This window comes from Streptomyces sp. NPDC107575 (assembly GCF_055657265.1).
Window position 1 is genome coordinate 56760 of the sequence record NZ_JBVKBG010000008.1, and the last position, 57360, is coordinate 114119.

The 57360-nt window shown below is 71.8% G+C and carries 48 protein-coding genes (1 of these 48 cut by a window edge); 36 read left to right on the top strand and 12 right to left on the bottom strand.

The genetic code is table 11. The features are described 5' to 3' along the window. Window positions 1-5 precede the first annotated feature (5 nt). Genes ACZ7L4_RS35030 through ACZ7L4_RS35040 form a run of 3 tightly spaced genes read left to right on the top strand, consistent with a single transcriptional unit; the run spans window position 6 to window position 1708 of the window. A complete protein-coding gene (locus tag ACZ7L4_RS35030; RefSeq protein ID WP_266714344.1) occupies window positions 6-167 on the top strand; it encodes a hypothetical protein in 162 nt (53 codons plus the stop codon). 35 nt (window positions 168-202) lie between these two features. Then, window positions 203-496: a hypothetical protein gene (locus ACZ7L4_RS35035; protein ID WP_472108913.1), complete on the top strand. Its 294-nt coding sequence runs from the start codon at window positions 203-205 to the stop codon at window positions 494-496. A 42-nt stretch (window positions 497-538) separates the two neighbouring features. Then, on the top strand, window positions 539-1708 hold the full coding sequence (locus ACZ7L4_RS35040) for a cysteine desulfurase family protein (protein ID WP_472108915.1): 1170 nt from the start codon (window positions 539-541) through the stop codon (window positions 1706-1708). A gap of 7 nt (window positions 1709-1715) precedes the next feature. Here ACZ7L4_RS35040 and ACZ7L4_RS35045 read toward each other — a convergent pair whose 3' ends face one another. Further along, on the bottom strand, window positions 1716-2411 hold the full coding sequence (locus ACZ7L4_RS35045; protein ID WP_472108917.1) for an N-acetylmuramoyl-L-alanine amidase: 696 nt from the start codon (window positions 2409-2411) through the stop codon (window positions 1716-1718). Window positions 2412-2495: 84 nt separating this feature from the next. Here ACZ7L4_RS35045 and mnmA point away from each other — a divergent pair, with 84 nt between their 5' ends. Then, window positions 2496-3632, top strand: coding sequence for a tRNA 2-thiouridine(34) synthase MnmA (gene mnmA, locus ACZ7L4_RS35050; RefSeq protein ID WP_472108918.1), 1137 nt, complete (start codon window positions 2496-2498; stop codon window positions 3630-3632). A gap of 13 nt (window positions 3633-3645) precedes the next feature. Here mnmA and ACZ7L4_RS35055 read toward each other — a convergent pair whose 3' ends face one another. Further along, on the bottom strand, window positions 3646-4083 hold the full coding sequence (locus ACZ7L4_RS35055) for a hypothetical protein (RefSeq protein ID WP_472108919.1): 438 nt from the start codon (window positions 4081-4083) through the stop codon (window positions 3646-3648). A gap of 57 nt (window positions 4084-4140) precedes the next feature. Continuing rightward, on the bottom strand, window positions 4141-4470 hold the full coding sequence (locus ACZ7L4_RS35060) for a DUF427 domain-containing protein (protein WP_472108921.1): 330 nt from the start codon (window positions 4468-4470) through the stop codon (window positions 4141-4143). Window positions 4471-4554: 84 nt separating this feature from the next. On the opposite strand from ACZ7L4_RS35060, the gene ACZ7L4_RS35065 reads away from it, so the two are divergent. The 16 genes from ACZ7L4_RS35065 to ACZ7L4_RS35140 all read left to right on the top strand — a co-directional run bounded on the left by ACZ7L4_RS35065 (window position 4555) and on the right by ACZ7L4_RS35140 (window position 24521). Continuing rightward, window positions 4555-5100 (top strand): LOG family protein, encoded by a 546-nt coding sequence (locus ACZ7L4_RS35065; RefSeq protein WP_472108923.1) that lies wholly within the window; start codon window positions 4555-4557, stop codon window positions 5098-5100. Window positions 5101-5116: 16 nt separating this feature from the next. Continuing rightward, entirely contained in the window at window positions 5117-5806 is a 690-nt protein-coding gene (locus ACZ7L4_RS35070; RefSeq protein WP_472108925.1) for an SDR family oxidoreductase, read from the top strand. Window positions 5807-5848: 42 nt separating this feature from the next. Continuing rightward, window positions 5849-6868: a methionine synthase gene (locus tag ACZ7L4_RS35075; protein WP_472108927.1), complete on the top strand. Its 1020-nt coding sequence runs from the start codon at window positions 5849-5851 to the stop codon at window positions 6866-6868. Between the two features lie 32 nt (window positions 6869-6900). Then, complete coding sequence (gene ligA, locus ACZ7L4_RS35080) at window positions 6901-9102, top strand: NAD-dependent DNA ligase LigA (protein WP_472108929.1); 2202 nt, start codon at window positions 6901-6903, stop codon at window positions 9100-9102. Between the two features lie 372 nt (window positions 9103-9474). Continuing rightward, window positions 9475-12084: a putative bifunctional diguanylate cyclase/phosphodiesterase gene (locus ACZ7L4_RS35085; protein WP_472108931.1), complete on the top strand. Its 2610-nt coding sequence runs from the start codon at window positions 9475-9477 to the stop codon at window positions 12082-12084. Between the two features lie 123 nt (window positions 12085-12207). Next, a complete protein-coding gene (gene gatC / locus ACZ7L4_RS35090; RefSeq protein ID WP_016432511.1) occupies window positions 12208-12504 on the top strand; it encodes an Asp-tRNA(Asn)/Glu-tRNA(Gln) amidotransferase subunit GatC in 297 nt (98 codons plus the stop codon). Window positions 12505-12510: 6 nt separating this feature from the next. Then, window positions 12511-14016, top strand: coding sequence for an Asp-tRNA(Asn)/Glu-tRNA(Gln) amidotransferase subunit GatA (gene gatA / locus ACZ7L4_RS35095; protein ID WP_472108933.1), 1506 nt, complete (start codon window positions 12511-12513; stop codon window positions 14014-14016). A gap of 5 nt (window positions 14017-14021) precedes the next feature. Next, window positions 14022-14255: a hypothetical protein gene (locus ACZ7L4_RS35100; RefSeq protein WP_450817748.1), complete on the top strand. Its 234-nt coding sequence runs from the start codon at window positions 14022-14024 to the stop codon at window positions 14253-14255. 19 nt (window positions 14256-14274) lie between these two features. After that, the gene (gene gatB, locus ACZ7L4_RS35105) at window positions 14275-15795 is read left to right on the top strand and encodes an Asp-tRNA(Asn)/Glu-tRNA(Gln) amidotransferase subunit GatB (RefSeq protein ID WP_472108935.1); all 1521 of its coding nucleotides are present in this window, start codon (window positions 14275-14277) and stop codon (window positions 15793-15795) included. Window positions 15796-15907: 112 nt separating this feature from the next. After that, window positions 15908-17137, top strand: a complete 1230-nt coding sequence (locus ACZ7L4_RS35110) for an SLC13 family permease (RefSeq protein WP_472108937.1) — start codon at window positions 15908-15910, stop codon at window positions 17135-17137. A 160-nt stretch (window positions 17138-17297) separates the two neighbouring features. After that, a complete protein-coding gene (locus ACZ7L4_RS35115) occupies window positions 17298-19565 on the top strand; it encodes an MMPL family transporter (RefSeq protein ID WP_472108939.1) in 2268 nt (755 codons plus the stop codon). After that, on the top strand, window positions 19543-20109 hold the full coding sequence (locus ACZ7L4_RS35120; RefSeq protein WP_472108941.1) for a GNAT family N-acetyltransferase: 567 nt from the start codon (window positions 19543-19545) through the stop codon (window positions 20107-20109). The genes ACZ7L4_RS35115 and ACZ7L4_RS35120 overlap by 23 nt, the downstream gene beginning before the upstream one ends. Window positions 20110-20144: 35 nt before the next feature. Then, complete coding sequence (locus tag ACZ7L4_RS35125; protein ID WP_472108943.1) at window positions 20145-20771, top strand: hypothetical protein; 627 nt, start codon at window positions 20145-20147, stop codon at window positions 20769-20771. 178 nt (window positions 20772-20949) lie between these two features. Beyond that, a complete protein-coding gene (locus ACZ7L4_RS35130) occupies window positions 20950-21141 on the top strand; it encodes a hypothetical protein (RefSeq protein ID WP_450817967.1) in 192 nt (63 codons plus the stop codon). 59 nt (window positions 21142-21200) lie between these two features. Continuing rightward, window positions 21201-24269, top strand: coding sequence for a helix-turn-helix transcriptional regulator (locus ACZ7L4_RS35135; protein WP_472109229.1), 3069 nt, complete (start codon window positions 21201-21203; stop codon window positions 24267-24269). A gap of 48 nt (window positions 24270-24317) precedes the next feature. Next, the gene (locus tag ACZ7L4_RS35140) at window positions 24318-24521 is read left to right on the top strand and encodes a DUF6191 domain-containing protein (RefSeq protein WP_450817973.1); all 204 of its coding nucleotides are present in this window, start codon (window positions 24318-24320) and stop codon (window positions 24519-24521) included. On the opposite strand, the gene ACZ7L4_RS35145 is transcribed toward ACZ7L4_RS35140, so the two are convergent. Next, window positions 24514-25689, bottom strand: a complete 1176-nt coding sequence (locus ACZ7L4_RS35145; RefSeq protein ID WP_472109231.1) for a PQQ-dependent sugar dehydrogenase — start codon at window positions 25687-25689, stop codon at window positions 24514-24516. The two genes, ACZ7L4_RS35140 and ACZ7L4_RS35145, sit on opposite strands and share 8 nt — an antisense overlap. A gap of 102 nt (window positions 25690-25791) precedes the next feature. Further along, window positions 25792-26733, bottom strand: coding sequence for an aldo/keto reductase (locus ACZ7L4_RS35150; protein WP_472109233.1), 942 nt, complete (start codon window positions 26731-26733; stop codon window positions 25792-25794). A 157-nt stretch (window positions 26734-26890) separates the two neighbouring features. On the opposite strand from ACZ7L4_RS35150, the gene ACZ7L4_RS35155 reads away from it, so the two are divergent. The 6 genes from ACZ7L4_RS35155 (at window position 26891) to serA (ending at window position 36818) form a co-directional block, all read left to right on the top strand. Next, window positions 26891-27841 carry a 2-hydroxyacid dehydrogenase gene (locus ACZ7L4_RS35155; protein ID WP_472108945.1) on the top strand — a complete coding sequence of 317 codons (951 nt, stop codon included), beginning with the start codon at window positions 26891-26893 and terminating at the stop codon, window positions 27839-27841. 532 nt (window positions 27842-28373) lie between these two features. After that, window positions 28374-31187, top strand: coding sequence for a putative bifunctional diguanylate cyclase/phosphodiesterase (locus ACZ7L4_RS35160; RefSeq protein WP_472109235.1), 2814 nt, complete (start codon window positions 28374-28376; stop codon window positions 31185-31187). A gap of 266 nt (window positions 31188-31453) precedes the next feature. After that, entirely contained in the window at window positions 31454-33304 is a 1851-nt protein-coding gene (locus ACZ7L4_RS35165) for an acetolactate synthase large subunit (RefSeq protein ID WP_472108946.1), read from the top strand. Between the two features lie 26 nt (window positions 33305-33330). Continuing rightward, a complete protein-coding gene (ilvN, locus tag ACZ7L4_RS35170; RefSeq protein WP_385767107.1) occupies window positions 33331-33855 on the top strand; it encodes an acetolactate synthase small subunit in 525 nt (174 codons plus the stop codon). A gap of 108 nt (window positions 33856-33963) precedes the next feature. Further along, entirely contained in the window at window positions 33964-34962 is a 999-nt protein-coding gene (gene ilvC / locus ACZ7L4_RS35175) for a ketol-acid reductoisomerase (RefSeq protein WP_422410074.1), read from the top strand. Window positions 34963-35216: 254 nt separating this feature from the next. Next, complete coding sequence (serA, locus tag ACZ7L4_RS35180; protein WP_472108948.1) at window positions 35217-36818, top strand: phosphoglycerate dehydrogenase; 1602 nt, start codon at window positions 35217-35219, stop codon at window positions 36816-36818. A 67-nt stretch (window positions 36819-36885) separates the two neighbouring features. Here the strand turns inward: serA and ACZ7L4_RS35185 are convergent, their stop codons facing one another. Beyond that, on the bottom strand, window positions 36886-39867 hold the full coding sequence (locus tag ACZ7L4_RS35185; protein WP_472108949.1) for a helix-turn-helix transcriptional regulator: 2982 nt from the start codon (window positions 39865-39867) through the stop codon (window positions 36886-36888). A gap of 456 nt (window positions 39868-40323) precedes the next feature. Next, window positions 40324-41886, bottom strand: a complete 1563-nt coding sequence (locus ACZ7L4_RS35190; protein WP_472108951.1) for an MFS transporter — start codon at window positions 41884-41886, stop codon at window positions 40324-40326. 83 nt (window positions 41887-41969) lie between these two features. Between ACZ7L4_RS35190 and ACZ7L4_RS35195 the strand changes: the two genes are divergently transcribed. Further along, window positions 41970-42542 carry a TetR/AcrR family transcriptional regulator gene (locus ACZ7L4_RS35195; RefSeq protein ID WP_472108953.1) on the top strand — a complete coding sequence of 191 codons (573 nt, stop codon included), beginning with the start codon at window positions 41970-41972 and terminating at the stop codon, window positions 42540-42542. Here the strand turns inward: ACZ7L4_RS35195 and ACZ7L4_RS35200 are convergent. After that, window positions 42531-43712: a PucR family transcriptional regulator gene (locus ACZ7L4_RS35200; RefSeq protein WP_472108955.1), complete on the bottom strand. Its 1182-nt coding sequence runs from the start codon at window positions 43710-43712 to the stop codon at window positions 42531-42533. The genes ACZ7L4_RS35195 and ACZ7L4_RS35200 overlap by 12 nt on opposite strands. Before the next feature lie 168 nt (window positions 43713-43880). Between ACZ7L4_RS35200 and ACZ7L4_RS35205 the strand changes: the two genes are divergently transcribed. Next, window positions 43881-44807, top strand: a complete 927-nt coding sequence (locus tag ACZ7L4_RS35205) for a proline dehydrogenase family protein (RefSeq protein WP_472108957.1) — start codon at window positions 43881-43883, stop codon at window positions 44805-44807. Between the two features lie 57 nt (window positions 44808-44864). Beyond that, window positions 44865-46502, top strand: a complete 1638-nt coding sequence (gene pruA, locus ACZ7L4_RS35210; protein ID WP_472108958.1) for an L-glutamate gamma-semialdehyde dehydrogenase — start codon at window positions 44865-44867, stop codon at window positions 46500-46502. 209 nt (window positions 46503-46711) lie between these two features. Here pruA and ACZ7L4_RS35215 read toward each other — a convergent pair whose 3' ends face one another. After that, the gene (locus tag ACZ7L4_RS35215; protein WP_472108960.1) at window positions 46712-47635 is read right to left on the bottom strand and encodes an NADP-dependent oxidoreductase; all 924 of its coding nucleotides are present in this window, start codon (window positions 47633-47635) and stop codon (window positions 46712-46714) included. Between the two features lie 399 nt (window positions 47636-48034). On the opposite strand from ACZ7L4_RS35215, the gene ACZ7L4_RS35220 reads away from it, so the two are divergent. Beyond that, the gene (locus ACZ7L4_RS35220; RefSeq protein ID WP_266714423.1) at window positions 48035-48178 is read left to right on the top strand and encodes a hypothetical protein; all 144 of its coding nucleotides are present in this window, start codon (window positions 48035-48037) and stop codon (window positions 48176-48178) included. 22 nt (window positions 48179-48200) lie between these two features. Here the strand turns inward: ACZ7L4_RS35220 and ACZ7L4_RS35225 are convergent, their stop codons facing one another. Continuing rightward, window positions 48201-49778, bottom strand: coding sequence for a purple acid phosphatase family protein (locus ACZ7L4_RS35225; protein WP_472108962.1), 1578 nt, complete (start codon window positions 49776-49778; stop codon window positions 48201-48203). 128 nt (window positions 49779-49906) lie between these two features. Here ACZ7L4_RS35225 and ACZ7L4_RS35230 point away from each other — a divergent pair, with 128 nt between their 5' ends. After that, the gene (locus ACZ7L4_RS35230; RefSeq protein WP_450810555.1) at window positions 49907-50950 is read left to right on the top strand and encodes a 3-isopropylmalate dehydrogenase; all 1044 of its coding nucleotides are present in this window, start codon (window positions 49907-49909) and stop codon (window positions 50948-50950) included. 259 nt (window positions 50951-51209) lie between these two features. Then, on the top strand, window positions 51210-52298 hold the full coding sequence (locus ACZ7L4_RS35235) for a branched-chain amino acid aminotransferase (protein ID WP_472108964.1): 1089 nt from the start codon (window positions 51210-51212) through the stop codon (window positions 52296-52298). A gap of 75 nt (window positions 52299-52373) precedes the next feature. On the opposite strand, the gene ACZ7L4_RS35240 is transcribed toward ACZ7L4_RS35235, so the two are convergent. Continuing rightward, on the bottom strand, window positions 52374-52556 hold the full coding sequence (locus ACZ7L4_RS35240) for a hypothetical protein (RefSeq protein WP_472108966.1): 183 nt from the start codon (window positions 52554-52556) through the stop codon (window positions 52374-52376). Between the two features lie 134 nt (window positions 52557-52690). On the opposite strand from ACZ7L4_RS35240, the gene ureA reads away from it, so the two are divergent. From ureA to ACZ7L4_RS35260, 4 genes are all read left to right on the top strand, one after another. Beyond that, complete coding sequence (ureA, locus tag ACZ7L4_RS35245; protein WP_472108968.1) at window positions 52691-53401, top strand: urease subunit gamma; 711 nt, start codon at window positions 52691-52693, stop codon at window positions 53399-53401. Next, entirely contained in the window at window positions 53398-55110 is a 1713-nt protein-coding gene (locus ACZ7L4_RS35250) for an urease subunit alpha (RefSeq protein WP_472108970.1), read from the top strand. The genes ureA and ACZ7L4_RS35250 overlap by 4 nt, the downstream gene beginning before the upstream one ends. Window positions 55111-55121: 11 nt before the next feature. After that, window positions 55122-56153 (top strand): agmatine deiminase family protein, encoded by a 1032-nt coding sequence (locus ACZ7L4_RS35255; protein ID WP_472108971.1) that lies wholly within the window; start codon window positions 55122-55124, stop codon window positions 56151-56153. Window positions 56154-56219: 66 nt separating this feature from the next. Next, window positions 56220-56756, top strand: a complete 537-nt coding sequence (locus tag ACZ7L4_RS35260; protein ID WP_472109237.1) for a TetR/AcrR family transcriptional regulator — start codon at window positions 56220-56222, stop codon at window positions 56754-56756. Here the strand turns inward: ACZ7L4_RS35260 and ACZ7L4_RS35265 are convergent. Then, window positions 56753-57360, bottom strand: partial view of a 5-oxoprolinase subunit C family protein gene (locus ACZ7L4_RS35265; protein ID WP_472108973.1) — the 3' portion only. The gene runs 250 nt beyond the window's last position; the window shows 608 of its 858 coding nt (coding positions 251-858); the start codon falls outside the window, past its right edge; the stop codon is at window positions 56753-56755. The genes ACZ7L4_RS35260 and ACZ7L4_RS35265 overlap by 4 nt on opposite strands.

Below are 57360 nucleotides of genomic sequence, written 5' to 3' on the forward strand. Positions count from 1 at the left end.
CTTCCATGCTGTTCCTCGTAGCGGCCCTCCTGCTGCTGGGCTTCGCGCTCGGCACCGTGGCCCACGCCCCGCTTCCCGTCACGCTCGTCGCGGCCGCCGTCATCGGTGTCTGGCTGGCCGTCTTCGCCGTCCGCGAGCGCCACGCGCGCCGCCGGCACCAGCACTGAACCGTCAGCAGTTCACGCATTCAGGGGGTATCACCGTGCAACTCACCGCAGAACCGCAGACGACGTCCCGGCCCCAGGCCCGTCCCACCGGACGACGGGACGCCGACGGCATGGCCGTCGCCTCGTTCGTCCTCGGCCTGGTCGGGCTGCTCGTCATGAACGTCTTCCTCGGCCCCGTCTCGATCATCCTCGCGTCCGTCGCCCTGTGGCGCGGCACCGAGCGACGCGGCCGCGCCTTCCTCGGGCTCGGTCTCGGCCTCGCCGACCTCGTCGTGCTCGGCGCCCTGATCGCCGCCGACGGCACGATGTCCTGGAGCATCACGGGCTGACCGTCAAACGCGCACACGTGGGCTCGTAGAATCGAGCCCACCATGGCTTACCTCGACCACGCCGCGACCACTCCGATGCTCCCGGAGGCGGTCGAGGTGCTGACCGCCCAGCTCGCCGTCACCGGCAACGCCTCGTCCCTGCACGCCGCGGGACGCCGCGCCCGGCGCACCGTCGAGGAGTCCCGCGAGACCCTCGCCGAGTCGCTCGGTGCCCGGCCCAGCGAGGTCGTGTTCACCTCGGGCGGCACCGAGGCCGACAACCTCGCCGTCAAGGGCCTGTACTGGGCGCGCCGCGCCGCGGACCCGGCCCGCACCCGGGTCCTCTCCAGCCCCGTCGAGCACCACGCCGTGCTCGACGCCGTGCACTGGCTCGCCGAGCACGAGGGCGCGACCGTGGAGTACCTGCCCGTCGACGCGTACGGGCGCGTGCACGCCGAAGCGCTGCGCGAAGCGATCTCACGCAACCCCGACGACGTCGCGCTCGCCACTGTGATGTGGGCCAACAACGAGATCGGCACGATCCAGCCGGTGCGTGAACTGGCCGACGTGGCGGGCGAGTTCGACGTCCCGCTGCACGCCGACGCGGTGCAGGCCTACGGGCAGCTCCCGGTCGACTTCGCCGCCTCCGGGCTCGCCGCGATGACGGTGTCGGGCCACAAGGTCGGCGGCCCCTACGGCATCGGCGCCCTCCTGCTCGGTCGTGAGTACACCCCCGTCCCCGTGCTGCACGGTGGCGGGCAGGAGCGGCACGTCCGCTCCGGCACGCTCGACGTCCCCGCGATCGCGTCCTTCGCCACGGCGGGCCGGATCGCGACCGAGCGGCGCGAGTGGTTCGCCCGGGAGATCGGCGCGCTCCGGGACGCCCTGGTCACCGCCGTGCGCACCGCCGTCCCCGAGGCGATCCTCGGCGGCGACCCGGAGCCGGGCGGCCGGCTGCCCGCCAACGCCCACTTCACCTTCCCCGGCTGCGAGGGCGACTCGCTGCTCCTGCTCCTGGACGCGCAGGGCATCGAGTGCTCCACGGGCTCGGCCTGCACCGCCGGCGTCGCCCAGCCGAGCCACGTACTGCTCGCCACCGGCACCGAGCCGGACCTGGCGCGCGGCACGCTCCGCTTCTCCCTCGGCCACACCACGACGAAGGCCGACGTGGAGGCGGTGGCGACGGCGATCGGGCCGGTGGTGGAGCGCGCGAGGTCGGCGGGGCTCACGTAGGGCGCTGTTACGCCTTCGCCGAGCCGTCCCGCTCGTACGCCGTCTTCACCAGGCGTATGTACCGGTCCCAGTCCCAGTGCGGCCCCGGGTCGGTGTGGTCGGTGCCCGGCACCTCGACGTGCCCGATGATGTGCTCCCGGTCGACCGGTATGTCGTAACGCCTGCAGATCCGGGCGGTGAGCCGCGCGGACGCCTCGTACATCGCGTCCGTGAAGTCCTCGGGCCGGTCCACGAAGCCCTCGTGCTCGATGCCGACACTGCGTTCGTTGTAGTCCCGGTTCCCCGCGTGGAACGCGACGTCCAGCTCCCGGATCATCTGCGCGATGTGCCCGTCCTGCCGGACCACGTAGTGCGCCGCCGCTCCGTGCCACGGGTCCTTGAAGACCTTCAAAGTGCCCTGGTAGCTGCCCTGGGTGACGTGAATGATGACCCGGTCGACGGTGTAGTCCGCGGGGCGGTCCGCCCGCCGCCAGTTCGCCGCCGCCGCGGCCACCCACTCCGCGCCCTTGAAGTCCACCGCGCCGGCCTTGCGCGGCTTGTCGACCCCCGGCATCTGCCACCACATGCGGGCGAGATCGCCGCGCGCGAGCAGCCCGACGCCCACCGCCGAAGCGGCTCCGCCGATGATCAGGGTCCTGCGGCTGATCCCGCGATCACCGTCCCCGCCCCGGCCCTTCCCCGAACCGGCCTTCTTGCTCGCCATCCGACGCCCCCGTCCGTCCCGTACGAGATCCACAACGGATATCCGAACGATTCGGTTCCCGCGGGCCCGTACCCTGTTAGTGCTATGACTTCGCAGACCTCGATGCTCCCCGCCGACCGCCCCCTCCGCGTCCTCGCCGCCATGTCGGGAGGCGTCGACTCCGCCGTCGCCGCGGCCCGCGCCGCCGAAGCGGGCCACGACGTGACCGGCGTGCATCTCGCGCTCTCGGCGAACCCGCAATCGTTCCGCACCGGCGCCCGCGGCTGCTGCACCATCGAGGACTCCCGCGACGCGCGCCGCGCGGCCGACGTCATCGGCATCCCGTTCTACGTCTGGGACCTCGCCGAGCGCTTCCGCGAGGACGTCGTCGAGGACTTCGTCGCGGAGTACGAGGCGGGCCGCACGCCGAACCCGTGCCTGCGCTGCAACGAGAAGATCAAGTTCGCCGCGCTCCTCGACAAGGCCCTCGCCCTCGGTTTCGACGCGGTCTGCACGGGCCACTACGCGCAGGTGATCGTCAACGAGAGGGGCGAGCGCGAGCTGCACCGCGCCGCCGACATGGCCAAGGACCAGAGCTACGTCCTCGGCGTCCTGGACGACCGCCAGCTCGCCCACGCGATGTTCCCGCTGGGCGACACGGAGACGACGAAGGAAGAGATCCGCGCGGAGGCCGAGCGCCGCGACCTGGCGGTCGCCAAGAAGCCCGACTCCCACGACATCTGCTTCATCGCCGACGGCGACACCCAGGGCTTCCTCGCGAACCGCCTCGGCAAGGCGGAGGGCGACATCGTCGACGAGTCGGGTGCCAAGCTCGGCACGCACGAGGGCGCCTTCGGCTACACGATCGGCCAGCGCAAGGGCCTGCGCATCGGCAGGCCGGCCGCCGACGGCAAGCCGCGCTACGTCCTGGACATCTCCCCGGTGGACAACACGGTGACGGTGGGCCCGCTCGAGGCCCTCGACGTCACGGCGCTCACCGCCATCAAGCCCCGCTGGTGCGGCGCCGCGCCGACGGGCCCCGGCACGTACACGGCCCAACTGCGCGCGCACGGCGGCGAGACCGAGGTGTCGGCGGAGCTGGTGGACGACGAGCTGCGGGTCCGCTTCACGGAGGCCGTCCGCGGCGTCGCCCCCGGCCAGGCGATCGTGCTGTACGACGGCACGCGCGTGGTGGGCTCGGCGACCATCGCGACGACGGAGCGGGCCACCGCGGCGGTCTGAGCCGGCCCGGGCTCTAGCGGCCCTGCAAGTAGTACTGCAGTACGGCACCCAGCTGCCCGCACCACTCGGACGCCTGCGCCTTCTTCCGGGCCTGCACCTGGCAGGTGTAGACGGCGCCGTCCGACATCGCGGCCGTGACGAACACCCCGGACGGCATCGGCTGGAAATTGGCCGTGCGGACGTGCGACCAGGGCAGGTCGATGGCGTGCGGCCCCTGCTCGAAGTGCAGCCCGTCCACGTCCAGGACCATGCCGTTGTGCTGGTCGGCGGCCACGAACTCCGGTCCGGCGGGCCCTGCCGGTGGCCCCGCCGGGGGAGCGGGCGGCGTGGGCGCGTGCGAGGGCGGCGGCGGGGCCACCGGAGGGTGCGGCGGCGGGGCCGGAGCGAACGGCGGCGGGGGACCGCCGAACCCTCCCGTCGGAACGTTCTGCTGTCCGTCTCCGTGAGTCATGTCGCCTCACCCTCCGCCGTGCGCCGTGTACCTCCTCATTCGACCACGCGCGCGTGGTTACGCGGCGTCGACCTGCGTCTCGTAGAAGCACAGGTGGTCCTTGATCGCGGCCACCTCGGCCTTCGGCTCCGGGTACGCCCACACCAGGTCCCGCGCGCCGGGCAGCGACCAGTAGGAGGCGTCCCCCTTGAAGGGGCAGTGCGTCGTCGTGTCGGATGCCGTCAACAGCTCGGTGCGCACGTCCTCCGGAGGCAGGTAGTACCGCACCGGACAGCCGGTCTCCTTCAGCACCAGCGGGCGCGAGCTCTCCGCGAGCACCTGCCCTTCGTGGACGACCCGCACGCGCTGCGAGCCCTGCTCGACGGTGATCGTGTGTCCTTGAGTCATACGTGTGTCAGCGCTCACAGCGGGCGGGTTCTTCCCGGGGACGGCCGCGGATCGCCGTCAGTGGCGGCCCGTACGGTAGAGGGCATGAACATCTGCGTCTTCCTCTCCGCCGCCGACCTCGACGAGCGCTACACCCGCCCCGCCCGCGAATTCGCCGAACTGATCGGCAAGGGCGGGCACACGCTCGTGTGGGGCGGCTCGGAGAGCGGCCTCATGAAGGTCGTCGCCGACGGCGTCGCAGAGTCCGGCGGGCGGCTCACCGGGGTGTCCGTGGACTTCCTCGCTGCCAAGGCGCGCGCGGTCACCGCGCCCGACGAGATGGTGATCGCCAAGGACCTCGCGGAGCGCAAGGCGCTGCTCCTGGAGAAGTCCGACGCCGTCGTGATCATGGTGGGCGGCACCGGCACGCTCGACGAGGCCACCGAGATCCTGGAGCTGAAGAAGCACGGCAAGACCGACAAGCCGATCGTGCTGCTCAACTCCGAGGGCTTCTACGACGGCCTGAAGGAACAGTTCCGGCGCATGGAGGACGAGGGCTTTCTCCCGATCCCCCTCACTGACCTCGTCTTCTTTGCCGAGGAGCCGGTCGGCGCCCTGGCTTACCTCGAGGAGTCGCGCGGCATCGAGTAGTGCGAGCATGGCGGGCATGGCTACACATGTGATCACCGGCGCCGGTTCCGGAATCGGCGCCGCCGTCGCCCGCCGCCTGCACGAGCGCGGCGACGAAATCTTCCTCCACGCGCGCGACGCGGGCCGCGCCAAGGAGCTTGCCGCCGAGTACCCCGGCGCCCGGACGCTCGTCGGCGACCTCTCCGACCCGGACAAGCTGTCCTGGGCCTTCTCGCACCAGACGCTGCCCGACCGGATCGACTCGCTGCTGCACATCGCCGGCGTCGTCGACCTGGGCAAGGTCGGGGAGCTCACCCCGAAGTCGTGGCGCAACCAGCTCAACGTGAACCTCATCGCCCCGGCTGAGCTGACCCGCCACTTCCTGCCCCAACTCCGCGTCGCCCAGGGGCACGTGGTCTTCGTGAACTCGGGCTCCGGCCTGAACGCCCACGCGGGCTGGTCCGCGTACGGCGCCTCCAAGCACGGCCTGAAGGGCCTCGCGGACGCGCTGCGCGAGGAGGAGCACGGCAACGGCGTGCGCGTCACGTCCGTCTACCCGGGCCGCACCGCGAGCGCCATGCAGGCCAAGGTGCACCAGCAGGAGGGCAAGGAGTACGACCCCTCGCGCTGGATCGACCCCGAGTCCGTCGCCACGACGATCCTCATGGCCCTCGACCTCCCGCGCGACGCCGAGGTCAACGACCTGACGGTGCGACCCGGCCGCTGACGTGCCGCCCGCCCGGCGGCCGGCGTTACGTACCCTTCCTGGGTGGATGAAAAGAGCGACTTCAGGTGGGGGCCGGCCACGGGCGTCGGTTCGATGCCCGGTGGTGATGCCCGTGAGGCCGCCAAGACCGTGACCGGCAGCTTCGAGGGGCCCGAGCAGGGGATGCCGTTCCTCGCCGAGCTGCCCGCGCGCGGGCCCGGCGCCGACATGATCGGCCGCACCGCCGGGATGCTGGTCGACCTCTACGCGCGCGTAGAGCCCAGCGGCTGGCGGATCGGCGACCGGCCCGGCCGGGACACCAAGCGCGCCAGGTCCTGGCTCGGCGAGGACCTCGACGCGCTCGAGGAGTTCACGCAGGGGTACGAGGGCCCGCTCAAGGTCCAGGCCGTCGGGCCGTGGACCCTCGCCGCCGCACTGGAGTTGAGGAACGGGGAGGCCGCGCTCTCCGACCTCGGCGCCTGCCGCGACCTCGCCGCGTCCCTCGCCGAGGGCCTGCGCACACACATCGCGGATGTACGCCGCCGGGTGCCCGGCGCCCAGGTGATGCTCCAGCTCGACGAGCCCTCCCTCATCGCCGTGCTGCGCGGACGGATCAAGACCGCCAGCGAGTACCGCACGCACCGCGCCGTCGACCGCCAGATCGTCGAGAGCGCGCTGCGGGACGTCATGGGCGTGCTCGACGACGGGCCGCGGCTCGTCCACTCGTGCGCCCCCGACGTGCCGTTCGCCCTCCTGCGCCGGGCCGGCGCCGACGCGGTCTCCTTCGACTTCTCGCTGCTCACCGAGCGTGACGACGAGGTGCTCGGGGAGTCCGTCGAGGCCGGTCTGCGACTCGTCGCCGGTGTCGTGCCGGGCGTGGACGGCCCATTGTCAGACCCTGCCGGTAGCGTCATGGGTGTCAGGACGCTGTGGCGCAGGCTGGGGCTGAATCCGGGTTCCCTCGCGGACTCGGTGGTGCTCACGCCGTCGTGCGGACTCGCGGGTGCGTCGCCCGCGTACGCCCGCGCGGCGCTCGCCCACTGCGTCCGGGCGGCGAGATCACTCGCGGACAACCCTGAGTGACCGTGGACGAAGGCGAACGGGAGGACGAGACGGTGGCTGACGCACTGCAGAGCGAGGGCACGGTGCCCGCCGAGGCGCGGGACGAGCATGCCCGGCTGGCCGAGCAGATCGAGGAGCACCGCTTCCGGTACTACGTGAACGACGCTCCGGTCGTTTCCGACGCCGAGTTCGACAAGCTCCTGCGCTCCCTGGAGGCGCTGGAGGAGGCCCACCCCGAGCTGCGCACTCCGGACTCGCCGACCCAGAAGGTCGCGGGCCAGTACGAGACGGTGTTCACGTCCGTGGAGCACCGCGAGCGCATGCTGTCGCTCGACAACGCCTTCGACGACGAGGAGTTGGCGGCCTGGGCCGACCGCGTCGCCAAGGACGTGGGCGCGCCGGGCTACCACTTCCTGTGCGAGCTGAAGATCGACGGCCTCGCGGTCAACCTGACGTACGAGGACGGCCGGCTCACGCGCGCGGCCACGCGTGGGGACGGCCGGGTCGGCGAGGACATCACGTCCAACGTCCGCACGATCACGGAGATCCCGAACCGCCTCAAGGGCGACAACATCCCGCCGCTCGTCGAGATCCGCGGCGAGGTCTTCTTCCCGATGGACAAGTTCGAGGAGCTGAACGCGCGGCTGGTCGAGGCCGGCGACAAGCCCTTCGCCAACCCGCGCAACGCGGCGGCGGGTTCGCTGCGCCAGAAGGACCCGCGCGTCACCGCGACGCGCCCGCTGCACATGGTGGTGCACGGCATCGGCGCCCGCGAGGGCTTCGACATCGACCGTCTCTCCGAGGCGTACGCCCTGCTGCGCGAGTGGGGCCTGCCCACCACGAAGTACAGCAAGGTGGTCGACGACCTCGACGGCGTCCGGAAGTTCATCGCGTACTACGGAGAGAACCGCCACTCCGTGGACCACGAGATCGACGGCGCCGTCATCAAGCTCGACGAGATCCCGCTCCAGGGCCGCCTCGGCTCCACGGCGCGCGCCCCGCGCTGGGCCATCGCCTGGAAGTTCCCGCCCGAGGAGGTCAACACCAAGCTGCTCAACATCCGCGTGGGCGTGGGCCGCACGGGCCGCGTCACGCCGTACGCGCAGGTGGAGCCGGTCACCGTCGCGGGCTCCGAGGTCGAGTTCGCGACGCTGCACAACCAGGAGATCGTCAAGAAGAAGGGCGTGTTCATCGGGGACACGGTCGTCATCCGCAAGGCCGGTGACGTCATCCCCGAGATCCTCGGCCCGGTCGCCGATCTGCGGGACGGCAGCGAGTACGAGTTCGTGATGCCCGCCGAGTGCCCCGAGTGCGGCACCCCGCTGCGGGCCATGAAGGAGGGCGACATCGACCTCCGCTGCCCCAACGCCCGCACGTGCCCGGCCCAGTTGCGCGAGCGCCTGTTCTACCTGGGCGGCCGCCAGAGCCTGGACATCGAGAACTTCGGGTACGTCGCGGCCGCCGCGCTCACCGGGCCGCTGGAGCCGGAGCAGCCGCCGCTCACGGACGAGGGTGACCTGTTCAGCCTCACGATGGACCAGCTCCTGCCCATCAAGGCGTACGTCCTCGACCAGGACAGCGGACTGCCCAAGCGCGATCCGAAGACCGGCGAGGAGAAGATCGCGGACATCTTCGCCACCAAGGCGGGGGAGCCGCGCAAGAACGCCGTCTCGATGCTGGAGCACATCGAGGCCGCCAAGAGCCGCCCGCTGGCCCGGGTCATCAACGGCCTGTCGATCCGTCACGTCGGCCCGGTCGCCGCCGAGGCGCTCGCCCGCGAGTTCCGCTCCATCGACCGCATCGACCAGGCCACCGAGGAGGAGCTCGCCGCCACGGACGGAGTGGGCGGAATCATCGCCGCCTCCGTGAAGCAGTGGTTCGCCGAGGACTGGCATCGGGAGATTCTGCGGAAGTGGCGTGAGGCCGGTGTGAGGATGGAAGAGGAAGGGGCGGGAGAGGACGAGGGACCTCGCCCCCTCGAAGGACTCACGGTCGTGGTCACCGGGACACTGCAGAACTTCACGCGGGATGGCGCAAAAGAGGCCCTGCAGACCAGAGGCGCCAAGGTGACGGGTTCCGTTTCCAAGAAGACGTCCTTCGTGGTCGTGGGCGACAACCCCGGCTCCAAGTACGACAAGGCCATGCAGGTCAAGGTTCCGGTTCTGGACGAGGACGGGTTCGCCGTGCTGCTGGAACAGGGGCCCGAGGCCGCCGCTGAAGTGGCGCTTCCCGCCGAGCAGGAGACCGCCGAGTAGCGGCGGCGGGTCACTCGATCGGCGCATATCAGACGCAGGCGGAACGCCGGGGTCATTCGGGCAACCGTGCCCGGGCGCGTCCGTCTGGTGCCCGTGGAAGCCTTCTGCGGCCTACTGTTGAGGTGTGCGCCTGCCGAGTCCTGCTGCGGATGGGGCGAATCCTCGCCCGCTGGGTACGAGGAGAGCGGGCAGCGGACGCAGGCACCGCCGGCAGTGAGAGGGACGGGAATGGAACCGACCGAGAGCGCCGCCCCGGACTCACGCCTGCGTCCACGTCGACGTGCGCGGCGCGATGCGGCACCGCGCCCCGCCCGCGGCGGGGGAGCCGACGGCAGCGACAGCGGTCACGGGGAGAACGAGCGCGGTGGTGTGGTGAACTGGCGCAAATGGTGGCGCGGAGCCGGATTCGGCGCCGCCGATCGGACGAGCGGCGCTTCGGCCCCTGAAGCGCCCGGCCCCGAAGTACCGGGCCACGAAGGGCTGCTGAGGCGCGGGGCGCGGGACCACCCGGCGGACAGCGGCAGTTCGGCCCACGCCCACACCGCGTCCGGCGCCGAGGAACCCGCCCCGGCCCGGCCCCGGGGCGCCGACGAGCCCCCGCGCGCTCTGCCCGCCCGCACCCCGAGGATCGAGGGCGCGTCCGGCGAGCGGATATCCGACGACCGGGGACCGGGCGCGCGCCCGCAGGACATCGGCGCGGCCTCCCACCCGCACGCCTCCCACCCCCGTGTGTCCGCAGCCGGCCCGGTCGTGCACGGCCGCATCGCGGACGGCCGGCCGGAGCTCACCGCGGGAGGCGCCCGGCCCGCCGCGGCCCACCGCGGCGCGGGAATCGGCAGGGGCCCGCTCCCCGGGACCGTCCCCGCGGGCGGCAGCGTCGGCATGGCGACCCCCGCGCGCAATCAGCTCGCCGGCCAGGGCGAGACCTCGCGGGCCGCGCTCGTGCCGCTGCTGCCCGGCGTCGTGGTGGCGCTCGCCGCCGTGGTGCTCGGCGGCGGGTTCTACTGGTCGCTCGACCAGGGGCACGCGCTCTTCCCGTCCGGCACGGTCGGCTGGTGCCTCGCGATCCTGACCGGGATCATCGTCGGCCACCTCGTCGCGCTCGGCCGCGACCGCTGGTGGGGCGGCACCGGATCCGGCGCGGCCCTCACCCTCGCGGTGCTGCTCCTGTACGGCTGGGTGCCCGCGGGCATGGTCAGCCTCACCGTCGTCGTCCTCGTCGGCATCGCCCGCAGGCACTGCTGGCGCCAGGGCCTGCTGCACGGTGCGATCGACATCCTCGGCATCGGCGCGGGCGCCCTCGTCCTCGCCGCGTTCGGCCGCGTGCCGTCCGTCGAGGCGCCGTGGAAGCCGGAGGGCTGGGGACTGTCCACGGTGCCCGAGGTGGCCCTCGCGGCGCTCGCCTATCTTCTGATCACCCGAACCCTGCTCTGGTACGTGCATGCGCCACCGAACTCGGGGCTTCCGACCGTCGCCCGCACCTCGCTCGTGCGGCAGGGCCTGGTCGCCGTCGCGCTGCTCGGGATCGCGCCGCTGATCTGTGTCGTCGCCATCGCGCTGCCGGTGCTGCTGCCGCTGTTCGCGATCCCGCTGATCGCGCTCGACTCCACGCTGTGGATCGCGCGGGCCCGAGCCGAGGAACAACTGCGCGACCCGCTCACCGGACTGCCGAACCGGCAGTGGCTGCTCGAGCGCACCTGGAGCGCGCTCGACGACGCCGAGCGGATCGGGGTGCGCAGCGCGCTGATGCTGATCGACCTCGACCGGTTCCGTTCGGTGAACGACACGCTCGGGCATCTCGCGGGCGACCGGCTCCTGTTGCAGATCGCGGATCGGCTGAGAGCGGCGCTGCCGCGCGGCGCGGAGGTCGCGCGCCTCGGCGGCGACGAGTTCGCGGTGCTGCTGCCCGTCGCCGACTCCACGACGTCCGCGACGCGGGTGGCCCGCAACCTCGTGGCGACCCTGGGCTCCCCGCTCGATCTGGACGGGCTGACCCTCGTACTGGAGGCGAGCGCGGGACTCGCCGTCTTCCCCGACCACGCGCTGGACGCGGAGGGCCTGCTGCGCCGGGCCGACGTCGCGATGTACCAGGCCAAGCGGGACCGCACGGGCGTCGAGGTCTACGAGTCGAAGCGGGACTCCAACACGCCCGACCGGCTCGGCCTGTTGGGCGACCTGCGGCGCGCGCTCGACGCGGGCGAGGTGGAGCTGCACTACCAGCCGAAGGTCAGGTTCGACGGGCACGTCGCGGGCCTGGAGGCGCTCGTACGGTGGGTGCACCCGGAGCGCGGGAAGGTGCCGCCGGACGAGTTCATCGCCATCGCCGAGTCGTCCGGGCTCATGCCGCACCTGACCGAGTACGTCCTGGAGACCGCCCTCGCGCAGGTCGCGCGCTGGCGTGCGCAGGGGCTGCACGTGCCGGTCGCGGTGAACGTGTCGCCGCGTGATGTGCACACGCCCGGCTTCGCCGGAGCGGTCGCCGCGCGGCTCGCCCGGCACGGCGTGCCGGCCGGGTCGCTGCAGCTGGAGATAACGGAGCACGTGCTCCTGGAGGACCCGCAGCGGGCCGCCGACACCCTGGCCGGGCTCACCGGGCACGGCGTGAAGATGTCGCTCGACGACTTCGGCACCGGGTACTCGTCCCTCGTGCACCTGCGGCGGCTCCCGGTCAGCGAGCTGAAGATCGACCGGTCGTTCGTGGCCCGGCTCGCCGTGGACACCGAGGACGCGGAGATCGTCCGCTGCACCGTCGACCTGGCGCACTCGCTCGGCCTGCTGGTCGTCGCCGAGGGCGTCGAGGACGACGAGACGTGGGAGCGGCTGCGCGACCTCGGCTGTGACGCGGTGCAGGGCTGGCTGGTCGCCGCGGCGATGCCGCCCGACGAGACGACGGCGTGGCTCCGCGCCCGCGGCGCCCGCGGCTGGCGCCCGCCGGCGGCCCTCCCGGCAGCCCAGCCCGACGACTGCGGGCCCCTCGGCTGACGGTCCCCGGGGGCCCGGGGGGGGTGCGGCCCCACCCCGCCCCCGTAAACCGTTTACCGACCACGGTGCCGCGCCCCATAGGATTGGGGTCAAACCGAGAACACGCACCCCGTGAGGATCCGCATGCCTGGCATCACGCGCGAGGAGGTCGCCCACCTCGCCCGGCTGGCGCGTCTGGAGCTGAAGCCCGAAGAGCTCGACCACTTCGCAGGCCAGCTCGACGACATCATCGGCGCGGTCGCCCGCGTCAGTGAGGTCGCCGACCAAGACGTACCGCCGACTTCGCACCCGCTGCCGCTGACGAACGTCATGCGCAAGGACGAGGTCCGTCCGTCGCTCACCCCCGAGCAGGCGCTCTCCGGCGCCCCGGCCCAGGAGCAGCAGCGTTTCAAGGTGCCGCAGATCCTGGGGGAGGACTAAACAGTCATGACGGACATCAACGTCAACATCATCAAGCTGACCGCCGCCGAGATCGCCGCGAAGATCGCGTCCGGTGAGCTCACCGCCGTCGAGGTCACCGAGGCCCATCTGGCCCGGATCGAGGCCGTCGACGAGAAGGTGAACGCCTTCCTGCACGTCGACCGCGAGGGCGCCCTGAAGCAGGCCGCCGCCGTCGACGCGAAGGTCAAGAGCGGCGAGAAGCTCGGCCCGCTGGCCGGCGTCCCGCTCGCGCTGAAGGACATCTTCACCACCGAGGGGATCCCGACCACCGTCGGCTCCAAGATCCTCGAGGGCTGGATCCCGCCGTACGACGCGACGCTGGTCAAGAACCTGAAGGCCGCCGACGTCGTCATCCTCGGCAAGACCAACATGGACGAGTTCGCCATGGGGTCGTCGACCGAGAACAGCGCGTACGGCCCGACCGGCAACCCGTGGGACCTCACCCGCATCCCCGGCGGCTCCGGCGGCGGCTCCTCCGCCTCCCTCGCCGCGTACGAGGCCCCGCTCGCCATCGGCACGGACACCGGCGGCTCGATCCGCCAGCCCGCCGCCGTCACCGGCACCGTCGGCGTCAAGCCGACCTACGGCGGCGTCTCCCGCTTCGGCATGGTCGCGTTCTCGTCCTCCCTGGACCAGGGCGGCCCCTGCGCCCGTACGGTGCTCGACGCGGCGCTGCTGCACGAGGCCATCGCGGGCCACGACCCGCTCGACTCCACGTCCATCGACGCCCCGGTCCCGGCCGTCGTCGAGGCCGCGAGGAACGGCAGCGTGCAGGGCATGCGCGTCGGCGTCGTCAAGCAGTTCCGCGGCGAGGGCTACCAGGCCGGCGTCGTGCAGCGCTTCGACGAGTCCGTCGAGCTGCTGAAGTCGCTGGGTGCCGAGATCGTCGAGCTGGACTGCCCGTCGTTCGACCTGGCGCTGTCCGCGTACTACCTGATCGCGCCGTCCGAGTGCTCCTCGAACCTCGCCCGGTTCGACGCCATGCGCTACGGCCTGCGCGTCGGCGACGACGGCTCGCACTCCGCCGAGGACGTCACCGCGCTGACCCGCGAGGCCGGCTTCGGCGACGAGGTCAAGCGCCGCATCATCCTCGGTACGTACGCCCTGTCGAGCGGCTACTACGACGCGTACTACGGCAGCGCCCAGAAGGTGCGCACGCTGATCACCCAGGAGTTCGAGGCCGCGTTCGAGCAGGTCGACGTCATCGTGTCGCCGACCACGCCGACCACCGCCTTCCCGATCGGCGAGCGCGCCGACGACCCGATGGCGATGTATCTCGCGGACCTCTGCACGATTCCGACCAACCTCGCGGGGAACTCGGCGATGTCGCTGCCCTGCGGCCTGGCCCCCGAGGACGGGCTGCCGGTCGGTCTGCAGATCATCGCCCCCGCGATGAAGGACGACCGCCTGTACAAGGTGGGGTCCGCCGTCGAGGCCGCTTTCGTGGAAAAGTGGGGGCACCCGCTGCTTGAGGAGGCTCCGTCGCTGTGAGTGCCATGGCAAAGAAGGCCAAGAACTTCAAGAAGTCCAAGTCCGGCGTCTACATCTCGCTGGCCAGCACCGCCTTCGGCGCGATCAGCGTCGCGAAGCAGGCGAAGATGGCCCGCAACGACAACGACACGCTGCGTCTCGTCGACGCCGCCGTGTCCGCCGCCGCCATCGTCACCGGTATGGCGATCCTCTACCGGGAGCTCAAGCGCCTGGGCGACGACGACGTCCTGCTGGGCTGAGAGGGAAGTTTCAACAATCGTGACTGCCACGACCACTTCCGAGCTGATGGGGTACGAGGACGCGCTCGCGTCGTACGACCCGGTCATGGGCCTCGAGGTCCACGTCGAGCTCGGTACGAAGACGAAGATGTTCTGCGGCTGCTCCACCGAGCTGAAGCAGGACGCCAACAGCCAGACCTGTCCCACCTGTCTCGGCCTGCCCGGCGCGCTGCCGGTCGTGAACGAGATCGGCGTCGAGTCGGCCATCAAGATCGGCCTCGCGCTCAACTGCTCGATCGCCGAGTGGTGCCGCTTCGCCCGGAAGAACTACTTCTATCCGGACATGCCGAAGAACTTCCAGACCTCCCAGTACGACGAGCCGATCGCCTTCGACGGCTACCTCGACGTACAGCTGGAGGACGGCGAGGTCTTCCGCGTGGAGATCGAGCGCGCCCACATGGAGGAGGACACCGGCAAGTCGACGCACGTCGGCGGTGCCACGGGCCGCATCCAGGGCGCCTCGCACTCGCTGCTCGACTACAACCGCGCGGGCATCCCGCTCATCGAGATCGTCACCAAGCCCATCGAGGGCGCGGGCGAGCGGGCCCCCGAGGTCGCGAAGGCGTACGTCGCCGAGCTGCGCGAGGTCATCAAGGCGCTCGACGTGTCCGAGGCCCGGATGGACAAGGGCCAGATGCGCTGCGACGTGAACCTGTCGCTGCGGCCCAACGGGACCGAGAAGTTCGGCACGCGCTCCGAGACGAAGAACGTGAACTCGCTGCGTTCCGTCGAGCGTGCGGCCCGGTACGAGATCCAGCGGCACGCCGCTGTGCTGTCGTCCGGCGGTTCGATCGTGCAGGAGACCCGTCACTTCCACGAGGAGGACGGCTCCACCACGTCGGGGCGCATCAAGGACAACGCCGAGGACTACCGGTACTTCCCGGAGCCCGACCTGGTGCCCGTCGCCCCGTCCCGCGAGTGGGTCGAGGCGCTGCGCGCCGAGCTGCCGGAGATGCCGCTGGCGCAGCGCAACCGGCTGATCGAGGAGTGGGCCATCAGCGCCCACGACATGCAGTCGATCCGCAACGCCGGTGCCATCGGCCCGATCGTCGCCACCATCGCGGCCGGCGCCGACTCGGCGTCCGCCCGCAAGTGGTGGATGGGCGAGCTGGCCCGCTCCGCGAACGACCAGGGTGTCGAGCTCGGCGCGCTGCCGATCACGCCGGAGCAGGTGGCCCGCGTGTCCGAGCTGGTCGCCGCCGGTGACCTCAACGACAAGCTGGCCCGCCAGGTCATCGACGGGGTGCTGAAGGGTGAGGGCACGCCGGACGAGGTCGTCGAGAAGCGCGGCCTGAAGGTCGTCTCGGACGAGGGTGCGCTGTCCACGGCCGTGGACGAGGCCATCGCCGGCAACCCCGGGGTTGCCGACAAGATCCGTGGCGGCAAGGTCGCTGCCGCGGGGGCGCTCGTCGGGGCGGTCATGAAGGCGACCCGGGGTCAGGCCGACGCGGCGCGCGTCAAGGAGCTGATCCTGGAGAAGTTGGGCGTCTCCGACGGTTGATCGGATTCTGGGCGGCGGGGCATCGGGCAGCCGGTGCCCCGCCGCCTTTCCGTGTCCGACGTCTCGGGGCTCTGCCCCGGACCCCGCTGCTCAATCGCCGCAGGGGCTGTAAGTGCTCGTTTCCCTCGCCCTTCTCGCAGTCACCCTCGTCTTCGCCGTCCTACGGCCCCGTAAATGGCCGGAGGCCGTGGTTGCGGTGCCCGCCGCGGTCGTGGCCGTCGTCACCGGGAAGGCGACACCCGCCCACGCCTGGGCGGAGACCCAAGAGCTGCTTCCGGTCGTCGGGTTTCTCGCCGGGATCCTCCTCCTCGCTCAACTCTGCGCCGACGAAGGGCTGTTCAAGGCGGCCGGTGACCTGGTCGCCCGTGCCTGTCACGGCAGTCCGAAGCGGATGCTCGGCGGGGTCTTCGCGGTGGCCGCGGGGATCACCGCCGTACTGAGCCTCGACGCCACCGTCGTCCTGCTCACCCCGGTCGTCTTCGCGACCGCGGCCCGCATCGGCGCACGCCCGCGCCCGCACGTCTACGCGAGCGCCCACCTCGCCAACTCGGCGTCCCTGCTGCTGCCGGTGTCGAACCTCACGAACCTGCTGGCCTTCGCGGCGAGCGGGCTCACGTTCACGCACTTCGCCGGGCTCATGGCGCTGCCGTGGCTGGTGGCGATCGGCATCGAGTACGCGGTGTTCCGCCGGTACTTCGCCGACGACCTGGCCGCGCCCGCGCACGAACCGGACGCCGAAGAGCCGCCCGGCGTCCCGCTGTTCACCCTGGCCGTGCTCGCGCTCACGCTCGCCGGATTCGTCGTCACGTCCTTCGCGGGCGTCGAACCGCTGTGGGCCGCCTTCGCGGGGGCGGCCGTGCTCGCCGTCCGGGCCCTCGCCCGCCGCCACAGCACCCCGGTGGAACTGCTCAAGGCGGCCAACCTGCCGTTCTGCCTCTTCGTCCTCGCGCTCGGCATCGTGGTCAAGGCCGTGGTCGACAACGGGCTCGGGGACGCCATCGCCCGCTTCCTGCCGGACGGTTCGTCCCTGCCCGCGCTGCTCGCGATCGCCGGGATCGCGGCGCTGCTCTCCAACGTCATCAACAACCTGCCGGCGATCCTCGCCCTGCTCCCGGTCGTCACCCCGATGGGCGCGGGCCCGGTGCTCGCCGCGCTGATCGGCGTCAACCTCGGCCCCAACCTCACGTATGTCGGCTCGCTCGCGACACTGCTGTGGCGGCGCATCGTGCACGAGCACGGAACCGAGCCCGAGTTGGGCGAGTTCACCCGCCTCGGCCTGCTCACCGTCCCCGCGACGCTCGCGGCGTCGACGGTCGCGCTGTGGGCCGTGCTGCTCCTGTGAGTGCGCGACTCCTCTTGTGAGTAAGGACACGAAAGCGACAAAGGATCACTTCCGGCTGTAAGAGTGTCTCGTCATTGCTCATGTGTTCTTTGCGGACGGTTCACGCGTCAAGCGGATGTTCCCGGACAAAGATCCACGAAATGACTCAGGGAGCACGTCCGTGGCCGCACTCGCACGCTGGTGTGTCAATCACCGGCTCGTGGTCGTCCTTCTGTGGTTGACCGCCCTCGTGGGCACGAGCGCCGCCGCCGTCGTCGCGGGCTCCGCGTACTCGAACGACTACGAGGCGCCCGGCACCGAGTCGGGGCGCGCCACACAGCTCCTCGACGAGAACTTCTCCGGGCTCGGCGGCGACAGCGACACCGTCGTCTGGCACATCGAGGGCTCCACCGCGCGCGCCGCCGACGTCGAGAAGACGATGAGCAACACGCTCGGTGAGATCGCGGACCTGCCGGGCATCGCCGCCGTCGGCTCGCCGTACGAGGCCGGGAGCACCGGCCAGGTCAGCGCCGACGGTCACACGGCGTACGCGACGGTCACCTTCGAGAAGCAGGCCGACGACATCCCCAAGGGGCAGGCGCAGGCCCTCGTCGACACGGCGCAGGCCGCCGAGGACGACGGGCCCGACGGGCTGCAGGTGGAGCTGGGCGGCAGCGCCGTCGCGCTCACCGAGTCGGCCTCGGCCCACACCTCCGAGATCATCGGCGTCGTCGTCGCGGCCGTCGTGCTCTTCGTCGCCTTCGGGTCGCTGGCCGCCGCCGCGCTGCCCATCGCCACCGCGCTGGTGAGCGTCGGCACCGCGTACGCGGGGATCGTGCTGCTCGGGCACGCCATGACGGTCGCGGACTTCGCGCCGATGCTCGGCATGCTGGTCGGGCTCGGCGTCGGGATCGACTACGCGCTGTTCATCGTGACCCGGCACAGGAGAGGCCTGAAGCGGGGGCTTCCGGTGGCCGAGGCCGCCGAGCGGGCCGTCGCCACCACCGGGCGGGCCGTGGTGTTCGCCGGGGCCACCGTGTGCATCGCCCTGCTCGGCATGCTGATGCTGGGCTTGAGCTTCCTCAACGGCGTCGCCATCGCCGCCTCCGTGACCGTGCTGCTCACCGTCGCCGCGTCCGTGACGCTGCTGCCGGGGCTGCTCTCGTACATCGGGATGCGCGCCCTGTCGCGGCGCGAGCGGCGGCGGCTCGCCGAGCACGGGCCCGAGCCCGTGCTGCCGACCGGGCTCGCCGCCCGCTGGGCCGCCTTCGTGGAGCGCAGGCCGAAGCTGCTCGGCGCGCTCGCGATCGCCGTGATCGCGGTGCTCTCGCTGCCCACCTTCTTCCTCCACCTCGGGACGTCCGACCAGGGGAACGGTCCGGCGAGCAGCACCACCCGGCAGGCGTACGACCTGCTTGCCGACGGTTTCGGGCCCGGCGTGAACGGGCCGCTGACGCTCGTCACCCAGGTCGACGGCGCCAAGGACAAGGCCGCGCTCGCGGAGCTGACGAGCGAGCTGCGGGACACCGACGGGGTCGCCTCCGTCTCGCGTGTTACGTATAACGCGGACGACAGCGCGGCCCACCTCACCGTCGTGCCGAAGTCCTCGCCGCAGTCCGAGCGGACCAGTGAGCTGGTCGACCGGCTGCGCACCGATGTCGTACCGGCCGCCGAGCAGGGCAGCACCCTCGATGTGCAGGTCGGCGGCGTCACCGCGAGCTACGACGACTTCGCCGAGGTCATCGTCGGCAAGCTGCCCCTGTTCGTCGGCGTCGTGGTCGGCCTCGGCTGCGTGCTGCTCCTGCTGGCCTTCCGGTCCATCGGGATCCCGCTCAAGGCCGCCGCGATGAACGTCGCCGCCGTGGCCGCCGCCTTCGGTGTCGTCGTCGCGATCTTCCAGTGGGGCTGGGGGAGCGAACTCCTCGGCCTCGGGGCGTCCGGGCCGATCGAGCCCTTCCTCCCCGTGATCATGGTGTCGGTCCTCTTCGGGCTTTCCATGGACTACCAGGTGTTCCTCGTGAGCCGGATGTACGAGGAGTGGCTGGAGACCGGCGACAACCGGCGGGCCGTCCGGGTCGGGCTCGCGGAGACCAGCCGCGTGATCAACTCGGCCGCGGTGATCATGATCTCGGTGTTCCTCGCGTTCGTCCTCAGCGGGGACCGGGTGATCGCCATGTTCGGCATCGCGCTCGCCGTGGCCGTCGCCGTCGACGCGTTCGTCCTCCGTACGCTCCTCGTGCCCGCCCTGATGCACATGCTCGGCGGCGCCAACTGGTGGCTGCCCAAGTGGCTCGACCGGCGCCTGCCGCGGCTGAGCATCGAGCCTCCGGAGTGCCGCGCCGCCGCGGGTGCGAGGATCCCGGTGCAGCGCACGCGCGCCGACGGCGAGCTGGACGAGCTGCTGACGAAGGAGACCGAGGACACCGATGTACGCGATCCCGCTGGGTGACGGCGCCGAACTGAGGCCACTGGAGACCTGGCACGCCGAGGAGTTCCTGGCCCATCTGGACCGGGGCCGGGAGTTCATCGGCCAGTTCATCCCGTTCGGCGCCACGGCGACGGATCTCGCCTCCACGCGGGAGCTGCTCCAGAAGCACGCCGAGGCGACGGCCGCGGGCACGCGCGCGTACCACGGCATCTGGCTGGACGGAACGCTCGTAGGCGGCGTACTGGCGCTGAACTTCGACGCCGCGAACGGAAACTGCGAGGTCGGCTGCTGGCTGGAGCCGGCCGCCGCCGGGCGCGGACTCGTCACGCGCGCGATGCGGCACCTCATCGACTGGGCCGTCGAGGAGCGCGGAATCCACCGGGTGGAGTGGGTCGCCGCGTCGGAGAACACCCCGAGTCTGAACGTGGCCCGGCGCCTCGGGTTCACGAAAGAGGGAGTGCTCCGGGAGAGTTTTCCCTGGCGTGGAAAGCGCCATGACCGGGAGGTTTGGTCCGTGCTCGCGCCCGAGTGGCGCAGCGCACGGAGCGGGCACAGGGAACGTTAAGACACCTCTCAGACTCCGTCCGTACCGTGCGCAGCATGACTACGAAGACTGAAGCGCAGCGCGACGCCGAGACGCGGGAGGAGGGCGCGGAGGCCCAGGACGCCAAGGCCACCGAGGCGACCGAGAAGGCCGAGAAGGCCGAGGCGACGGAGCCGGCCGAGGCGGCCGACGGGGCCACCGAGGACGTGCAGGACGACGAGGCGGCCGAGGAGGCCGCCGCCGAGGCCGAGCTCGCGGCCCTCGCCAAGGCCGAGGCCGACAAGCCGTCCGGCGTCGGCCAGGGCGCGGGCGCGATCGTCTCCGTGGCCCTCGGCATCGTCGGGCTCAGCGGCGGCTGGCTCGGCACCATCGCCTCGGCCCGCGCGCAGCTCGAGGGCCAGCTCACCACCGCGCAGAACGCGGGCATCGCCAAGCAGATCTCCGCGATGTACGGCGAGGCCTGGCACTCCGCCGCCCTGGTCGGCGGCCTCTTCTCGCTCGTCGCCCTGGTGATCGGTGCGGCCGTCCTGGCCAGGCCCGCGTTCGGCGCGCCCGGCAAGCCGCAGGCGCTGTGGATCAAGTCGACCGCGTGGGCGGGTCTCGCCGTCGGCGTCATCGGGCTGCTGCTCGCCGTCGCCAAGTACACCGACCTCATCCTCGGCATGCCCGGCACCAGCGGCTGAGGCACTTGCATAAGGGCGGCTCAGCCGTCTAAGGCACACCGTGGGCCGCGCCTAAGGAGGCGCGGCCCACGAACATGCGGCACTCTCCCGATGTGCCGCACCCCCCTGGGAGACGAAAGTCGAGGCATCGCGGAGAACGCTCCGCGAGAGCCGCAGAGACCGTCACCAGGGAGACGAGATGTTCGAGTACGAGATGCACCAGTTCCGCTCCGCCGAACTCATCGAGGAGGCCGAGCGGTTCCGCCTCGCACGCTTCGCCCGCAAGCAGGCACGAGCCCAGCGCGCGGAGCGCCGAGCACCGGACCACGACGCCGAGAGGCCGGTGAGCACCCGCCGCTCGGACCGGCGCCGCGCCCCGCGCGCGGCGTGAGCGCGCCCGCCGCGGCGGGCGGCACCGAAATCGCGGGCCCGCTGTCAGACCCGTGTGCGATCCTCAGCGATGTGGAGACCAGGTCCGTCAGCCCGGTGTTCGTCGGTCGCGCCGATGAACTGGGTGTACTGAGCAAGGCCCTTGAGCGGGCCGAGGCCGCCGAGCCGCAGGCGCTGCTGCTCGGCGGCGAGGCCGGCGTGGGCAAGACGCGCCTCGTCGAGGAGTTCGGCGCGGCCGCGCGCGAGCGGGGCGCCGTCGTCGTCACCGGCGGCTGCGTCGAGATCGGCGCCGACGGACTGCCGTTCGCGCCGTTCTCCACCGCCCTGCGCGCCCTGCGCCGCACCCTGCCCACCGAGGTGGACGCGGCGGTCGCGGGCCGCGAGGACGAACTGGCGCGCCTGCTGCCCGAATTGGGCGACCACGAGGGCCGCGGCTTCGACCGGCGGGGCGACGAGAGCGCCACGGCCCGCCTCTTCGAACTCACCGCCCGGCTCCTGGAGCGCGTCGCGGCCGAGCGCACCGTCGTCGTCGTTCTCGAAGACCTGCACTGGGCGGACGCCTCCACCCGCCACCTGCTCTCCTACCTGTTCCGTACGCTGCGCAGCGGCCGCCTCGCCGTCATCGCCAGCTACCGCGCGGACGACGTGCACCGCCGCCACCCCCTGCGCCCGCTGCTCGCCGAGCTCGACCGGCTGCGCACCGTCACCCGTATCGAACTGGGCCGCCTCAGCCGGGACGAGGTCGCCCGCCAGATCGCCGGAATCATGGCCGCGGAACCCGAACCCGCCGACGTGGACGACATCTTCCGCCGCTCCGACGGCAACGCGTTCTTCGTCGAGGAACTCGCCGTGTCCGCCGCCGAGGGCTGTGCCACGGGCCTGACCGACTCGCTGCGCGACGTCCTCCTGGTCCGCGTCGAATCGCTGCCCGAGGCCGCCCAGCGCGTGGCCCGGATCTGCGCGGAGGGCGGCTCCACGGTCGAGTACCCGCTGCTCGCTGCCGTCGCCGGACTCGGCGAGGACGAGCTGATCGAGGCGCTGCGCGCGGCCGTCGGCGCGAACATCCTGCTCGCCTCGCCGGACGGGGACGGCTACCGGTTCCGCCACTCCCTGGTCCGCGAGGCCGTCAGCGACGACCTGCTGCCCGGCGAGCGCTCCCGCCTCAACCGCCGCTACGCCGAGGCCCTGGAGGCCGAGCCGTCGCTGGTGCCCGCGGACGCGCGCGTGACGCGCCTCGCCAGCTACTGGTACCACGCCCACGACGCGGCGAAGGCCCTGCCCGCCGTCCTCGACGCCTCCGTGGCGGCCCGCCGCCGGCACGCGTACTCCGAGCAACTGCGCCTCCTGGAGCGGGCGATGGAGCTGTGGGACGGCGCGCCGCAGGAGATCCGCTCCGCGCTGCGCATGGGCGAGTACGTCATCGCCTTCAGCGCCTGCGGCTGCGACCCGGCCGAGACCCCGCTCGACTACCTGGACCTGCTGTCCGAGGCCGCGGTGGCGGGCCGCCTGTGCGGGGAGCGGGAGCGTGCGCTGAAGATCGGCAAGCGGGCGCTGCGCATCCTGGAGGAGGCCGAGGGCTCCGACGACGCGGACCCCCTGCGGGCCGCGTGGTTCCACATCCAGAACTCCAAGATCGTCTCCCATGTCGGGCGCGGCGACGGATGGGACGAGATCGCCACGGCCCAGGAGCTCGTCCGGGGCCTCCCGCCGTCCGCCGTGCACGCCGAAGTGCTGGCGAACGTGGCGGCCTGGGGCATGCTGCACAGCCCCGGCGCCGAGACCCTCGCCGCCGCCGAGCGGGCCGTCGAGTACGCGCGCATGGTCGACGACGCGGAGGAGATCGAGCTCCACGCCCGTCTCGTGCGCGGCGGGCTCCTCGTGGACGCGGGCGCCATCGAGGAGGGCTTCGCCGAGATGTACGAGGTCCGCGAGCGCTCGCTGGCACGGGGCATGACCGCCCGCCTCAACAACGTCAACGTCAATCTGCCCTCCCACCTGGAGGGCGTCGGCCGCTCCGCCGAATCCGCGCGCATCTGCGAAGAGGCCCTCGTCCTGTGCCGCCGCTACGGCCTCACCGACAACAAGGGCTGGGTCCGCTCCAACCTGGCCGAGTCCCTCGTCTCCCTCGGCCGCTGGGACGAGGCGGTCGAGGTGGCCGAGTGGGTGAGCCGCCGCTTCGGCCTCAGCGACAAGCCGCGCGGCACCGCGTGCGCGCACCTCGCGATGATCGCGCTCGGCCGCGGCGCCCTCCAGGAAGCGGCTGACCACCTCGCCGCTGCCAACGGGTACTACGGGGCGCACGACCCGCAGCCCCAGTACACGCTGCCCCGCACCCACCTCGCCGTCGCGCTCGCCGCCGCCCAGGGCCGCCTCCCGGAAGCCCGCGCCGAGCTCGACCGGCTGGTCGCGGCGGGGCTGCCGCCCTCCATGCACCGCTACTGCTGGCCGCTCCTGCGCACCGCCGCCGCGGCCGAGGCGGACGCCCGGGGGCTGCCCGCCGCCGACAGCGGGCGCGCCGAGGCGATCGCCCGCATCCGGGACGCCGCGAAGCGGCAGGCCACTCCGGTCCCGGTCTGGCAGGCCCACGAGCAGTGGGTGCGCGCCGAGCTCCGGCGCGCGGAGGGCCGCGACACCGCCGAGGACTGGTCCGCCACGGTCACCGCCTTCGAGCCCCTCGACCGCCCGCACGACCTGGCCCGCGTCCGGTTCCGCCTCGCGGAGGCCCTGGTCGCGCGCGGCGCGGAGGGGGACAGGGACCGCGCCACGGAACTCCTCCGGCTCACCGGAGCCGTCGCCGAGCACCTGGGCGCGCGCCCGCTCACCGAATCCGTCGCCCTGCTCGCCCAGCGCGCCCGGCTGACCCTCGCCCGCGAGGCGCCGCGGCAGAGCGCTCCGGCCGACCCCGCGCAGGAGTTCGGCCTCACGAGCCGTGAGCGGGACGTGCTGCGCCTGGTCGCGGCGGGCCGCAGCAACCGCCAGATAGCCGAGGAGCTGTTCATCTCGCCGAAGACGGCCAGCGTCCACGTCTCGAACATCCTCGGGAAGCTGGGCGTCGCGGGCCGCGGCGAGGCGGCGGCCCTGGCCCACCGCCTGAGCCTCTTCCCGGCGGAGAGGGCTCCCGTACGCTGAGGGGGAGGGCCCGGCCGGGCCCCGCCCCCGGGAGGCGCCGTGTTCAACATGTTCGAGGAGCTGTTCTCGCCCGGCCGCAAGCACACCAACGACGAGCGCAAGCGCCTCGAGCTGACCCGGGTCGACATGAACGACGGGGACCCGGGCCGCGGCCCGATAGACCTCACGTCGGGCAAGGTCGTCGTCCGCCCGCCGAAGCCCGAGGACGCGGCGGACGCCGGCGACGAGGCCGGTGACGACGAGGTCAGCTGACCTTCAGCTCCAGGATCCGGTCGTCCCCCTTCTCCGGCGTCCCGCGCGTGTCCGTCTCGCTCGTCACGAGCCACAGCTTGTCGCCGCCCGCCGCGACCACGGTGCGCAGCCGCCCGTACTTCCCCTCCAGGAATGCCTGCGGATCGTGCGCCGCCTTCGCGCCGTCCAGCGGAATCCGCCACAGCCGCTCGCCGCGCAGCCCGGCCATCCAGACCGACCCCTTCGCGTACGCGATCCCACTCGGGGAGGCGTCCGAGGTGTGCCACTGGGCGACCGGGTCGTGGTACTTCTCGTCGCCGCTCTTGCCCTCGGCGTCGGGCCAGCCGTAGTTGTCGCCCGCCACGATGTGGTTCAGCTCGTCCCAGGTGTCCTGCCCGAACTCCGAGGCCCACAGCCGCTTGTCCTCGTCCCAGGCCAGACCCTGCACATTGCGGTGCCCGTACGAGTACACGGGGGAGTCGCCGAAGGGATTGCCCGGCGCCGGCTCGCCCTCCGGGGTCAGCCGGAGGATCTTGCCGCCCGTCGACTTCTTGTCCTGCGCCAGCGGCTTGTCGTACGTCTCGCCGGTCCCCACGTACAACAGCTTGTCCGGGCCGAACGCGATCCGCCCGCCATTGTGGTTCGTGCCCTTCGGAATGCCGCGGAACACGGTGTCGGGGGCACCGAGCTGCTCGCCCGACGGCTTCTTCTCGTCGTAGATCATGCGCACGATGCGGTTGTCCGACTCCGTCGTGAAGTACGCGTAGACCATGTGGTCGGAGGCGTACGAGGGGGAGAGCGCGAGGCCGAGGAGGCCGCCCTCGCCCTCGGGCGCGACCCCGGGCACCTCGCCGAGCACGGTCTTCTTCCCCGTCTTCGTGTCGACACGGGTGATCGTCCCCTCGTCGCGGGACGAGACGAGCAGGTCGCCGCCGGGCAGCTCGGCGAGCCCCCACGGCGACTTGAGGCCGTCCGCGACGGTCCGCTCGACGCTCACCGAGCCCTTCGCCGGGGGCACGCCCCTCTTCGGGGCCGAGGAGCCGCCCGGACCGCTCTCGCTCGGCGCGGCCGTCGAGTCCTTGCTCGGCGCGGGGGAGTCGTCGCCGGAGGAGCACCCTGCCGTGAGCAGGAGCGCGGCACAGGCGGTGAGGGCCAACGCGGGCCGCACAGCTGGACGTTGCACGATCAGGATCCCTTCGACGTGAAGCTCGGTCGTTCACACACCGCTCTACCGTTGAAACACCGCACACGCGGCTCAGGTTCCCGAACTCCCGGACGCGAGGCCGGTCGCTCAGTCCCAGGAACCCTGCGCCGCCGGAAGCCCCGCGATCTCCGTGAAGTCCTCCGCGGTGAGCCGCAGTTCCGCCGACGCCGCGTTCTCCAGCGCCCAGCGCTCCTGCTTGGTGCCCGGCACCGGCACCACGCCCTCACCCTGCGCCGCCACCCAGGCGAGCGCCACCTGGGCCGGGGTCACGTGCTCGCCGTGCCGCGCGGCGACCCGGCGCAGGCCCGCCACGATCGGCTGGTTCGCCGCCATCATCTCGGCGGTGAAGCGGGGATGGCGGGCGCGCAGGTCGTCCGGCTCGAAGCCGCCCCCGGGGGTGAGCGTGCCGGTCAGGAACCCGCTGCCCAGCGGCATCGCGGCGAGGAACCCGACGCCACGCGCCGCGCACCAGGGCAGCAGCGCCCCGAGCGCCTCCGGGGACCACACCGACAGCTCGGCCATGACCGCGCTCACCGGGAACACCTGCTGCACGCGCTCCAGCAGGCGGATCGTTCCGGCATGCCGCGCGGCCCGGCCGCCGCGCCGCGAGCCCCGCGCGCCCACGGCGCAGAAGCCCAGCGAGCGCACCTTGCCCGCGCTCACCAGCTCCGCCATCGCGCCCCACGTCTCCTCGACGGGCACCTCGGGGTCCTCGCGGTGCAGCTGGTACAGGTCGATGACATCGGTCTGCAGGCGCCGCAGCGACGCGTCGCAGGCCCGCTTCACATAGCCGGGCCTGCCGTTGGCGACGATGTGCTGCTCGCCGACGAGCAGCCCCACCTTCGTCGACACGAAGGCGTCCGCCCGCCGCTCCTTGAGCACCCGGCCCAGCAGCAGCTCATTGGTGAAGGGCCCGTACATGTCCGCGGTGTCGACCAGAGTGCACCCGTGGTCCAGGGCGGTGTGCAGGGTGCGCAGGGACTCCTCGCCGCGCTGCCGCGAACCCGTGTACGCCCAGCTCATCGGCATGCACCCGATTCCGACGGCACCCACGTCGAGACCCACCGCGCCGAGCGCCTTGCGCGCACCACCTTGCTTCACGTGCCCGTGACCCTCCCTGGCCCCTCCTGCCGAGGTCCCCAACCTAACCTCTGTACCTTCACTCGGCTGACATAGCCTCCTGGCCATGACTGGTGATGTGTGGCTGCCTTTCCGCGCCGATGAGATTCCGGGCCTCCCGCAGGGGCTGAACTACCGCTTCTGGAACGGCGAACCCGAGTTCCCCGGGGACCCCGCCGACTGCGCGTACTACGTCGTCCCCTACATGAAGCCGCCGGGCGTCGGCGTCCGCCCGATGCCCGAGATGACGTCCGTGCGCGCCGTGCAGACGCTCTCCGCGGGGGTCGACCACGTACAGGGCGGCCTGAAGTACCTGCGGCCCGGCGTCCAGTTGTGCAATGCGCGCGGTGTGCACGACGCCAGCACCGCGGAGCTCGCGCTCACCCTGATCCTCGCCTCCCTGCGCGGCATCCCCGACTTCGTCCGCGGGCAGGACCGCGGCGAGTGGCGCGGCGGATTCCGGCCCGCGCTCGCCGACAAGCACGTCCTCATCGTGGGGTACGGGGCCATCGGCAGCGCGATCGAGGACCGGCTCACGCCGTTCGAGGTCGCGCGGGTGACCCGCGTCGCGCGCTCCGCCCGTACATCGGAGCGCGGGCCCGTGCGCCCGCTCACCGAGCTGCCGGAGCTGCTGCCGGAGGCCGACGTCGTCGTCATGGTGACCCCGCTCACCGAGGACACCCGCGGCCTCGTGAACGCCGAGTTCCTCGCGCGCCTCAAGGACGGCGCGCTGCTCGTGAACGTCGGCCGCGGCCCGGTCGTCGACACCAAGGCGCTCCTCGCCGAACTGGAGTCCGGCCGCATCACGGCCGCCCTCGACGTCACCGATCCCGAACCGCTGCCCCAGGAGCACCCGTTGTGGCAGGCTCCAGGGGTGCTCATCTCGCCGCACGTGGGCGGTCCCACGTCCGCCTTCCTGCCGCGCGCCAAGCGTCTCCTCGCCGCTCAGCTCACGCGGTTCGCGGCGGGGGAGCCACTGGAGAACGTCGTGCTCACCATCGACGGGAACGGCGACTGACACCCGGTCACCCGCGACCCCGCACACCCCGCGGACCTCGCGAACCACACCGGCCCCACGGGCAACTCCTGTGCGGCCGCACGCCCTTCGTCGGGCACGCTGTGCGCCCGTCCGGATGCACCCCGTGCCCACTCCGTGCCCGCATCGTGCCTGGTCGTCACGGAGAGTAGAGGAACTATGTCCCTGAGTGACGAGACTGGTGTATCGTCCCGACTGGGGCAGCGCCGTGTCAGCACACGGCGCCGGGGAAGAGTGACGGACTGCGAGGGGGGCGACGGGCGATGCACGGCCTATGGGCGAACGATCCGACGCGACGGGGCCGCCGGCGGCTGTCCTGTGCGGTGACCCTGACAGCGACGCGGGGCCGAAGTCCGGGCTGTCGCAGGACCCCTGTGCATCGGACGGGCCCGCGCGGGGGTCGCAGAAGGCATCAGCAGCCGGGTCATGCCAAGGCGGACCCGGGAGCCGCCCGGCGGACCGGGGCGGCCCGGTGAGTACGCACCCCACGCCGACGACGGCCCTGGGCGCCTCCATGTACTCCGGCGGCCAGGCCCCCGCCCGCGCGCCTCAGCGGGGCGCCTCGGGAGCCCAGTTGCTCCTCGCCCTGCTGTGTGCCGGCTTCGCGGTGGGGTCCGCGCTCGGCTGGGGATCCGACCGACTCGCCCTGATCATGGGCGACTTCGGCCTGAGCCTCGCGGCGGCGATCGCCGCCGTCTCGAACTTCGTGTACGCGCGCAGCAGCCGCAGCCGTTTTCGACCCGCCTGGCTCCTGTTCGCGTTCTCCTCGCTCATGGCCAGCTTCGGCAACGGGGTGTGGGGCTGGTACGAGGTGGTCCTGCGCGAGCCGGTGCCGACGCCGAGCCTCGCCGACCTGTTCTTCCTCTGCTTCGCGCCCCCCGCCATCATCGGCCTGCTCGTCCTCGCCCGCCGGCCCGTCACGAAGGCCGGCTGGATCTGCCTCGCGCTCGACGCCTGGCTCATCGCCGGCTCCCTGATCACCCTCTCCTGGAGCCTCGCCCTCGCGCACACCGCCGAGTTCGAGGGCCAGAGCGTCACCCGTACCGCGCTCTCGCTGGCGTACCCGCTGCTCGACATCGCCCTGGTCAGCATGGTGCTCGCGCTGCACTTCCGGCGCACCCCCGGGAACCGGACGGCGGTGAACACCGCGATCGGCGCGCTCGCCCTCACCGTGATGTGCGACGCGCTGTTCACCTCGCCGCTGCTGCACGCCAGTTACCGCTCGGGCGAGATCCTGGACGCCGGTTGGTTCGCCGGCTCGCTGCTGCTGGCGTACGCGCCGTGGGTGGGGGCCCGGCGCGGGGTGCGCGAGGAGGACCACTCGCCGGCGCCCGGCGGTCGCTACCAGGTCAGCTACACGCGGCCGATCTCCGGCTCGCTCGCCGCGCTCACGCCGTATCTGGCCGCCGCCGTCTGCACGTTGGGCATCCTCTACAACGTGCTGAACGGGCACAGGGTGGACCGCGTCGTGCTCTTCACGGCCTGCACCGTCGTCCTGGCGCTCGTCATGCGCCAGGGCATCATGCTGCTCGACAACATCACGCTCACCCAGGAGCTGGCGCAGAAGGAGAACCACTTCCGCTCCCTGGTCCAGGGTTCGAGCGACGTCATCATGATCGCCGCGCCGAACGGGACGCTGAGATACGTCAGCCCGGCCGCCGCGGGCGTCTACGGGCGGGACGCGGAGGACCTCGTCGGCTCCGAGCTCTCGTCGATCATCCACCCCGAGGATCTCGGGCGTGTGATGCACGAGGTGCGCAGATTCCTCGCCGCGAGCCAGGTCGAGGAGCCCACTACGCGCATCGAGTGCCGTTTCCGGTCCGGCACGGGCACCTGGCTGAACGTGGAGTCGACGATCAACCGCCACCACGGCGGCCTGATCCTCAACAGCAGAGACGTGACCGAACGGGTGCGCCTCCAGGCCCAGTTGCAGCACAACGCCGAGCACGATCCGCTGACCGACCTGCCCAACAGGTCGCTGTTCACCAAGCGGGTCGGACAGGCCCTCGCCGGTCGGCGGGCCGGCGATCTGGGCACCGCCGTGCTCTTCATCGACCTGGACGGCTTCAAGCAGGTCAACGACACGATCGGCCACCAGGCGGGCGACGAGCTGCTCGTGCAGGCGGCGAGAAGGCTGGCCGAATCCGTACGCGCGTCGGACACCGCGGCCCGCCTTGGCGGTGACGAGTTCGCGGCGCTGATCGTCGGCGACGGAGGACGCGACCACACCGCGAGAGAGCAGCAGATCTACGAGCTGGCCGACCGGCTCAGAATCACCCTGTCCCAGCCCTACACGATCGAGGGCCACGACGGGGTGCGGGTCGCCGCCTCCATCGGTGTCGCCTTCGCCGAGCCGGACATCACCGCGGGCGAGCTGCTGCGCAACGCCGACCTGGCGATGTACCGCGCGAAGGCGGCGGGCAAGGGGCGCGTCGAGCTGTACGCGCCGCAGATGCAGGCCGATGTCGTGCGCAAGGCGGAGCTGGCGACGCGGCTGCGATCGGCGCTGCACGAAGGCGAGTTCGCGCTGCTCCACCAGCCGATCGTCTCGCTCGACGACGGCCGGATCACGGCGGTCGCCGCGCAGGCGAGATGGCGCAGCGCGCAGGGCATCCTGTTCACGCCCGCCGAGTTCCTGCGGGTGGCCGACGACAGCGAGCGCACCGCCGAGCTCGGCCGCTGGATGCTGGAGGAGGCCGTCGAGCAGGCCGCCGAGCGCGGGCACAGCGGGCATGCGACGCCGGTCGCCGTGCGGATCGGCGCCCGCAGACTCCTCGACCGCTCCATGCCGCTCGCCTCCATAGAAGCGCTCCTGACCCGGCACGGGCTGCCCTCGGGCGCGCTCATGATCGAGCTGGCGGACAGCGACCCCAGAGTCCCGCTGGACGAGCTGGAGCGGCGTCTGACGGCCCTGCGCCGCCTCGGCGTCCGGATCGCTCTCGATGGTTTCGGCAGCGGCTATGCGGCCATCACAGCACTGCGCCGCCTCCCCGTCGACGTACTGAAGCTGGACCGCTCGCTCATCGAGGGCGTCGTCGAGTCCGCGCGGCTGCACAAGATCACCAGCGGGCTGCTGCGGATCGCCGGCGATCTCGGCCTCGACTCCGTGGCGGACGGCGTGGACCTGCCCGAGCAGGTCGCGGCGCTGCGCTCGATGGGGTGCACGCACGGGCAGGGAATGGCGTTCTCCGGGCCGCTCGACGAGTACCGGCTGCGCCGTGCGCTCACCTCGGGGGAGTACCCCGTCCCCGCGGGGCCCGCCGAGCCGGTGTTCGCGGGCTTCACCGCCCTGCGCTCACATAATGAGACGTCCGTCCCACCTACTTGACACGCCGTATGCGCCGGGGGGAGGGTCAGTGCCATGCGCACCCGAATTCTCGTACTTGGAAAGCGCGTCGGCTGAAGCTGGGACCACCGGTAGAGACACCGGAAACCCGGCGACCGCACCCGGCGCGCTCCCCTCGCTTGCCTCACGGCACGAGGGGTTTTTTGTTGCACCGGTGCCGCTTCAGACCCGCCGCCACCTGCCCGACAAAGACGTAAGACCCTGCAGAACCCTCGCAAAACACCCTCAGCATCGAGAAGAGAATGCCGATGACCGAGCAGGCCACCGGGGCCAGCCAGCCGCAGCCGCGGCCCCGTTCCGGAGGACAGCAGTCCGCCCCCGTCGAGCACGTCACGGGTGCGAAGTCCCTCATTCGCTCGCTTGAGGAGGTCGGGGTCGACACCGTATTCGGTATCCCCGGCGGCACGATCCTTCCCGCGTACGACCCGATGATGGACTCGAGCCGGGTGCGCCACGTGCTCGTCCGTCACGAGCAGGGTGCGGGCCACGCGGCCACCGGTTACGCGCAGGCCACCGGCAAGGTCGGCGTCTGCATGGCGACCTCGGGCCCGGGTGCGACGAACCTGGTGACGCCGATCGCCGACGCGATGATGGACTCGGTGCCGCTCGTCGCGATCACCGGCCAGGTCGTCTCCAAGGCCATCGGCACCGACGCCTTCCAGGAGGCGGACATCGTCGGCATCACCATGCCGATCACCAAGCACAGCTTCCTGGTCACCAAGGCCGAGGAGATCCCGCAGGCGATCGCCCAGGCGTTCCACATCGCCTCGACCGGCCGCCCGGGCCCCGTCCTCGTGGACATCCCCAAGGACATCCTGCAGGCGCAGACGACGTTCACCTGGCCGCCGCAGCAGGACCTGCCCGGCTACCGCCCGGTGACCAAGCCGCACGCCAAGCAGATCCGCGAGGCCGCGAAGCTGATCACGAACGCGAAGCGGCCCGTCCTCTACGTCGGCGGCGGCGTCCTCAAGGCGCAGGCCACCGCCGAGCTGAAGATGCTCGCCGAGCTCACCGGAGCGCCCGTCACCACCACCCTGATGGCGCTCGGCGCATTCCCCGACAGCCACCCGCTGCACGTGGGAATGCCGGGCATGCACGGTGCGGTCACCGCCGTCACCGCGCTGCAGAAGGCCGACCTGATCGTCGCCCTCGGAGCCCGCTTCGACGACCGCGTCACCGGCAACCTGGACAGCTTCGCGCCGTTCGCCAAGATCGTGCACGCCGACATCGACCCGGCGGAGATCGGCAAGAACCGCGCCGCCGACGTGCCGATCGTCGGTGACGCCCGCGAGGTCATCGCCGACCTGATCCAGGCGGTCCAGAAGGAGCACTCGGACGGCCACGCGGGCGACTACAGCGCCTGGTGGAACGACCTCAGCCGCTGGCGCGACACGTACCCGCTCGGCTACGACCAGCCCGCGGACGGCTCGCTCTCCCCGCAGCAGGTCATCGAGCGCATCGGCCAACTCGCCCCCGCGGACACGATCTTCGCGGCGGGCGTCGGCCAGCACCAGATGTGGGCCGCGCACTACATCCAGTACGAGAAGCCGGCCACCTGGCTGAACTCGGGCGGCGCCGGGACCATGGGCTACTCGGTCCCCGCCGCGATGGGCGCCAAGGCCGGCGCCCCGGACCAGACGGTCTGGGCGATCGACGGCGACGGCTGCTTCCAGATGACCAATCAGGAGCTGACCACCTGCGCCCTGAACAACATCCCGATCAAGGTCGCCATCATCAACAACGGCGCCCTCGGGATGGTCCGCCAGTGGCAGACGCTGTTCTACAACCAGCGCTACTCGAACACCGTGCTGCACGCGGGCCCGGACGGCGAGACCCCGCCCAACAAGGGCACCCGCGTCCCGGACTTCGTGAAGCTCAGCGAGGCCATGGGCTGCTACGCCATCCGCTGTGAGCGCCCCGAGGACCTCGACAAGTGCATCGAGGAGGCGAACTCGATCAACGACCGCCCGGTCGTGATCGACTTCATCGTCCACGAGGACGCCATGGTGTGGCCGATGGTCGCCGCCGGCACCTCCAACGACGAGATCATGGCCGCCCGGGACGTCCGCCCCGACTTCGGCGACAGCGAAGACGACTGAGAGCCGCAGGAGAAGGAACCAAGACCATGTCCAAGCACACGCTCTCCGTCCTCGTCGAGAACAAGCCCGGTGTCCTGGCCCGGATCACCGCCCTCTTCTCGCGCCGCGGCTTCAACATCGACTCGCTCGCCGTCGGTGTCACCGAACACCCCGACATCTCGCGCATCACCATCGTCGTGAATGTCGAATCGCTCCCGCTCGAGCAGGTCACGAAGCAGCTCAACAAGCTGGTCAACGTCCTGAAGATCGTCGAGCTGGAGCCCGACTCGGCCGTGGCCCGCGAGCTGGTGCTCGCCAAGGTCCGCGCCGACAACGAGACGCGCTCGCAGATCGTCGAGATCGTCCAGCTCTTCCGCGCCAAGACCGTGGACGTCTCCCCGGAGGCCGTCACCATCGAGGCCACCGGATCCAGCGACAAGCTCGAGGCGATGCTCAAGATGCTGGAACCCTTCGGCATCAAGGAGCTCGTCCAGTCCGGCACCATCGCGGTCGGCCGCGGCTCGCGCTCCATCACCGACCGGAGCCTGCGGGCGCTCGACCGCTCCGCGTGAACCACGGGGCGCTCCCGCGCCCCCTCTCGGATACCGAGACCCCTCAACCTCTCTTCCGCACCCCGCCGTACGGTGGGACGCAACACCAGCACACCAAGGAGAACCCCAGTGGCCGAGCTGTTCTACGACGACGACGCCGATCTGTCCATCATCCAGAACCGCAAGGTCGCGGTGATCGGTTACGGCTCCCAGGGCCACGCCCACGCGCTCTCGCTGCGCGACTCGGGTGTCGACGTGCGCGTCGGTCTGCACGAGGGCTCCAAGTCCAAGGCCAAGGCCGAGGAGCAGGGCCTGCGCGTGGTCACCCCGTCCGAGGCGGCGGCCGAGGCCGACGTCATCATGATCCTGGTCCCGGACCCGATCCAGGCCAAGGTCTACGAGGAGACCATCGCCCCGAACCTGAAGGACGGCGACGCCCTCTTCTTCGGGCACGGCCTGAACATCCGCTACGGCTTCATCAAGCCCCCGGCCGGCGTCGACGTCTGCATGGTCGCCCCGAAGGGGCCGGGCCACCTCGTGCGCCGTCAGTACGAGGAGGGTCGCGGCGTTCCGTGCATCGCGGCCGTCGAGCAGGACGCCACGGGCAAGGGCTTCGAGCTGGCCCTCTCCTACGCGAAGGGCATCGGCGGCACCCGCGCCGGCGTCATCAAGACGACCTTCACCGAGGAGACCGAGACCGACCTGTTCGGTGAGCAGGCGGTTCTCTGCGGTGGCACGGCCGCGCTGGTCAAGGCGGGCTTCGAGACGCTGACCGAGGCCGGCTACCAGCCGGAGATCGCGTACTTCGAGTGCCTGCACGAGCTGAAGCTCATCGTCGACCTCATGTACGAGGGCGGCCTGGAGAAGATGCGCTGGTCGGTCTCCGAGACCGCCGAGTGGGGCGACTACGTCACGGGCCCGCGGATCATCACGGACGCCACCAAGGCCGAGATGAAGAAGGTCCTCGCCGAGATCCAGGACGGCACGTTCGCCAACAACTGGATGGACGAGTACCACGGCGGCCTGAAGAAGTACAACGAGTACAAGAAGCAGGACGAGGACAGCCTGCTCGCCACCACGGGCGCCGAGCTGCGCAAGCTCATGAGCTGGGTGAACGAGGAGGCCTAGGCCTCAAAGGAACGGGGTCGCGGCACACACCGCGACCCCGTTCTTCATCACTCGTCCACGCTGTTGTCCACCGTGTCCAGCCTCGGACGAGTGATCCTTCCGGGGAGGCGCAAGAAGCCCTCCCCGGCGCCACTACACTGCTGAATACATTCGCGTTGGGCCCACAGCGTCGTGCGTCTTCCACGCGGCACAAGCACCCTCCACCGCCTGCGGCCGTCGGGACGGCCGTCCGCATTGGACCTGTGAGGACTCACGTGAGCACTGCTGCCAACGGCAAACCCGTCGTACTCATCGCCGAAGAGCTGTCGCCCGCGACGGTCGACGCCCTGGGCCCGGACTTCGAGATCCGCCAGTGCAACGGCGCGGACCGGGCGGCGCTGCTGCCCGCCATCGCCGACGTCGACGCGATCCTGATCCGCTCGGCCACCAAGGTCGACGCCGAGGCGATCGCCGCCGCGAAGAAGCTGAAGGTCGTCGCGCGAGCCGGCGTCGGCCTCGACAACGTCGACGTGTCCGCCGCCACCAAGGCCGGCGTGATGGTCGTGAACGCCCCGACCTCCAACATCGTGACCGCCGCCGAACTGGCCTGCGGTCTGCTCATCGCCACCGCGCGCAACATCCCGCAGGGCTCGCAGGCCCTCAAGGGCGGCGAGTGGAAGCGCAGCAAGTACACGGGCGTCGAGCTCGCCGAGAAGACCCTCGGCGTCGTCGGCCTCGGCCGCATCGGCGCGCTCGTCGCGCAGCGCATGTCCGCCTTCGGCATGAAGGTCGTCGCGTACGACCCGTACGTGCAGCCCGCGCGCGCCGCGCAGATGGGCGTGAAGGTGCTGTCGCTGGACGAGCTGCTCGAGGTCTCCGACTTCATCACCGTGCACCTCCCCAAGACGCCGGAGACCCTCGGTCTCATCGGCGACGAGGCGCTCCACAAGGTCAAGCCGAACGTGCGCATCGTCAACGCCGCGCGCGGCGGGATCGTCGACGAGGAGGCCCTCTACTCGGCGATCAAGGAGGGCCGCGTCGCGGGCGCCGGCCTCGACGTGTACGCGAAGGAGCCCTGCACGGACTCCCCGCTGTTCCAGTTCGACCAGGTCGTCTGCACCCCGCACCTCGGCGCCTCCACGGACGAGGCGCAGGAGAAGGCCGGTGTCGCCGTCGCCAGGTCGGTGCGCCTCGCGCTCTCCGGTGAGCTCGTGCCGGACGCGGTCAACGTCCAGGGCGGCGTCATCGCCGAGGACGTCAAGCCGGGCCTGCCGCTCGCCGAGCGCCTCGGCCGGATCTTCACCGCGCTCGCGGGCGAGGTCGCGGTCCGCCTCGACGTCGAGGTCTACGGCGAGATCACCCAGCACGACGTGAAGGTGCTCGAACTCTCCGCGCTCAAGGGCGTGTTCGAGGACGTCGTCGACGAGACGGTCTCCTACGTCAACGCCCCGCTGTTCGCGCAGGAGCGTGGCGTCGAGGTCCGCCTCACGACGTCCTCCGAGTCGCACGAGCACCGCAACGTCGTCACGGTGCGCGGCACCCTCGGCGACGGCCAGGAGGTCTCGGTCTCCGGCACGCTCGCGGGCCCGAAGCACCTGCAGAAGATCGTCGCCGTCGGCGAGTACGACGTGGACCTCGCGCTCGCCGACCACATGGTCGTCCTGCGCTACGAGGACCGTCCCGGCGTCGTCGGCACCGTGGGCCGCGTCCTCGGCGAGGCGGGCATCAACATCGGCGGCATGCAGGTCTCGCGCGCCGACGTCGGCGGCGAGGCCCTCGCGGTCCTCACCGTGGACGACACCGTCCCGCAGAACGTTCTGAACGAGCTGGCCGCCGAGATCGGCGCCACGTCGGCGCGGTCCGTCAACCTCGTCTGAGGCCTGACGGCTTTCCCGAGTACGGCCGAGGGCCGGGTCACCCACGGGTGGCCCGGCCCTCGTGCGTTCAGCTTCCGGAGGCGCTCGTCTCCGGTTCGATCAGGCCCTCGCGGTAGGCGATGCCGACGGCCTCGGTGCGGCTCGCGGCGCCCAGCTTTGCCAGGATGTTCGAGACGTGGACGCTCGCGGTCTTGCCGCTGATGAACAGCTCCTCGCCGATCTGGCGGTTGGTGCGCCCCCGGCCGAGCAGCCGCAGCACGTCGCTCTCCCGGGCGGTCAGCGCGGCGATCCGGTCACCGGCCGCCGGAGCGTCGGAGAGGCGGCCCCGCCGGATCAGGGCGTCGAGGGCCTCGCGCAGCGGTACGGCGCCGAGCTGCTCGGCGGTGTCGCGGGCCGCGTACGCCTGCTCGGCGGCCTCCTCGCGGCGGTCGTCCGTGAGCAGCGCCTCCGCCAACCGCCGTCGGCAGCGGGCCAGTTCGTACGGGTCGCCGTAGTCGAACGCCGTCACGGCCCGCTCCCACGCCGCGACGTCGGGGCCGCTCGCGGCGCGCACCCGCTCGGCCTCGGCGCGGGCCAGCCAGGCCAGGCCCTCGGGGCCCTGCTCCGTGCCGTCCTCGCCGTGGGCCGCCGTCTCCCTGGCCAGTTCCACCAGCTCGGCGGCGGTCCCCGCCCAGCGGTCCGCGCCCGCCGTGTCGCCGGAGAGCCGGGCCTCCTCCGCCGCGTCCGCGACGGCCGCGAGGGCCAGCGCGGCGAGCCGCACGACGGCGTCGGGCCGCGCGCCGCCCGAGACCTCGGTGAGCGATTCGACCGAGGCGTGCAGCCGTCGTACGCAGCCCTCGGCGTCCCCGCGCAGCGCCGCCGCGTCGGTCAGCACGACCGCGGCGACGAGCGCCGCCATCCAGTCGAAGTGGTGGTCGAGCAGCCCCTCGGCCCCGGTGACGGCCGCGTCGTACGCGCCGCGGGCCAGGGCCACGTACAGGGCGGGCGCGATCGCGAACCCGCCCGCGGGCGGCAGCAGTTCGGTGTCGGCGGCCGCCGCCCGCGCGCACTCGTCCCAGCGGCCCAGCGTGTAGAGCAGCAGGGACTGGAGGTAGCGCAGTTCCAGGGCGTACGGCGAGGTGAGCAGGCCCGCGCGGCGCGCGATGGCGAGGCCCTCGGCGAGCCAGGGCAGGGACGCGTCCAGGTCGCCGGACTCGTAGCAGCCGATGGCGAGGTTGTAGAGCGCCCGCATCTCCACGGCGAGGTTCCCGGCGGCGCCGGCCAGCTCGCGGGCCCCGGCCAGTCGGTCGCGGCCCTGCGGCGTGCGCCGGTTGTGTGTTTCCAGGCCGACCAGGGAGATCGTCAAGTCGGCCTGGGCGTCGGTCAGTCGGAGCCGCTCGGCGACGACGAGCGCCTGACGGGCGACGCGCTCGGCGTCGTCGTTGCGGCCCACGTACCGCGCGGCCAGGACATGGGTCGCGGCGGCCCACACCCAGGTGCCGGAGGGCGGCTCGGCCGGGATCAGCGCCAGCGCCTCGCTGCTGTACGTGAACGCCGCTTCCATGTGGTCGATCCGGATCAGATTGCCCGCGAGGGTGTAGCGCACGCGCGCCGCGAGTTCGGAGTCGGCGTCGGAACCCGCCCGGGCGAGCGCGGAGCGGGTGAGCTGGACCGCGCGATGCGGGTCGCCCGCGCGGGCGGCGGCGGCCGAGGCGCGCAGGGTGAGGGTGGCCGTGTCGGCGGCCTCGGGGTGTGCGGACGCGTCCACCACGGCCAGGAGTTCGAGCGCGGTCTCCAGGTGCCGCAGCTCCTCGGCGGGCGCGCCCACCCGCTGGGCGTGGTCGGCGGCCTCGATGGAGGCCGCGAGGGCGTCGGCCAGGTCGTGGCTCTCGCGCGAGTGGTGGGCGCGCTCCGCCGCGCTCTGCGGCGAACGGCCCTCGCCCGCGAGGAGCGCGGCGAACCGCCCGTGCAGCCGGACCCGTTCGCCGGGCAGCAGATCCGCGTAGACGGCCTCGCGGGTGAGGGCGTGCCGGAAGGAGTACGTCGCGTCGTCGCCCGGCACGAGGAGCAGCCGTCCGACGGCCTCGCGCAGCGCCGACTCCAGCTCCTCCTCGGGCAGTTGGACGGCGGCCCGCAACAGCTCGTGCCCGACCCGGCGGCCCGCGACGGCCGCCGTGCGCAGCACCTGCTGGGCGGTCTCGGTGAGCTGCTCGATCCGGATGAGCAGCACATCCGCGAGGCCGCTGGGCATGGCGGGGGAGTCGGCGCCCTCGCCGTCGCCGGGCAGTGCGGCGAGCAACTCCTCGGCGTAGAAGGCGTTTCCCTCGGCGCGGTCGACGATGCGGCGGACCGTGCTGTCGGGCACGGGGCCCGTGCGGCGCGCGCGTACGAGCCGGGCCATGTCGGCGTCGGCCATCGGGCGCAGGTCGAGCCGGTCGACGGCGGGCAGCCTGATCAGCTCGGCGAGCAGCGGCCGCAGGGGGTGGCGGCGGTGCAGGTCGTCCGCGCGGTACGAGGCGAAGACGGCGAGGCGGCGGGGCGGGCCGCCCGGCGCGGGCCGCTGGAGGACGCCCCGGCTGAGCAGGAAGCGGAGCAGGTCGCGGGAGGACTGGTCGGCCCAGTGGAGGTCCTCGACGACGAGGAGCAGCGGGGTCAGGTCGGCCAGGTCGGCGAGGAGCCCGGCGACGCCCTCGAAGAGCTGCAGGCGGCCGCCGGGGTCTGGTGCCTGGTCCGTGCCCTGCGCCCCGCCGATCAGCCGGTCCACCGCCGGGTACGCGGCGAAGGCCGGGGCGAGCCTTTCGTCGGCGGCCGCCGCGCCGAGGATCTCCGTGAACGGGAGGTAGGGCAGGCCCACGTCCCCGAGGTCCACGCAGTGCCCGGTCAGGACGGTCAGGCCGGTGGCGGCGGCGTGCGCGGCGGCCTCCGTCAGCGCCCGGGTCTTGCCGACTCCGGCGTCCCCCGCCACCAGGACGGCGCGCGGGTCGCCGGCCGCGGCCCGCTCCAGGACGCCGGTGAGCCGGGCGAGTTCGTCCGCCCGGCCGATGAACGGCGTATCGAATGTCTGAGCCACGGGCCCATCCTGGCACGGCCCTGGCGCGGTCCCGCCCGATCTTCGGGTCCTGGCCGCCGGGGCCTGACTGTCGGGTCCTGCCGGTCTGGTCCTGGCCTTCGGGACCTGGCCTTCGGGCCCTGATTCTCGGGCCGTGGCCTTCGGGGCCTGGCCTACAGGTCCTGGCCTTCGGGGCCTGGCCGCCGGGGCCTGACTGTCGGGTCCTGCCGGTCTGGTCCTGGCCTTCGGGTCCTGGCCGCCGGGGCCTGACTGTCGGGTCCTGCCGGTCCGGTCCTGGCCTTCGGGACCTCGCCTTCGGGACCTGGCCTTCGGGCCCTGATCCTCGGGCCGTGGCCTTCGGGGCCTGGCCTACGGGTCCTGGCCTTCGGACCCTGGCCCTCGGGACCTGATCCTCGGGTCGGGCCTACGGGTCCCGGCCTCGGGCGGCCCGCCGGGGTCGGCGGGCCGCACGGTCCTTCAGACCGTCGCCTTCTCGCTCGGCGCCGCGTCCTCGGAGGTCGCCGGGGCCTCGCGGACCACCACCTTGCGCAGGGTCGCCGCGGAGAGGACCGCTGCGGCCAGGAGCAGGACGGCCCCGGCGATCGCGGCCGCCTGCATGCCGTCGGTGAAGGCCTCCCGTGCGACGGTCGTCAGGGCCCGGCCCGCCTCGCCCGGCAGCTTCGCGGCGACCGCGAGGGCGCCGCCGAGCGTCTCGTGGGCCGCCGCCGGGGCGTCGGCGGGGACGCCGTGGCGGTAGACGGCCGTGCCGATGGAGCCCAGGACGGCCATGCCGAGGGCGCCGCCGAACTCGGCCCCCGTCTCCAACAGGGACGCCGCGGAGCCGGAGTTGGCGACCGGGACGGTGCCGAGCGCCAGGTCCATCATCTGGGACATCACGGTGACGATTCCCGCGGCGAGGACGCCGGCGCCGGCCAGGACGAGCCACAGCGAGTCGGTGCCGGCCACGGCCAGCAGCCCGTATCCGCAGGCGGCGACGGTGAAGCCGCCGGCCACGACATGGGCGCGGTGCACGCCCTTCGCCACGAGCTGCGCGGCGACCGGCGCCGCGGCACCGACCAGGACCGTCGGAAGCAGCGCCCAGAGCGCGGCCGCCATCGAACTCTTGCCGAGCACGGACTGGAGGTACTGGGTGGTGAAGTACGCCGAGCCCAACATGCCGAAGGACGAGACGAGGTTGAGGACGACGGCGGGTGCGAAGCCGGGGCCGCGGAACAGGGTGGGGGAGATCAGCGGTGACTTCGTGGTGCGCTGGCGGTGCACGAAGAGGGCGGCGAACAGCAGGCCGACCGTGATCGAGACGACGTAGCGCACGTTCCAGCCCTCGGACGGGATCTCCTTGATGCCGTAGATCACCGGCAGCACTGCCGCCATCGACAGCGGCACGCTGAGCAGGTCGAAGCGTCCTGGCTCCGGGTTCCTGGACTCCGGCAGCAGGAACGGGCCGAGCGCCAGGAGCAGCACCATCGCGGGCAGGTTGACCAGGAAGACCGAGCCCCACCAGAAGTACTCGACGAGGACCCCGCTCATCACCGAACCGAGCGCGACGCCGCCGGTCATGACGGCCGACCACAGGCCGATCGCCTTCGCGCGCTGCCCGGAGTCGGTGAACATCGTGCGGACGAGCGCCATGGTCGAGGGCATGAGTGTCGCGCCGCCCACCCCGAGGAGCGCGCGGGCGGCGATGAGCGTCTCGGCGCTGTTCGCGTACGCGGCGAGGAGCGAGGCCCCGCCGAAGGCGGCGGCGCCGAACAGGAGCAGCTTGCGGCGCCCGATGCGGTCGCCGAGCGAGCCCATCGTCATCAGCAGGCCGGCGAGCACGAACGCGTAGATGTCGAAGATCCACAGCTGCTGGGTGCCGCTCGGCTCCAGGTCGGCGCTGATCTCGGGGATCGCGAAGTAGAGGACGGAGACGTCCATCGAGACCAGGAGCAGCGGAAGCATCAGTACGCCGAGGGCGGTCCACTCGCGGCGCCCGGCAAGGTAGGCGGCGGGTGGGGTGGTGCTCGTCGGGTTCGTCATGCCAGGAACTGTACGAGCGTCTTAAACGCTTGTCTAGTACGAGCGTATAAGACGTGCGTCTGGATTCCGGATAGGGTGGGGTCATGGGACATCGTGAGGATCTGCTCGAAGGCGCCAAGCGCTGCCTGATGGAGAAGGGGTTCGCGCGCACGACGGCGCGCGACGTCGTCAAGGCGTCGGGGGCCAACCTGGCCTCCATCGGCTACCACTACGGATCGAAGGACACGCTGCTCGCGCAGGCGTACGTGGCCCTGATCGAAGGGGCGTCGCTCGACTGGGGCGAGCCGGACGAACTGGCGGGCGCGCCGGGCTCGCTCGACCGCTTCCACGCCCTGATGGAGAACGTGATCGTCGGCCTCGGCAAGCCGGACTCCATGTGGCACCTGAGCATCGAGCTGCTGACGCTGGGCGACAAGATGCCCGCCCTGAAGGAATACCTGGTGCAGGCCCAGGCGGAGGCCGGGCGCGGCTTCATCGGCATGATCACGGGGGAGGAGCCGCCGGTCGACGACCCGAAGGTGGCGACGCTCGGCGGGCTCCTGTCGGTGCTGTTCCTCGGGCTCGTCGCCCAGTACACCTTCGACCCGGAGTCGTCGCCGTCCGCCGGGCAGCTCACCGAGGGGCTGCGGCAGCTCTTCGAGCTCTCACAGGCGTGACGCCTTCAGGCCCATGTGCAGGAGCAGCCGGTCCTCGCCCTCGTCCAGGTCGAGGCCGGTGAGCTGCTCCACCCGCGACAGGCGGTAGTACAGCGTCTGGCGGTGGATGCCGAGGGCCGCGGCCGTGCGGCCCGCCTGGCCCGCGCAGTCGAGGAACACCTCGGCGGTGCGCGCCAGTTGGCGGTGCGCGGGGGAGAGCAGGGGCGCGACCGCCGGGTCGTGCGCGGCCTCCGCGGGCAGGGCGGTGAGCAGCCGGTACGGGCCGATCGACGACCACTGCGCGTCCGGGCCGAGGCGCGGATCGGCAAGCGCCGCGCTCGCCGCGGCCGTCGCCTCCTGCCAGGCCGTGGCCAGTTCGGCGAGGTCGTCGCGCGCGGCGCCGACGCCCGCCGCCACCGGGGAGCCCGCACGGCCGCGCAGCTTCGCCGCCGCCGTCAGCGCGGGCGCAAGCGCCTCGCGCGAGCGCAGCCGCACCAGCAGGGCGAGGCACTGACCGGTCACCCCCCACGGCACCGTGCACAGCGCGTCCGCCGCCGGGATCGTACGGACGGACGGGGCGTCGTCCGGGTCCGCGGAGGGCCAGGGCGCGACGCAGACCACCGTGTGCAGGCCCGGCGCCCGGCTGCCGAGCGCCGTGCGCAGCGCCGCCACCGCCATGTCCCGCTGCCAGCCCCGCTCCGCCGTGAGCACGGAGTGGAACTCGCGGGTCAGGTCCGCGCCCGCCTGCGCCTCGTCGGCGAGCAGCGCGCCGATCCGTCCCGTCACCTCCATCGCGGCATCGAGCTGCTCCTGCGTGGGACCCGGATCGTCGTCGAGCAGCCATACGTAGCCGAGGACGAAACCGTGATGGCGTACGGGCAGACAGATGCGACCCCGGTACACGCCGGCCTCCGGGGTAGCCGGGATCCGGACCGGCTCCTTGGCGCTCGTGATGCCGAAGCCCTCGAACCAGGAGCGGACCGCCGAGGTCGAGCCGCGCGTCAGGATCGAGCGCGTGCGCACGGGGTCGAGCGCGGCCTCGTCGAACTCGGTGTCGCCGTCGGTGACCTGCGCCCCGAACGCGATGAGGCGGAAGTCCCGGTTCTCCAGGGTCGCCGGGGCGCCGAGCAGCGCCGAGATCTCGTCGACCAGTTCCTGGTAATCGCCTTTCACCCCGCCATTCTCGCCCATCCCGGACGCCCCTTCATACAGATGTCTGAGGTGGCGACCACAGATGCGTGACAGCTGTCGATGGCACAGGATCGGAGGGATCCTTAGATTTCACGGTGGTTCCACGTGCTGTTCCCCCTTTGCGGTGGTACGGCATGTTTCTCAACTCATGCTTCCTGGAGGTGCCCCGTGCTGGCTCCCTTGATCCTCGCCGCGTCGCGCAGCGACAAGATGCGCGCCTTCGTGTCGGCGGCGCCGGGCACCAAGCAGGTCGTGGACCGCTTCATCGCCGGCGAGTCGGTCGACCAGGTCGTGCCGATCATCGAGGACGCCGCCGCCAAGGGCCTGGAGGTCACGCTCGACGTCGTCGGTGAGGACATCACCACCGTCGAGCAGTCGCAGGCCGCTCGGGACGCCTACCTGGAGCTGGTCGCGCGGCTCGAGAAGCTCGGTCTCGGCACCAAGGCCGAGATGTCCGTGAAGCTGTCGATGTTCGGCCAGGCGCTGGAAGGCGGCCACGAGCTCGCCCTCGCCAACGTACGGCCCGTCGTCGAGGCCGCCGCGAAGATCGGCACCACCGTCACCCTCGACGCCGAGGACCACACCACCCTCGACTCGATGTTCGCCATCCACGAGGAACTGCGGAAGGACTTCCCGCAGACCGGCTGCGTCATCCAGGCCTACCTGTTCCGCACCGAGGACGACGCCCGCCGCCTCGCCGCCGCCGGCAGCCGCGTGCGCATCGTGAAGGGCGCCTACAAGGAGCCCGCCGAGGTCGCGTACCAGGACAAGGCCGAGATCGACAAGGCGTACGTGCGCATCATGCGCATCCTCATGGAGGGCGCCGGGTACCCGATGATCGGGTCCCACGACCCGCGGCTCGTCTCCATCGCGCAGGAGCTCGCCCGGCAGGCCGGGCGCAAGCTGGACGAGTACGAGTTCCAGATGCTGTACGGGATCCGCAGCGACGAGCAGCTGCGCCTCGCCGCCGAGGGACACCGGATGCGTGTCTACACCGCGTACGGCACCGACTGGTACGGATACTTCATGCGCCGCCTCGCGGAGAAGCCGGCCAACCTCCTCTTCTTCGCCCGCTCGGTCCTCACCAAGGGCTGACCCCTCCCGCTTGCTCAACCGATAACTCCCCGACCCCCCCGAAGGAGATACGGACCCATGACCCTCGACGCCGTGACCCAGGTCCCCGCCCCGGTCAACGAGCCGGTGCACGGCTACGCCCCCGGTTCCCCGGAGCGCGCCCGCCTGGAGGTCAAGCTCAAGGAGCTGGCCGAGAACCCGATCGAGCTGCCCTGCACCATCGGCGGTGTGCGTCGGATGGGCGGCGGCGAGCGCTTCGACGTCGTGCAGCCGCACAACCACAAGTCCGTCATCGGTACGTACGCCAACGCCACCGAGCAGGACGCCCAGGACGCGATCGACGCCGCCCTGGCCGCCGCCCCGGCCTGGCGCGCGACGTCCTTCGACGACCGCGCCGCGATCATCCTGCGCGCCGCCGAGCTGCTGTCCACGAAGTGGCGCGAGACGATGGCCGCGTCCACGATGCTCGGCCAGTCGAAGACCGCCCAGCAGGCCGAGATCGACACTCCCTGTGAGCTCATCGACTTCTGGCGCTTCAACGTCCACTACGCCCGCAACCTGCTCGCCGAGCAGCCGCCGGCGAACTCCACCGGTGTGTGGAACCGCATGGACCACCGCCCGCTGGAGGGCTTCGTCTACGCGATCACGCCGTTCAACTTCACGGCCATCGCGGGCAACCTGCCGACCGCCCCGGCGCTCATGGGCAACGTCGTGGTGTGGAAGCCGTCCCCGACGCAGACGCACGCGGCCGTGCTGCTGCTCCAGCTCCTGGAGGAGGCCGGTCTTCCGAAGGGTGTCATCAACCTGGTGACGGGTGACGGTCTGGCCGTCTCGGACGTCGCGCTGAACCACCGCGACCTCGCCGGTATCCACTTCACCGGTTCGACCAAGACCTTCCAGCACCTGTGGAAGACGGTCGGCACCAACATCGAGAAGTACCGCACCTACCCGCGGCTCGTCGGCGAGACCGGCGGCAAGGACTTCGTCGTCGCGCACCCGAGCGCGGACCGTGCGGTCCTGAAGACCGCGCTGACCCGTGGTGCCTTCGAGTTCCAGGGCCAGAAGTGCTCGGCGACCTCGCGTGCGTACATCCCCGCCTCGATCTGGAACTCCGGTTTCAAGGAGGAGTTCGCGGCCGAGGTCGACGGCATCAAGATGGGTGACGTCACCGACCTGACGAACTTCATCGGCGCGCTCATCGACGACCGTGCGTTCGCCAAGAACAAGGCCGCGATCGACCGGGCGAAGGACGACGCGTCCTGCACGATCGTCGCGGGCGGCACGTACGACGACTCCGTCGGCTACTTCGTGCGGCCGACGGTCGTCGAGTGCTCGGACCCGGCCAACGAGGTGTTCTCCACCGAGTACTTCGGGCCGTTCCTCGCCGTGCACGTCTACGAGGACGACCAGTACGACGCCATGCTGGAGCAGATGGAGTCGGCGTCGGACTACGCGCTGACCGGGTCGGTCGTCGCGAACGACCGTGCGGCGGCGGCCCACACGATGGAGAAGCTCCGTTACGCGGCGGGCAACTTCTACATCAACGACAAGTCGACCGGTGCGGTCGTCGGGCAGCAGCCGTTCGGTGGCGGTCGCGCCTCCGGTACGTGTGACAAGGCCGGGGCGCCGCAGAACCTGCAGCGGTGGACGCTGACCCGCGCCATCAAGGAGACGCTGGTCCCGCCGACGGACTACGTCTACCCCCACATGGGCTGACGCCCCTGCAACGGCGCCGCCCCTGGCCGAGGCTTTCTTGCCTCGGCCAGGGGCGGTTCTGCGTGGACCGGCCCTACGCCACGGGGCTCCGCCCCGGACCCCGCGCCTCAATCGCCGGCGGGGCTTGATTTGGTCGACCATCTCAAGCCCTGCGGCGATTGAGCAGCGGGGTCCGGGGCAGAGCCCCGAGAGCGCAACGCCGGTGCCGCTCAGGGGACCGTCAGGACCACCTTGCCCTGGGTGTGGCCCGAGGAGGTCAGTTCGTGGGACTTGGCCGCCTCCTCCAGGGGGAGGGTCGCCGAGACGTGGGGGCGGAGGCGGCCCGCGGCCAGGAGTGCCGCCGCCTTGCGGAGCGTCGCCCCCGAGGGCTGGACCGACACGGGCGCGAAGCGGACACCGCGGGCCTCGGCGTCCTCCTGGGTGACACCCGGGTCCCAGATCACCGCGGAGGCAAGGAGCCCGCCGGGCCGCAGGGTGACCAGCGTGCGCGGACCGTAGTCGCCCCCGATCAGGTCGAGGGCCACGTCCACGTCACGCAGGGCATGGGCGAAGTCCGTGGTCGTGTAGTCGATGGGCTCATCGACGCCGAGTTCGCGCAGGAAATCGTGCTTGTCGGGGCGCGCCGTGGCGATCACGTACGCCCCCTCGGCCTTGGCGATCTGCACCGCCACATGCCCGACACCACCGGCCGCCGCGTGGATCAGCACCCGCCGCCCCGGACCGATCTGCCCGGTGTCGACGAGCGCGAGCCACGAGGTGAGCGCCGCCGCGGGCACCGCCGCCGCGTGGACATGGTCGACATTGCCCGGCTTCGGCGCCAGGTGCTCGGTGCGGATCAGCACGTACTCGGCGTAGCCCCCGCCCCGGATCATCGCGAACACCTCGTCGCCCGGCCGGAATTCGGTGACGTCCTGCCCCGCCGACTCGACGACGCCCGAGACGTCCCAGCCGAGCGTGAACGGCGGGTCCCCGAAGAGCGGCGCGTCGCCGGAGCGCGCCAGCCGGTCCACCGGATTCACCCCCACGGCCCGGACCCGCACGAGCACCTCGCCCGCCAACGGCTCGGGCCGTTCCACCTCCACCACTTCGAGCACCTCGGGTCCGCCGAGCCGGCGCTGACTGATGACGCGCATGGTGGGACTCCTCCCCAGGGCCCGCCGGGCCACCGCGGCCCGGCCGGTAGGGGACCCATCGTGGTGCGTGCGCGTCGGCCGCGCCATGGTCCGGACCGCCCGTGCCACCGGACTCGGCCACCGCCGTGACCCCTGTGACGAAAGAGGCTGGTGGGGCGGAAGACGCGGCTCCCGTCTCAGATAGTAGGAAGTCCGAGTAATTGTGGAGACAGAAGCAGGGACCTGTCCTAGCTTTGTAGAAGCCGAACGACTCGCCCGATCCGGCGAATGGCGGCCGCGAGCCGGAGCATCAGGCAGGCAACCCCTGCAGCTCCCGTTCCCCGCCCTTCCGGCGCCTCGAAATCCCCATGCGCGCACCCGCGCGCGGATTCCCACGGATTCTCAAGGAGTCGATCCCTCATGGCCACTGCGACGCCCGTCCGCCGCCGAGTCCGTCACGTCTCCCCGTCGAGCGAAGCCGACCGCCAGGCCGCAAGGACCGCGGCCGCCGCCCTCCAGCGCGCCCTCGACCGCAGGGACAACGGCGGGGAGACCGGTCACTGAGACCGGCCCGCCCCCAGCCGCCTCAAGAACCGCGCTTCACCTCGAAGTGGTCGATGCGCTCGCCGGTCTCGGCCAGCGCCGACACCTTCATCCGGCCCTTCTCCACCTCCACCGCGAGGAACGAGAAGCCGGTGTACCGCACCCGGGACCACTCGACGGTGTCCGGGTCGGGCAGGCGTGACCTGGTCCAGTGGAAGGTGACGATCGACTCGCGGTCGATCACGTTGCCCTCGTAGCTGTCCTTCACGCCCGGTCCGAAACCGTAGAGGTCCTTGCCGGCGCCGCCCGCGGTGACGTACACGATGCCGTCGCGCGTCGGATCGGTCGACGCGCCGACCGGCACCGGCTTGCCGACCTCGCCGTTCCCCGTGCCCTTGATCGCGTCCGTGCGCTCGTAGACGTGGTTGTGCCCGTTGATCACCAGGTCCACCTGGTGCTTGGCGAACAGTGGCACCCAGGCCTCGCGCACCCCGCCGTCCGAGGCGTGCGTGGACGTCGAGTACGCGCAGTGGTGGAAGAAGACGACGATGAACTCGATGTCCTTGCGCGCCCGCAGCTCCCCGAGCCGCTTGTCGAGCCACGCCGTCTGCTTGCCGTCCAGATAGCCCTTGTTGGCCGGGATCTCGAACGACACGTCGTTCGCGTCGAGCGCGACCACGCCCACACTCCCGTACGTGAAGGAGTAGACGCCCGGCGCGTTCTTCGGGTCGGGGCCGTTGTCCGGCAGCGACCAGCGCGCGCTCTGGCCGCCGTAGCCGTTGGGGGAGTACCAGGCCTCCATGTCGTGGTTGCCGGTCGTCACCATCCACGGCACCGACTTCGCGACCGTCTCCGTCTGCGCGAGGAACTGGTCCCACACCCGCGCGTCGTACGTGTCCGATTCCTTGCCCTGCCCGCTGCTGTCGGCGTAGCAGATGTCGCCCGCGTGCAGATGGAAGGACGGGTTCTGGCCGAGGATCACCTGGTCGTTGGCGAGCGCGTCGTAGCTGACGCCCTGGTCGCCGAAGGCCGTGAAGACGAACGACTCCGGGGCGGCCGGCGCCGTACGGAAGGTGCCGAGCGTGCCGATGCGCTCCGCGTCGGCCGGGTCGAAGCCGTCGTGGCCGACGCCGTAGTAGTACGTCGTGCCGGGCACGAGGTTGTCGAGCGCCGCGTGCAGGTAGTGCTGCTCGACCTCGGGGAGCTTCTTCGACAGGGACGGGGTGTGCAGGGCGCGCACCTCCGCCGGAATCTTCCGGCTCAGCTCCCAGGGCTTCGAACCCACCCGCAGATACGGGTTCTTGACCGCGAACGGCACCTGCCACGAGATCCGCATCTGCGTCTTCGGGTCGGCGCCGAAGGCGAGGTGCCGGCCGAAGGGGGCGACCAGCGAACCGTCGACCTGAGCGGCCGCCCGCGCCGGGAGCAGCGGCGCCGCGTACGCGCCGGTCGCGGTGCCGCCGCCGAGCAGCGCGGCCCCGCCCACGGTGGCCGCCGCCCCCGTCAGGGCGCGCCGCCTGCTGAACCGCGCGCGCAGGTACTCGTGTTGCTCGGGCATGCTCAGCCGCCTGGCGAGCCGCTCGGGGATGCCGACATTGGGGGTGTCGTTGGCAGTGGTCATGGAAGGGAACTTCCCAGTAGCTTCCAACTGCCGCCAGACATACGGGTGAACAGAAGGCGGCGACTCGGCAGCCGTCCACATCATGGACACCGCGTGTCATCCCATGGGACGAGGAGTACGGTGCTGACATGTCTCGCAGCATCAATCTCGCAGTGATCCCCGGCGACGGTATCGGCCAGGAGGTCGTGGCCCAGGGTCTCAAGGTCCTCTCCGCCGTCCTTCCGCAGGATGTGAAGCTGGAGACCGAGGAGTACGACTTCGGCGCCAAGCGCTACCACGCCTCCGGTGAGACCCTCACGGACGCCGACCTCGACTCGCTCAAGAAGCACGACGCGATCCTGCTCGGCGCCATCGGCGACCCGTCGGTGCCGTCCGGCGTCCTGGAGCGCGGCTTCCTGCTCAAGCTCCGCTTCGCGTTCGACCACCACGTCAACCTGCGTCCGTCGAAGCTCCTTCCGGGCGTCTCGACCCCGCTGGCGGGCGAGCCGGACATCGACTTCGTCGTCGTCCGCGAGGGCACCGAGGGCCCGTACACGGGCAACGGCGGCACCATCCGCAAGGGCACCGAGCACGAGGTCGCGACCGAGGTCTCCGTCAACACCGCGTTCGGTGTGGAGCGCGTGGTCCGTGACGCCTTCGCCCGCGCCCAGGCCCGCCCCCGCAAGAAGCTCACGCTGGTCCACAAGAACAACGTGCTGACCTTCGCGGGCCACCTGTGGACGAACATCTTCAACAAGGTGGCCAAGGAGTTCCCCGAGGTCACCACCGACTACATCCACGTCGACGCCGCGACGATCTACCTCGTCACCGACCCGGCCCGCTTCGACGTGATCGTCACCGACAACCTCTTCGGCGACATCATCACCGACCTCGCCGCGGCCGTCTCCGGCGGCATCGGCGTCGCGGCCTCCGGGAACATCAACCCGAGCCGCGAGTTCCCGTCCATGTTCGAGCCCGTGCACGGCTCGGCCCCGGACATCGCGGGCCAGGGCAAGGCCGACCCGAGCGCCACGATCCTCTCGGTCGCCCTCCTCCTGCGCCACCTCGGCTACGAGGCCGAGGCGGCCCGCATCGAGGCCGCGGTCTCCGCGGACCTCGGCGAGCGCGGCGACGCCGTCCGCTCCACCGACGAGATCGGTGACGCCCTCGTCGCCCGAGTAGTAGCCGGCTGACCCGGCGCTCACCATTACGGCAGCAGCCGCCGGGTCGCACACCGCGCCCGGCGGCTGTTCCTGTGCGGCCCCTGGGTGCGACCATCAACCTTGGGCCGCTTCACGCACCCGTATCCACCTGGGTCCGTTTCGACCACACCCGTCCTCGCGAGATAATCGAACGTGGGGCCGCGATGTACGTGGAAGCTCGGACGTCCTAGTACCAGGAGTGCAGGCGTGAACGCGGTCCGTCACAACCAACGGTGAAGGACACGCAACCATGACGACGCCCACGATCGAGCTCAAGCCCACCGCCACCCCGCTGTCCGCCGCGCAGCGCGAGGAGATCCTGGCCAACCCGGGGTTCGGCCGCCACTTCACCGACCACATGGTGACGGTCAAGTGGACCGAGGGGCGGGGCTGGCACGACGGGCAGCTGGTGCCCTACGGACCGCTCTCCCTCGACCCGGCCACGAACGTCCTGCACTACGCGCAGGAGATCTTCGAGGGCCTCAAGGCCTACCGCCGCCCCGACGGTTCGGTCGCCACCTTCCGGCCCGACATGAACGCCAAGCGCTTCCAGCACTCCGCCTGGCGCCTCGGCATGCCCGAGCTGCCGGTCGAGACCTTCGTCGAGGCCTGTGACCTGCTCGTCCAGCAGGACAAGGACTGGGTGCCCGCGCACGGCGGCGAGGAGTCCCTCTACCTGCGCCCGTTCATGATCGCGACCGAGGTCGGCCTGGGCGTGAAGCCCGCCAACGAGTACCTCTTCATCGTCATCGCCTCGCCCGCCGGCGCGTACTTCTCCGGCGGCGTGAAGCCCGTCTCCATCTGGCTCTCCGAGGACCGCGTGCGCGCCGTCCCCGGCGGCGTCGGCGACGCCAAGACCGGAGGCAACTACGCGGCGTCCCTGCTCGCGCAGGCCGAGGCCGCCGCCAAGGGCTGCGACCAGGTCGCCTACCTCGACGCCGTCGAGCACAAGTGGGTCGAGGAGCTGGGCGGCATGAACCTGTACTTCGTGTACGGCAACAAGATCGTCACGCCCACCCTCACCGGTTCGCTGCTCGCGGGCGTCACCCGTGACTCGCTCCTCCAGGTCGCCCGCGACCTCGGCTACGAGTCGGAGGAGCGCCGCATCTCCATCGACGAGTGGCAGTCCGCCACCGAGTCCGGCGAGCTGACCGAGGTCTTCGCCTGCGGCACCGCCGCCGTCATCACGCCGGTCGGCACCGTCAAGCGCGAGGGCGCCGAGTGGCAGCAGTCCGGCGGTGAGGCCGGCGAGGTCACGATGAAGCTGCGCAACGCGCTCCTGGACATCCAGCGCGGCAAGGCCGAGGACACGCACGGCTGGATGCACGAGCTGGGCTAGTCCTCACCCGTACGAAGCCCGGCCCCCGTCCCGCACACCGCGGGGCGGGGGCCGACGCATGCCCGGGGGAGCCGGTCAGTCCCCGTCGCCGGAACTGCTCGACCGGCTGCCCGAGCCCTTCTTCGAGGCCTGGCCCAGCGCGCCGAGGACGATGAGCAGGACCTGCGCGCAGCGCAGAAGAGCGGCGCCGGTGTACTTGGCCGCGCGGATCGCCTTCGTCCGGGCGGGGGATCTGGTGGTCTCCGTCATGGGCGGCATGTTCCCACTCCTTCGGCGTCCAGTCATTGGAACCGTGCTCTATACGTTCACTGCATTACGGGACCCGGTCCATGGGCGTATTTGCCGTGTGGGTTTAGAGTGGCGTTCTAAGAACGACGAGGAGGCGTGACGGCGTGAGAGTGACCCCCACGGAACGCGACCGGCTGCTGCTGTTCGGCGCCGCCGAGCTCGCGCGGGCCCGCAAGAGCCGCGGCCTGCGGCTCAACGTGCCGGAGGCGACCGCCCTGATCGCGGACACCGTCTGCGAGGCGGCCCGCGACGGCAAGCGGCTCGCCGAGGCGATCGAGGCGGCCCGCTCCGCGCTCGGCCCGGACGATGTGCTGCCGGGCGTCGCCGACGTGGTGACCGAGGTGCACGTGGAGGCGGTCTTCGACGACGGCTCGCGGCTCGCGGTCGTGAGCGACCCGATCGGCACCGGCGAGGACACCGGCTCCCTGGGCGAGGACGCCCCCGGCGCCCTGCTGCCGGGGCCCGAGCACGAGGACCCGCAGGCCGTCCTCACGCTCACCGTCACCAACACGGCGACCGTCCCGGTCTCCGTCACCTCGCACTTCCACTTCTTCGAGGCCAACCCGCGCCTGGACTTCGTACGGGACAAGGCCTACGGGATGCGGCTCGCGGTGCCCGCAGGGTCCTCGGTGCGGTTCGGGCCGGGGGAGACCCAGGACGTCGGCCTGCTGCCGATCGGCGGGGCCCGGGTCGCCATCGGGTTCGCGGGGCTCGTCGACGGACCGCTGGATGCGCCCGGTGCACGCGAGGAGGCGCTCCGCCGCGCCGCCGCCTGCGGATATCTGGGTGTCGAGACCGAGGAGGAGGGCCGATGAGCCGCCCTGGAGGCCACGCCGCCGAAGCCCGCCGGCTGACCCCGCACGAGTACGCGGGGACGCACGGCCCGCGCGCCGGGGACCGCGTCCGGCTCGGGGACTCGGGGCTCACCATCAAGGTCGAGTCCGACTCCCAGAGCTACGGGGACGAGTTCCTCGCCGGATTCGGGAAGACCGCGCGCGACGGGCTGCACCTGAAGGCCGCCGCCGTCCGCGACACCTGCGACATCGTGATCAGCAACGTCGTGGTGATCGACGCCGCGCTCGGGATCAGGAAGGTGTCGATCGGGATCCGCGAGGGGCGGATCCACGCCGTGGGGCGGGCCGGCAACCCGGACACGATGGACGGCGTCGACGTCGTGGTCGGCACCGGCACCACGATCGTCTCCGGCGAGGGCATGATCGCCACCGCCGGAGCCGTCGACACCCACGTCCACCTGCTGTCGCCGCGCATCATGGAGGCCTCGCTCGCCTCCGGCGTCACCACGATCATCGGCCAGGAGTTCGGCCCGGTGTGGGGCGTCGGCGTCAATTCGCCGTGGGCGCTCAAGCACGCGTTCTCCGCGTTCGACGCGTGGCCGGTCAACATCGGCTTCCTGGGCCGGGGTTCGTCCTCGGACGGTGCGCCGCTGGTCGAGGCGCTCGCCGAGGGCGGCGCCTGCGGCTTCAAGGTCCACGAGGACATGGGCGCGCACACCCGCGCCCTCGACACCGCGCTGCGCGTCGCCGAGGAGCACGACGTCCAGGTCGCCCTGCACAGCGACGGCCTGAACGAGTGCCTCTCGGTCGAGGACACCCTCAAGGTCCTCGAAGGCCGCACGATCCACGCCTTCCACATCGAGGGCTGCGGCGGCGGCCACGTACCGAACGTCCTGAAGATGGCCGGCGTCCCGAACGTCATCGGCTCCTCCACCAACCCCACGCTGCCCTTCGGCCGGGACGCGGTCGCCGAGCACTACGGCATGATCGTCTCGGTCCACGACCTGAAGACGGACCTGCCCGGCGACGCCGCGATGGCCCGCGACCGGATCCGTGCCGGGACGATGGGCGCCGAGGACGTGCTGCACGACCTGGGCGCGATCGGCATCACGTCCTCGGACGCGCAGGGCATGGGCCGCGCGGGCGAGACCGTGCGCCGTACGTTCGCGATGGCCGGAAAGATGAAGCACGAACTCGGCGACCCGGGCGTCGGCCACGACAACGAGCGCGTCCTGCGCTACATGGCGAAGCTGACCATCAACCCCGCCATCGCGCACGGCCTCTCGCACGAGATCGGCTCCCTGGAGCCCGGCAAGATGGCCGACATCGTCCTGTGGTCGCCCGAGTACTTCGGCGCGAAGCCGCAGCTCGTCCTGAAGTCCGGCTTCCCCGCGTACGGGGTGGTGGGCGACCCCAACGCCGCCACCGACACCTGCGAACCCCTCGTCCTCGGCCCGCAGTTCGGGGCGTACGGCGCGACCGCCGCCGAGCTGTCGGTCGCCTTCGTCGCGCAGGCCGCCGTCGACGACGGGCACGACACGATGCCCACCCGCAGGCGCCGCGTCGCCGTCCGCGGCACGCGCGGCATCGGCCCGGCCGACCTGCGCCTCAACTCCCGTACGGGAGCGGTCGACGTCGACCAGCGCACGGGCCTCGTCACCCTCGACGGCGACCCGCTGCGCTCCGAACCCGCCGAGTCCGTCTCCCTCAACCGCCTCTACTTCCTCTAAGGGGTCACCTGATGTCGAAGCCGTATGTGATGCCGCCCGAGTGGGCCCCGCACGAGCGCACGTGGATGGCGTGGCCGGGCCCCAACCCGACCTTCTCCGACGACGCGGAACTCGCCGGGGCGCGCGCCGCCTGGGCGAAGGTCGCCAACACGGTGCGCCGCCACGAGCCGCTGACCATGGTCGTCGGCACGGGCCAGGCGGAGTCCGCGAAGGCGCTGCTCGACCCGTCGATCGAGCTGGTCGAGCGGGACCTGGACGACGCGTGGATGCGCGACATCGGCCCGACGTTCGTCAAGTCCGACTCCGGCGAACTGGCCGCCGTGGACTGGACGTTCAACGGCTGGGGCGCCCAGAGCTGGGCCCGCTGGGAGCACGACGCGAAGATCGCGCGGCACGTCGGTGACCTCGCCGGAGTGCCGGTCCACTCGACGTCGCTCGTCAACGAGGGCGGCGGCATCCACGTCGACGGCGAGGGCACGGTCCTGCTCACGGAGACCGTGCAGCTCGACAAGGGCCGCAACCCGGACCGCACCAAGGAGGACGTCGAGGCCGAGATCCACGCCCGGCTCGGCACCACCAAGGCGATCTGGCTGCCGCGCGGACTCACCGCGGACTACGGCGAGTTCGGCACGCGTGGACATGTCGACATCGTGGCGGCGTTCGCGGCGCCGGGCGTCGTCCTCGTCCACTCTCAACAGGACCCCGCGCACCCGGATCACGAGGTCAGCCACGAGATCGTCGCGACCCTCTCCGGCCGGACGGACGCGCAGGGCAGGCCCCTGGAGATCGTCGAGGTCCCGGCCCCGACCGTCCTCAAGGACGAGGACGGCGACTGGGTCGACTACTCGTACATCAACCACTACCTCTGCAACGACGGCGTGGTGCTGTGCGGATTCGACGACCCGAACGACGAGGAGGCCGCCGCGATCTTCCGCCGGCTCTTCCCGTCCCGGAAGGTCACCCTCGTCGACGCCCGCACGATCTTCGCGGCCGGCGGCGGCATCCACTGCATCACCCAGCAGCAGCCGGTCGCGGGGGTCTGAGCCGTGACCGGGACGCAGCGGCGGCGCACCCCGGCGCCGCCGCGCGAGGACGTGCTCGCCGCGACCATGGCGATGATCGCCGAGCACGGCCTCGAACGGCTGACGATGGCCGCGCTCGGCCGCGAGGTCGGCATGAGCAGCGGGCACCTCGCGTACCACTTCGGCAGCAAGGACGAACTGCTGCTGCGCACGCTGGAGTGGAGCGAGGGCCGCCTCGGGGCGCGCCGCAGGGAACTCCTTGTCGGACCCGCCGGGGCCCGGGAACGCCTCGACGCCTACGTCGACCTGTACGTCCCCGACGCCCCGCGCGACCCGCACTGGACGCTGTGGCTGGAGGTGTTCAACCGCTCCCGCAACGCCGACGACGACGCGCGGGCCCGGCAGACGGCCATCGAGGGGGCCTGGCACCGCGACCTCGTGGCGCTGCTCGCCGAGGGCATCTCGCGCGGCGAGTTCCGTTCGCTCGACCCGGACCGCTTCGCGACGCGTCTGCGGGCGCTGCTCGACGGTTTCTCCATCGCGGTGGCCATCGGCCTGCGCACGGACCGGGCCGAAGTGATGGCCCACGTACGGGAGTTCCTGGACGAGGGCCTGCGGCCCTAGCCGGTGAACCGGACCCTTGTGCCGGGTGCCGCCTGGGCCGCCGCGGCGAGGGCGGCCTCGTCCACGACGGCGATCACCGGGTAGCCGCCGGTCGTCGGGTGGTCGTGCAGGAACACCACGGGACGCCCGTCCGGCGGCACCTGCACGGCGCCGAGGACCATCCCCTCGCTGGGCAGCTCGCCGTCCAACGCGCGCTCCAGGGCGGGCCCTTCGGTGCGCAGCCCGATCCGGTTGCTGTTGCCGGAGACGGTGTACGCGGCGGTGACGAAGGTCCGCCGGGCGGCCTCGGTGAACCAGTCGTGCCGGGGGCCGAACCGCACGGGCAGCACGAGTTCCTCCGGGGGAGCGGGCCACGGTGCGGCGGCGGGTGCGGCGGGTCGCGTACGGGGTGCGTCGCCGACGGGCAGCACGTCGCCCGCGCTCAGGGGCGCGGGCCCCAGCCCCGACAGCAGATCGGTGGACCGGCTCCCGAGCACGGCCTCGACGGCGATGCCGCCGGCGACGGCGACGTACGACCGCACGCCGGCGCTGACCGCGCCCACGTCGAGGGTCGCTCCGGCGGGTACGTGCACGGGGGTGCCCCAGGCCGCGGGCGCGCCGTCGA

What these genes read in the sequence shown, in the direction of transcription:
- ACZ7L4_RS35030 (WP_266714344.1), top strand. Translation starts at nt 6, where the DNA reads ATGCTGTTCCTCGTAGCGGCCCTCCTGCTGCTGGGCTTCGCGCTCGGC.
- ACZ7L4_RS35040 (WP_472108915.1), top strand. Translation starts at nt 539, where the DNA reads ATGGCTTACCTCGACCACGCCGCGACCACTCCGATGCTCCCGGAGGCG.
- ACZ7L4_RS35045 (WP_472108917.1), bottom strand. Translation starts at nt 2,411, where the DNA reads ATGGCGAGCAAGAAGGCCGGTTCGGGGAAGGGCCGGGGCGGGGACGGT.
- mnmA (WP_472108918.1), top strand. Translation starts at nt 2,496, where the DNA reads ATGACTTCGCAGACCTCGATGCTCCCCGCCGACCGCCCCCTCCGCGTC.
- ACZ7L4_RS35055 (WP_472108919.1), bottom strand. Translation starts at nt 4,083, where the DNA reads ATGACTCACGGAGACGGACAGCAGAACGTTCCGACGGGAGGGTTCGGC.
- ACZ7L4_RS35060 (WP_472108921.1), bottom strand. Translation starts at nt 4,470, where the DNA reads ATGACTCAAGGACACACGATCACCGTCGAGCAGGGCTCGCAGCGCGTG.
- ACZ7L4_RS35065 (WP_472108923.1), top strand. Translation starts at nt 4,555, where the DNA reads ATGAACATCTGCGTCTTCCTCTCCGCCGCCGACCTCGACGAGCGCTAC.
- ACZ7L4_RS35070 (WP_472108925.1), top strand. Translation starts at nt 5,117, where the DNA reads ATGGCTACACATGTGATCACCGGCGCCGGTTCCGGAATCGGCGCCGCC.
- gatC (WP_016432511.1), top strand. Translation starts at nt 12,208, where the DNA reads ATGCCTGGCATCACGCGCGAGGAGGTCGCCCACCTCGCCCGGCTGGCG.
- gatA (WP_472108933.1), top strand. Translation starts at nt 12,511, where the DNA reads ATGACGGACATCAACGTCAACATCATCAAGCTGACCGCCGCCGAGATC.
- ACZ7L4_RS35100 (WP_450817748.1), top strand. Translation starts at nt 14,022, where the DNA reads ATGGCAAAGAAGGCCAAGAACTTCAAGAAGTCCAAGTCCGGCGTCTAC.
- ACZ7L4_RS35120 (WP_472108941.1), top strand. Translation starts at nt 19,543, where the DNA reads ATGTACGCGATCCCGCTGGGTGACGGCGCCGAACTGAGGCCACTGGAG.
- ACZ7L4_RS35125 (WP_472108943.1), top strand. Translation starts at nt 20,145, where the DNA reads ATGACTACGAAGACTGAAGCGCAGCGCGACGCCGAGACGCGGGAGGAG.
- ACZ7L4_RS35130 (WP_450817967.1), top strand. Translation starts at nt 20,950, where the DNA reads ATGTTCGAGTACGAGATGCACCAGTTCCGCTCCGCCGAACTCATCGAG.
- ACZ7L4_RS35140 (WP_450817973.1), top strand. Translation starts at nt 24,318, where the DNA reads ATGTTCGAGGAGCTGTTCTCGCCCGGCCGCAAGCACACCAACGACGAG.
- ACZ7L4_RS35150 (WP_472109233.1), bottom strand. Translation starts at nt 26,733, where the DNA reads ATGCCGATGAGCTGGGCGTACACGGGTTCGCGGCAGCGCGGCGAGGAG.
- ACZ7L4_RS35155 (WP_472108945.1), top strand. Translation starts at nt 26,891, where the DNA reads ATGACTGGTGATGTGTGGCTGCCTTTCCGCGCCGATGAGATTCCGGGC.
- ACZ7L4_RS35160 (WP_472109235.1), top strand. Translation starts at nt 28,374, where the DNA reads ATGTACTCCGGCGGCCAGGCCCCCGCCCGCGCGCCTCAGCGGGGCGCC.
- ACZ7L4_RS35165 (WP_472108946.1), top strand. Translation starts at nt 31,454, where the DNA reads ATGACCGAGCAGGCCACCGGGGCCAGCCAGCCGCAGCCGCGGCCCCGT.
- ilvN (WP_385767107.1), top strand. Translation starts at nt 33,331, where the DNA reads ATGTCCAAGCACACGCTCTCCGTCCTCGTCGAGAACAAGCCCGGTGTC.
- ACZ7L4_RS35190 (WP_472108951.1), bottom strand. Translation starts at nt 41,886, where the DNA reads ATGACGAACCCGACGAGCACCACCCCACCCGCCGCCTACCTTGCCGGG.
- ACZ7L4_RS35195 (WP_472108953.1), top strand. Translation starts at nt 41,970, where the DNA reads ATGGGACATCGTGAGGATCTGCTCGAAGGCGCCAAGCGCTGCCTGATG.
- ACZ7L4_RS35200 (WP_472108955.1), bottom strand. Translation starts at nt 43,712, where the DNA reads ATGGGCGAGAATGGCGGGGTGAAAGGCGATTACCAGGAACTGGTCGAC.
- pruA (WP_472108958.1), top strand. Translation starts at nt 44,865, where the DNA reads ATGACCCTCGACGCCGTGACCCAGGTCCCCGCCCCGGTCAACGAGCCG.
- ACZ7L4_RS35215 (WP_472108960.1), bottom strand. Translation starts at nt 47,635, where the DNA reads ATGCGCGTCATCAGTCAGCGCCGGCTCGGCGGACCCGAGGTGCTCGAA.
- ACZ7L4_RS35220 (WP_266714423.1), top strand. Translation starts at nt 48,035, where the DNA reads ATGGCCACTGCGACGCCCGTCCGCCGCCGAGTCCGTCACGTCTCCCCG.
- ACZ7L4_RS35225 (WP_472108962.1), bottom strand. Translation starts at nt 49,778, where the DNA reads ATGACCACTGCCAACGACACCCCCAATGTCGGCATCCCCGAGCGGCTC.
- ACZ7L4_RS35230 (WP_450810555.1), top strand. Translation starts at nt 49,907, where the DNA reads ATGTCTCGCAGCATCAATCTCGCAGTGATCCCCGGCGACGGTATCGGC.
- ACZ7L4_RS35235 (WP_472108964.1), top strand. Translation starts at nt 51,210, where the DNA reads ATGACGACGCCCACGATCGAGCTCAAGCCCACCGCCACCCCGCTGTCC.
- ACZ7L4_RS35240 (WP_472108966.1), bottom strand. Translation starts at nt 52,556, where the DNA reads ATGCCGCCCATGACGGAGACCACCAGATCCCCCGCCCGGACGAAGGCG.
- ACZ7L4_RS35250 (WP_472108970.1), top strand. Translation starts at nt 53,398, where the DNA reads ATGAGCCGCCCTGGAGGCCACGCCGCCGAAGCCCGCCGGCTGACCCCG.
- ACZ7L4_RS35255 (WP_472108971.1), top strand. Translation starts at nt 55,122, where the DNA reads ATGTCGAAGCCGTATGTGATGCCGCCCGAGTGGGCCCCGCACGAGCGC.
- ACZ7L4_RS35260 (WP_472109237.1), top strand. Translation starts at nt 56,220, where the DNA reads ATGGCGATGATCGCCGAGCACGGCCTCGAACGGCTGACGATGGCCGCG.